Here is a 45,333-nt window from a genome sequence, read left to right as displayed (position 1 = left end):
GGCGCGGTGGCTCCAGCTTGAGGCGAGTACCCCAAATCTGGGGCCACCGCGCCCACGACGAAACCAGTGCCGTTCGTGTTCGAGTGGCCATATAAACTGGTAACGGCAGATGCCTGAATGGGCAAGGGAGATCGTCATTCAGGGGTCATACAATGAAACCACCGTCATTCGCAGCGGCAATGCCGTTCGTGCCGGTAGCGCCAGCAGTTTATTAGAACCGCCGCGCCCACCACGAATCCGAAACGTCCCCGATCCTGATAAGCCAGCCCCCCTGCAAGGGGTCGCTTTCTTTTGGTTACTTTTCTTTACGAGTAAAGAAAAGTGACACCTCCATGTGCCCAAGAGCCCGACGCCACTCCGCCTTTAGGCCCTGCAATCCTAAATCAGATCCCAGCGCGATACGCACCCGCGGCTTTACCCCGGAGACTTTCCAGCCACCGATTAATGGTAGCGGCCTCGCCTGCGTTTTCCTGCACGGCGGGCCAACAACTCACAGGCTGCTCCGCGAGCCCGCGCACCTCCCGCGGACTCAGGCTGAAGCGGCGGCGAAAGGCGCGGCTGAACGTGCTCTCATTGGAAAAGCCGTAACGATACGCGAGTTCCGCGATGCTGAGCCCGCTGCCCCTGGATCGGGCCAGTGCATCGAAACAGCGATCCAGCCGCCTGCCCTGGATGTAGGCATTCACGCCGCCGTCACGCTCGAACAGGCGATAGAGGCTGGCCCGGGACAGGCGGAAAACGCCGGCGACCTGCTCTGGCGAAAGCGCTTCCGCGCCCAGGTGTTCTTCGATATGGCGCTGCACCAGCCTGCGCATGCTGCGGCGCGCCGCGGTCTGTACTTCAGGCTCGCTATCCCGAAGCCTGGCGCCACTGCCCTCCAGCATGATCAGCGCCGCGGTGACCGAGGCCGCCATCTCCTCGCCGGTCAGGCAGGCGCCGGCCAGCATGAGTTGCGACAGGTGAGACGCCAGCAGCCGCGTCGAACCCTGGCCGGCATCCAGCACGGTACCGTGCAGGTTCCAGCTTCGCAGCGAGGCCGGCAGGCGATCGCGCGGCACCGTCAGGGTGATATTGGCGAAGGACGGCGTCCAGCTATCCAGCGTCCTACCCAAGTCCAGCAGGCTGATCGAACCCTCGCCCGCGCTGAGCGCCCGCTTGCCGTATTCGCCCTGAACCCCGCCCTTGACGTAATACTGGACAAGGATATGGTCGATATTGCTGCGCCGGATCTCGACGATGCCGCGGTGGAAGCGATGAGCGCCAGCGCCGCTGCAGCGGGCGATCAGGCTATCGCCCAGGTGAAACACCTTCAGCTCGCCGGAGAAGGCGTCCGGCCTGGCGCCGATCTCGACGTCGAAGAGCGGCGACAATGCCGTGCGCCAGAGTTCGCAGGCATCCGGGTGCGCCTGCCCGTCGAGCCTGACATGCACTTGCGGCGGCGTTGCCGCCGGCGCGCCGCCGGTGGCCTCCGTGCCGGTGTGCGGTTGCGCTGCGATGGGTCCGGCTGCAGGGGCTGACACGTGACTCCCGGGGAGGTTCAGGTTGCGGCCTTCGGCACGGCCCGCAGCGGCATCGCGCCGCAGCGGGACCGCATGCGGCACTGCGCGCAGGCCTGCCGCAGACCGCATGATATCGAATGGAAGGCATCAGGCGCGCATTGTGGCAAAGCACCCCGCGCATTGCCATGCATTTCCTGTGCCGCCCCCCGTCAGCCGAGCTGCGGCTGCGTGGCAGCAAAGCTTGGCCGCTGGCGCATGGCGGCATGCGCCCGCTGCACGTTGGGACACTTCTCCAGCAAGGCCGCGCCTTCGGGGAACATGCCGACGTAGGCCAGGATCGGCGCGAGGAACAGGTCGGCCATCGACATCGCCGTGCCGACCAGGTAGTCGCGCTCGCCGTAGGCTTGCTCCAGCGTGTCGAGATGCCGGGCGATCTCCGGCAGCGCCGCGTCGATCACGGCGCGGTCGGGCTGGCTGTTCTCCCCCTTGGGGAAGACGTACTGCAGCACGTAGCGCCGTACCATGGCGTCGTAGGCATGGCAGTTGACCAGGCTGATCCACTGCTCGCCGCGCGCATGGGCGGTGACGCCCCACTGGGGCAGCAGGCTGGGTCCCTCGAAGGCTTCGTCGATATAGCCCAGGATGGCACGGGTCTCGTAGAAGGAGATCGGGCCATCGCACAGCACGGGGATGCGGCCGAACGGATTGTGCGCCAGCACCTCCGGCGTGTGCGGATGCAAGGGCTGCAGCGTATAGGCCACGCCTTTTTCTGCGAGCGCCATGCGCACCGTGCGGCAATAGCTGCTGCGCGGATCGCCGATCACGGTGACGGTGGCAGCGCTGCCGCTGGGATCCAGGTAATCGGCCAGGCGGTTGTACACCGACTGCCAGCCGCCCAGGTGCGAATCGCGGCTCTGCGTATCCGGGAATCCGCTATGGCGCATATGCAGGTGGGTGCCGCCGTCCTGCTCCGTCAGCGTGACCTCGATCAGGGTCTTGAGATCGGGGGGCAGGGAGCCGGCTTCCCATTGCCACGTATAAGCGAGGAAGTCGGCGCGGTCGATCGCCTGGTATTCGCCGCGGACGATGTGCTTCGCACCGTCGCGCCCGCCCATCACGATGCGGTATTTGCCGCCCACGCGCGGGTCGGCGGTGGCTTCGAGCACGCCCATGCCGCGCGGACAATGCCACGCGGCCAGCGCGGACTGGCTGGTGAATGCATCGAATACCTTGTCGCGCGGGGCGCGGATGAAGCGGGTCATTTCCAGGTGGAAGGTAGCGGCTTCGGTCATGATTTTTTCCCTCGGGCTTTGGTTGCATTGCGGGTGCCCTGGCTGGCGTCCGCGGCGTGGGTGCGCTCGACGAATTCGACAAGGCGGTCCAGGTTGCCTTCCCAGTGGCGGCGATACGTATCCAGCCAGTCATGCGCATCCCGCAGGGCCGCGGCACGCAGGTGACAGATACGCCAGCGCGCGCTGACTTCGCGCTCGATCAGCCCGGCATCCGCCAGCACGCGCAGGTGCCTGGAAATGGCCGGGGCCGACATGGCGAACGGGCGCGCCAGCTCGCTCACCGGTGCCTCGCCTTCCGCCAGCCGGGCCAGGATGGCGCGGCGGGTGGGATCGGCCAGGGCGGCAAAGATGGTGGTAAGCGGGTCGATTGGGGATGGCATGAACTCATTTAACCAACAGGTTAATCGAAAGTCAAGGCGAGTTCGTGTAGCATGGCCCGCACCATCGCAATCACGCCGACGCTTGGGAGAACGCAGGGATGCCGCGCAGGGAATCGGACGAAGCGAACGAAGCGGTCGATTTCGACATTCTCGCCCGCGCCGCCAGGGCGGCCACGCGGTACCGGGAGGCCGTCGCCGCGGACACGGGACAGCCGGCCGCGTCCTATGCCACGTGCCGCCAGGCGTGGCATGGCCCTACCCCCGAGACCGGCGCCGGCGCGGAGGAAACGATCGATGCCCTGATCGCGCTGGCGGAACCCGGCCTGCATCCCACCACCGGAGCGCGCTTCTTTGGCTGGGTGGTCGGCGCGTCGCATCCGGTCGGGGTCGCCGCCGACTGGCTCACCAGTGCCTGGGGGCAGAACTGCGGCAACCATCTCGGCGCGCCATCGGCCGCGGCGGCGGAAGAGACCGCCGCCAGGTGGCTGCTCGATATCCTGCGCCTGCCCGCCGGCGCTTCGGTCGGCTTTGTGACCGGCGCGACCATGGCCAGCTTCGCCTGCCTCGCGGCGGCGCGCAGCCATGTGCTGCAGCAGGCCGGCTGGGATGTGGAGGCGCAGGGCTTGTTCGGCGCCCCGGAAATCCATGTGCTGGTGGGCGACGACGCGCATACCTCCATCCTCGCCACCCTGCGCCTGCTGGGTCTCGGGCGGGACCGCGTGAAGCGCGTGCCTGCGGGCCCCGACGGCGCGATGCTGGTCCCGCAGTTTCGCGCCGTGCTGGCGAGCTGCGAGGGTCCGGCCATCGTGATCGCGCAGGCTGGCCAGATCAATACCGGCGCCTTCGACCCGGTGCCGGAAATGCTGCCGGACATCCGCGCGCGCGGCGCGTGGCTGCATGTGGACGGGGCTTTCGGGCTATGGGCCCGGGCTTGCCCCGAAACGGCTGCGCTGGCCGCCGGGTTCGAAGGCGCGGACTCCTGGGCGACCGACGGGCACAAATGGCTGCAAACGCCCTACGACTGCGGCTACGCCATCGTGGCGCACCCGGACGCGCACCGGCGCGCGTTGACGGCGGCGGCCAGCTACCTCCCCCCGGCGGACGCGGACGAGCGCGATCCTTCGCAGTATGTGCCGGAGCTTTCGCGCCGCGCGCGCGGCTTTGCCACCTGGGCCATGCTGCGCCATCTCGGGCGCGAGGGCATCGCCGGCATGGTGTCGCGCCACTGCCGGCTGGCGCGCCGCATGGCCGCGCGGCTGGAACGGGAACCCGGCATTGCCGTGCTGAACAGCGTCTCGCTCAACCAGGTCATTGCCGGCTTCGGCACCGGCGAGGACGATGCCGAAGCCGGCCGCCTGACACGGGAGGTGATCGCGCGCGTGCAGTCGGCGGGAGACTGCTATGTCGGCGGCGCGCGCTGGAAGGGACGCGAGGCGATGCGCGTGTCGGTCATCTCCTGGCCCACCGGAGAGGACGACATCGACCGCGCCGCGGACAGCATCATCGACGCCTGGCGCACTGTCTCCAGGCATCGATGACGTGGCGCGCCGGCTGGCCTGCGCGCGCGGGAGACCTGGTTCAGATCTTGGTGACGAAGGTCCTGGCGTGATACAGCGCGGTCAGGCTGAGCGCCGTGATGATGACGATGGCGAGCACGTCCGCGCCCGGATAGCCCCAGAAATCCGACATGGCATTCTCCTCGAACATGTGGTGATGCAGCGATGTTTGGTCAATGTGGCGATGACTCGCGCGGGGTTATAGCAAACCGGTATCCAGCATGCGCTGGCGGCCGAAGTCGCTCAGCCGGAAGCGGAACCGCATCTTGTCGGCATAGGCATCGAATCGTTCCTCGACGCTGGTCACCAGGCCGCCCGAGTACAGGTCGGTCAGGATGACCCGCACCGAACCGGCCCAGTAGGGTCCTTGCTTGCCATACTCCTGGCAGACCGACGCGGCGATATCGCTATCCCACATGCCGTCGGTGCCGGCGATCTGCTGCAATATGAAACCCTTGATATGCACTTTCGCCATTTCGTCGTCTCCGTTTCGTCGTTCCCGCCTGGGGAGTATTGCGCCGCCTTCAGAGTGCGCGGACCACTTCGAGGACGTCGCTCTTTTCCGTGTACATCAGGAAAGCGCCCGACACCACCAGCGTGAGGCCCAGCAGGAAATTCCACGCGGGGAACTGCAGCGTGAACGCCGCCAGGAACACCACGGCAAACGCACCGTAGAGCGCGGCGATCGCCTGCCCGCGGCCAACGCCGATCAGGGGGAAGGACTTGTACCAGGAGACATAGCAGAACCCGAAGGTGATGCCGGCCAGCAACAGCCAGGTGATAGCCTTGAGATTCCAGGTCTGCACGATCAGGTGGATCACGTCGACATCGCCGAACAGCGCCAGCGCCGGCAGCACCAGGCACAGCCAGTAGAGGGCTTCGGCGGTAAAGCGCACGGTGATGCCGCAATCCGGATCGGTCACATCGAGGGCGCGTCCCGCCAGTGCGCCCTCCACACCCCAGCCCAGCGCCGCCATCGCGCCGCCGAGATAGCCCAGCCACGAGGTATGCCGGCTTGACGCGCCCGAGAGTTCGCCCAGGATGCCGGGCGCGTAGATGGCGATGCCGCCGCCGATGATGACCAGGATGCCCAGCGCGGCGCGCAGGGTGATCTTTTCGTTGTACCAGACCCGGGCGATGCTGGCGCCGATGATCGGATACAGCAGCCCCGCGATGGCGGCGAACACGGCGCCCACATATCCCATGGCGAGAAAGGAACCGAAGATCGCCATCGGGCCGCCAAAGATGGCCGCGGCGAAGTACCACTTGGAAATGCGCCGCACGCGCACCAGGGTCCGGCCGAAATCCCGGAACTTGCCCAGCACGATCAGCCACAGGAAGAGGAACAGCAGCACCGAGAATGCATTGAACGTCGTGATGACGGCCGCCGCTGTCAGGAACTGCCGGGGGTTCGCCATATCCATCGTGGCGAACGGCGCCTCCTTCCAGACCGCCGCGCCGGGCACGTACCACGCGCCCCACAAGACCGCGCACCATAGCGCCCAGATAAATCCCCAACGGATACTGCGGGCACGGAATGCCGCTTTCGCCTGGCCGACGGTTGTCATGAATCCTCCTGTGGTAAGCGCGTCGGGATGCGCGCCTGTTTCCAGCTTCTGGTTCTGCTGCTCGCTTGCCCTCTTGTCCTCTTGCCCTCTTGTCCTGCGGCGCTGCCGCCGTCACGCCGGAAATTCTCGCGGCGGCGCAGGAGGATTATTGGAGGCAGGCGGCGGACAGGCAATAATCCAAAGGGGAGATACCTACAAAGAGGCATGAGGGCGAGGCAATCCACCCCGGAAAATGCGGGCGGTGCCGGCGCGCCTGGCGCGCACGCCTCCCGGCCGCCGGGCCCGGGGCAACGGCGGCGGTTGCGGGGCGCACGCAGGCACCGGGATCGGTGCCGGGAGATCAGTGGCGCTGCTTCTGGTGCTCGTGGCGCCAGACCACGGCCTCCAGCCGCGAATGCAGGTTCAGCTTGGACAGCACGTGCTTGACGTGCACCTTGACGGTACCCACGCTGATGCCGAGCTGGCGTGCAATGGTCTTGTTGCACAGGCCTTCGGCCAGGAAATCCAGCACCTCGCCTTCGCGGCTGGTCAGGTCCGCCTGCGCGGCGGGCACCCGCTGGTTGGTCGCGACCACCTGCATCAGGCTGCCGGTGACCGATTCGCTCAGTACCGAGGCGCCATTCGCCGCGCGCCTGAGACAGTCGCACAGGTCTTCGGGCTCCATATCCTTGAGCAGGTAGCCATGCGCGCCGGCGCGCAGCGCCGAGACCACGTCGCGCTCGCTGTCCGATACCGTCAGCATGATGAAACGCGCGTCGACCTGTTTTTCCCGCAAGGCGCCGATGGTTTCGATGCCGCTCATGCCCGGCATGTTGAGGTCGATCAGGATCACGTCGGGTTGCATGCGCACGGCCATGTCGACGCCTTCCGCGCCGGAGCCGGCTTCTCCGACCACGCGGAAATCCTCGTCCATGGCAATGAGCTGTGCCAGGCCTTTGCGGAAGAGGGCATGATCGTCGATGACCAGAACCGTATTGCCAGTCTCCATGGCCAGTTGTCTCCATTCTTATATTTCTGCGCGGCCGCGGCGCCTTGTTCCGGCTTGCTGCTACCTGGGCCGCGGGCCGCACCGCCACCTGTGCCGGTGGCTGTTTTGCAGGGGTATCGGAGATGGTACACGGCATCCCTGCTCTTGTGGACGCCGCCGGGCCTGGAGCGGAGCGGCCGCCCATCAGGATTTCCCTGATTGCGCCGCGCGCACTACCAGTCCGGCTGGCTCACGGGGCAAAAGCGCACTGCAACGCAGCATCCGCCGCCCGGACGCGGTGTAATGGCCAGGGCGCCGTCGAGGCTGAGCGCGCGCTCGCGCATGATGGCCGTCCCATGCTGGTTGCGCGGGTCTGCCGCCGGTTCGAAGCCGAGCCCGTCGTCCTCGATGGTGATCGCGATCGCGCCGTTGCCCTCGGGCAGCAGCCTGACCGTGGCCTGCGACGCGCCCGCATGACGCACGACGTTGGACAAGGCCTCGCGCACGATCTGCACGATGTGGAACTCTTCGTTGGCGGTGAGCCGGCAGCTCTTGAGGCGGTTGTCCAGCGTCATGGCTACGCTGCTGCGCGCGCCGTACTCGTCCAGCGCCTCCGCCAGCGCGGCGGACAGCCCCCTGGCGTTGATCTGCGTGCGGAACGTGGTGATCAGCTCGCGCAGCTTCCGGTAGGCGCCGTTCAGGCCCTCGCGCAGCGCTTCGGCGGTCGACGCCAGCTCGTCGCGCGCGTCCCCGCGTTCCGACAGCGTGCGCAGGCGGCTGACCTGGATCTTCATATAGGACAGCGATTGCGCCAGCGAGTCGTGCAGTTCGCGGGCCATGGCCGCGCGTTCTTCGATCAGCGCAACCCGCCGTCCTTCCTGCATGCGGCAAAAGCCGCCGATCGCCAGCGCCAGGTGACGCCCGACCGCCTCGGCGATCTGGCTGCCGTGCAACTGGCATTCCTGCGCGGTGCCGAACACCAGGAACAGGTGGCCATGGCGCACCTTGCCATCGCCGATAGGCACCGCCATGCCGGCCCCGGTGCCGCCCGCCGGCGCCTGCGCGCCATGCGCCTCCATTTCGAACACCGTATGCGGGCCGGCCACCGCCAGCGTGCGCACGCGTTCCACCTGCGCCCAGCCCAGCTCGCCGGCATGCACCACGGCCGGCAACTGCAGCGCCTCGCTGGTCTCGGCGGCCAGGCAGATGCCGCAGGCCCGCGCCGCCAGGCTGTCGGCCACCGCATGGCATACATTGCGCAGGGCCTGGGGCCCCAGCGCTTCGCCGGACAGCGCCGTCATGACCTGGTCCAGCAGCGTCAGCCAGCGGTCCTGCGGCGGCGTGGCCGGCGCACCCGCCGCGTGCGCCGGGACCTCGCCGGCCTGGCGCCGCAGCCGCAAGCCAACCAGCAGGCCGCCCGCGGCAACGATCAGCAAGGCAATGCGTACCGCGATATCGACCCGCAGGTGGCGCTGCAGCGATTCGGAAACGTCCACCGCCGCCTGCTCCAGCAGCGGCATGGCGCCCGCCACGGTATTGCCCGGCGAGGCCGCGAAGGCGCCGGCTTGTTCCGCCTCGGCAAGCGCTGACCCGAACGGCGGATCGGCCAGCAACGCGCGCGCCTCCGCCAGCCATTGCCGCGCCCCGGCACCCGCTTCATCGCCGCGCGCGAAGCCGCTGCCGCGCTGCCGCAATTCGGCCGCCTTGGTCATGAAACGCACCGCCTCGCTGGACCAGGCCGCGGTCAGCACGGGCTGCACCATCAGCGCCAGCGCGGCCAGCGCGGCGACCGTCGTCACCACCATCCATGCACGCGCGGGATGCGGTTGCCGCATGCGGAAAAGCAAGTATGATGGCGTGGCGCGTCGGGAAGGCACGGGGTTGGAGTTCATCGGATCACCTTGGGTCGCCATGCGCATTCAGCCCTGCGGGTTCGCACACCGGCGCATACCGGAATAACGAACGCGAATGCATGCGGGGAAATAATAAGGAGACAAGAGGGATTAGCGTGAGGGGAGCATCATGCTGACCGTATGGCTGTACCTGGCCGGCGCGGCCGCCGCCAGCGGCTACGCCATCGCCGCCACCATGGGCTGGCTGCCGGCCAGCACGCCGCTCGCGGCCGCCTGCCTCGGCGCCGCGCTGACCCTGGTGCTGGTGGCCGCCGTCGCCAATCGCCGCGCGCCCGCCAGGCTGCCCGGCGCCATCGCGGCCCGGCCCGGAGCCGGCCCCATCCCGGCCCATCACGACTATCGCGCCTTGGTCGACGGCATCGAGGACATCGTGTTCGAGACCGATGCCGACGCCGTTTTTCATTTCCTGAATCATGCGTGGAAATCCATCACCATGCTGGACGTGCGCGTATGCCTGCACACCTCGCTGTTTCGCTATGTCCATCCCGACGAGCAAGCCCTCAACCGCGAGCAGTTTCTCACAATCCTCTCGCAAAACAGCGATGCCTGCCGCTACGAAACGCGGCTGATCTGCCATGACGGACAGCTGCGCTGGATGGAGGTGCGGCTGCGGCCCCGCTTCGATGGGCATGGCCAGGTGTGCGGCACCACGGGCACGATGACCGATGTCCACTCGCGCAAGCGCGCGGAAGACGTGCTGCGCGCCCGCGACCGCAGCCTGTCCACCCTGCTGGACCACCTGCCCGGCATGGCCTTCCGCTGCCGCAACGACCGGCGCTGGACCATGGAGTTCGTCAGCGATGGCTGCTTCGAGCTGACCGGGCTGGAGGCGGTGGACCTGCTCAACCACCCGTCCTACGACGAACTGATCCATCCCGACGACCGCGCCTACGTCTGGGATTATGTGCAAAGCCAGCTGGCGCAGCACAAGGCCTTCCATCTGCGCTACCGCATCCGCACCCGCGCGGGCCAGGAGAAATGGGTCAACGAACGCAGCCGCGGCATTTTCGCCGGCAACGGCACCCTGCTCGCCATCGAAGGCTTCGTCTCCGACATCAGCAGCCAGAAACGCGACGAGGAGCGCGCCGAACGCGAGCCGCTGCACGACCGCCTGACCGGCCTCAAGAGCCGCGCCCTGCTGCTCGACCGGATCGACCTGGCGCTGCAGTACGGCGCGCCCTTCATGCTGCTCTGCCTGGATGTGGACAACCTCAAGCGGATCAACGAGCGGCATGGCCGTGCCTTCGGCGACCAGTTGCTGGGCCTGCTGGGCGAACGGCTCGCGGCCTGCTGCAAAGCGGGCGTCTCGGCCGGCCGCAGTGGCGGCGACGAGTTCGCGATCCTTGCCCTGGAGGCGCCCGCCGACCCTGCCCCCGGCCTCGACGGGCTGGCCCGTTTCGCGGGCAGTGCGCTGGGAGACCGCCAGCTGGCCGGCGTGATCTCCGCGCTGACGCTGGCGGACACCATCGCGAGCCTGCTGGACACGCCCTTCGAGATCGGCGGTGCCTCGGTTTCCATCAATGCCCGGCTCGGCATCGCGCTCAGCCTCGAACGCTACCCGGATGCCCGCACCATGCTGCGCGACGCCATGCGCGCCGTGTATTCGGCCCAATGGCAAAGCACCGGCGGCACGGTGCGCCTTGCCTTCGCCGGCGAGGCGGCGCGGCGCTCGGCGCAGGCGTGGCGCCGCGCCGTGGGCGAGTTCGCGCGCGGCTTCGATACGCAAGGGCTGCAGGTCAGCCTGGCCCAGGTCGTGCCGCCCGGCAGCGGCCCCGCGTGGGCCGAAGGCGCGGCGTGCTGGCATTCCGCGCGCACCGGCATCATCCCTGCGGAGCACCTGTTCCTGCATGCATCCCGGGCCGGCATGCTGGAAGCGCTGGTGGAACGCTACCTGCTCGCCATCTACGACCAGGCACGGCCGCGCTTGAAGCCGCGCCAGCGGCTGTGCCTGTGCCTCAATGCCACCCCGCTCAGTGCCGCGGTGCTGCGCGGCCTGCACGGCGCCCTGGCCGCCATCGCCGGCAAGGCCGCACCGGCCCAGCTCGACCTGCTGCTGCCGCCCTGCGCGGAGCCCGGCCTGACGGACCTCGATGCCGTTCTTGCAGGTTTGCGGGGAAACGGCATCCGCCTCGGCGTGGACCTCACCCTGGCTGCCGCCCGCGATGGCCCGCCCTTGCCCGACTGGAGCCTGCTTGCCGATTTCTGGCGTATCCGCATCGGCCCGGGCACCCAGGAAGCCGGCCGCCTGGAGCGCCTGCTGGAGATCGCGGCCCGGCACGGCATAACGGTAGCGGTGGCGGGCGGCCCCGACACCTTCGCCGCCCAGGGCCGGTTGCTGCATCGGGTCGGCGTGGCGGAGCCGATCGCGCCGGATGCATAGATGGCCGCCGGCGCGCATGGCAGGCAACGGTCGGCAGATCGGGACGTCAGAAGGTGCGCTTCAGGCCGAGGATCCAGTGCGCGGTGCCGAGGCGCTTGCCGTCGGCCACCCACAGCGTGCGGCTGGCGTTCGTTCCCGTATAGGCGAAGGAGACGGTCCAGCCGCCGCCGAAGGTCTTGCTGATGGCGGCGCGCCAGTCCGTATAGTCGTATTCGCCGTAGTTGCGCACCCACTGGCGGCCCACGTGCAGCCCCAGCGTGAAATCCTGCGGGAGCGGCACGTCCGCGTTCAGCTCCAGGTAGCCGCTGCCATGCGAATTGCCCTTGCCGGTACCGATCGAGGCGCTGCTGTACCCAAAGAAGTTGGTCAGCGTGCGCGAATATTTCAAGGTCAGGATATGCCAGCCGACGGCGCCGTACAGTTCGAGCGTGTTGTATTTGTCGTCCGAGCCCGGCAGCTTGGGATTCTCGGGATAGTAGAACTGCAGCAGGCCGGCATCGAAGCGCCAGTCGCCGAAGCTGCGGGCGTAGCCGCCGTACAGGTCCAGTTCCAGGCTGGCGTCGTTGATCGCCTTGTGGCTGACATTGGTGCCCCAGATCCCGGCATACAGGCCGCTCTCATGCGCGTAGTCGAAACCGCCCTGCAGCGCCGGCCGGTTCTGCGTATAGGTGATGCCGCGAAAGACATAGTTGCTCATGAGCGCGACGTTCCCGCTCACGGTATGCGGGCTGGCGGGCGCCGCCGGCTCTTCCTGCGCAAACGCGCATGGCATCGTGCCGGCCCCCGAGGCGAGGAAACAGCCAGAGGCAAGCGCCCTGGCCCAGCATGGCGACAGTTTCATGATTTACCTTCGACAGGACGAAGCGGCGGAGTGGCCGCAGTAACGGGAGCAGCCGGGGGAGCAGCCGGCAGCGCGCGCTGCCGGCAGGAGGGTCAGGTCAGAAATGGTTTTGCAGTTCCCTGCCGATATCGAAGATATCGCCCACGATGCCGTACCTGGCGATCGTGAAGATGGAGGCCTCCGGATCGGTATTGACCGCCACGATGGTATCGACGTGCTTCATGCCGGCCATATGCTGCACCGAGCCGGAGATGCCCATCGCCACATACAGCTTGCAGTTGGCCGCGGTCTTGCCGGACTGGCCGACCTGCCGCGATTTCGGCAGCCAGCCCGAGTCCGCGATCGGGCGCGAGCAGCCGAGCGTGGCGCCGAGCGAATCGGACAGTGCCTTGAACTGCTCGACGTTGTCTTCCTCGCCGACGCCACGGCCGATCGACAGGATGAAGTCGGCGCCGGGAATATCCACGTCGTCGCCGCCCGCCGGCTCCTCGAAGCCAAGATGCTGGCTGCGCGGCGCGACCTGCGGCACAGCGAGGCTGGAGACGGCCGGCGCGCCGGCCGCCTCGACCGGCTTGAAGGACCCCGGCCGCACGGTCAGCACCACCGTGGCGCGCCCGGGAAACTCCATTTCCACGTTGACCTTCTGCCCGTAGCCCGAACGGGTCGCGACCCAGCCGCCGGCGTCCCGCTCCACCTTGAACACATCGGTGGTGAAACCATGGCCGTCGCGCGCCACCAGCGGCGCGGCGTAGCCCAGCGTGTCCACGCTGTGGGGCAGCAGCACCAGCGAGGGCTGGCGCGCGGCGATCAACGCGCGCACCGATGCCTCGTAGACCTCCGGATCGAAGGCGTCGCCGGCGCTCTGTACGGTCACGATCTCGTCGACGCCTGCCAGCTTCAGCGATTCGGCGTATTGCCCCGGGTCGGCGGCAATCACCGCCACCTGCACCGGTTCGCCGCTCTCCGCCTTCAGCGCTGCCGCCAGGCCGATCAGCTCCCGGCTGACCGGGCGCAACTCTCCCTTGCGATGCTCGCTTATCACCAGAATGCCCGCCATCATGCCTCTCCCCTGAATTCCTTGATGATCCTTGCCAGTTGCGATGCCTGTTCCGCCGGTGTTCCCTCGATCATCTGCGCCCGCCCTTTCTCCGGCACATACATGCGCCGCACCCGCGATAGCGAACCGGCCGCGCCGGTGTCGCCCGCGGCAAGGCCGATGTCCTGCGGCGAAACCACCTCGATCTGCCGTTGCGCCGCTTGCTTGATGCCGCGCAGCGACGCATAGCGCGGTGTGTTGATGCCCAGCTGCAAGGTGAGCACCGCCGGGGTAGCGATCCTGACCGCGGCATAGGTACCGCCTTCAAGCTCGCGCCGGACCGTTGCCGTGCGCTCGCCCGGGGCGTACTCGAGCGCGGCCACCACCGCCGCGTGAGGCGCGTCCAGCAAGCCGGCCATGGCCATGCCGGTGGCGCCGTAGGCGTGATCGGAAGCCTGCACCCCGGCAAACACGAGATCCGCCGACTCGCGCCGCGCCAGTGCGGCGAGCACGCGCGCCACCGCGATCGGGTCGGCTTCTTCCAGGGCGTCGTCCCAGATACGGATTGCCCGGTCGGCGCCCTTGGCCAGGCATTTGCGCAGCTCCTCGTCCGCGCTGCCGGGCCCCACCGTGGCCACCACCACTTCGATGCCTTCGCCGCCCGGGCCTTCCTTCAGCCGCATGGCTTCTTCCAGCGTGTAGTTGTCCCACTCGTTCAGGTCATGCACCAGGAAGTCGGGATCGATATCGCGGCCATCGCCGCGCATCTCGAAATCCTCGTCCAGGGTCGCCACCTGCTTGATCGTCACCAGTATCTTCATATCGTCTCCATCGTCGTCAGCAGTGCTTGTTGTGTGGCTCTGGTCCGGGCCCCGCTCCGCGCCGCGGCTCGCATGCCGGCCTGGCGGGCGAAATGGCCGAAGATCCGGAACCGGACCTGCGCATCCGGATCGCCGCGCATGCGCCAGCGATCCAGGTCCGTCAGGTTCGGGTGCTCCAGCACCATGGCGCGGTGCAGGGCATAGCCGTCCTGCCGCAGGGGCAGCAGGACATCGCGCGGCGCCATGCGGTTCAGGATCACCGCGCGGCGCACGTCGGGACTCTCGTGCACCGCCAGCCGGGCCAGCCGCGCCGGCGAGGTGGCCGGATTGCGGGCCACGCCGGCCAGCACGTCCACGTCGGTGCTGCGGGCAAGGCGGCGCAGCAGCGGCGGCGCCAGGTCGTCGCGGTAGGCAACGCCCGCCTGCACCCAGCTGGCCGGATCGGCTGCAAGCCGCGCCAGCAAGGCGGCGGGGCAAGCCGGATGCCGGGCTGCCGCGCGCCTTACCTCGGCCTGCGCATCCCCCGCGGCAAGTGCCAGCAGGCCCGGCGGGCAGGCTGCATTGCGCGCCACGGTGCGGCGCACCCAGGCATCCTGGTCTTCCAGCAGCCAGCCGGCCATCCGTGCCGACAGGTCGGCGCGCCCGGCCAGCGCACGGCGCACGCCGCCATCGGGATCGAAACAGAGCGTCAGCAAGGCTTGCGCCGGCATGGCGGCATGGGCGGCGGCGGCCCGCCGCACGCTGGCGTCGCCATCGCCGGCCAGCTGCCGCAGCAATGCCACCGGCACGCGTGCCTGCTGCGCGAGACAACGCCGCTCCAGCACCGACCCCGGCATGGCCCGAAGCAAAGGCGCCGGGCAATGCGGATGCAGCAAGACCTGGGCGCGCACCGCCGCCTCGCCGGCCGCCGTCCACAATGCCAGCAGCGTGTCCGCGCCGGTGGCGAGGTTGATCGCCAGCAGGCGCTGCAGCGCAGGCAGCTGGCGCCGCTCCAGCGCCGCCAGTACATCGGGGGCGGCGCCGGCGTTCTCGCACAGCGCGCGCAGGATTTCGACCTGGCCGGCGCCTTCGGCGATTTCCGCCAGGATCGCGCGCGGCATCTGCGCGTGCCTTGCCAGCAGCAGGCGCAGGCGGCCGCTGTCCGCGCCGCGCCAGAGCGCCACCAGGCTGGCCGCGGGGGCGGCGGGATTGCGTGCGAGCCGAAGCCCCACCATGCCGTCAGCGCCGGCGATCCCGGCGAGCCGCGCCAGCACTGCCGGTGCGACAAACCCGGCCGACGCCAGCAGCAGGCGATCGCGCCGGGCGCCGAACAGGCGCGGCGACAGCCACTCGCGATGCACTGCCGGGGCATGGGGATAGAGCGCAGCCGCCGCATATGGCTCCACGTCCTCGAGGGCGCGCCGCAGCAGCTCGCTCCAGTGGCGGCCGGTGAATTCCATCGCCGCGCGCTCAGGCTTCGACCAGGCCGGCGACGGTGCCGTCCGCCTCGGCCACCACGTCCGCGGGCGCGGCCAGCGCGTCGCGGATCATCTCGATCAGCTCGCGCACCACGAACCTGCCCTCGTAGCCGCTGGTCTTCAGCGCGTCCTCGAACATGGTCAGGTCCTTCGGGCAGCACACCACGAAGACTTCCAGCCCTTCGATGCCGGCGGCCTCGCGCATGCGGTTCTGCGATGGTTTTTCCGCGCCGACCGGGTCGGGCATCCAGATGCGGCCGCCACCGGCGCCGCAGCAGAATGAATTGTCGCCATGGCGCGGCATCTCCACCAGCTCGCAGCCGATCTGCTTGAGGATGTCGCGCGGCGCGCCATAGCCCTTGTTGAAGCGGCCCAGGTGGCAAGGATCGTGCAGGGTCACGCGCAGGCGCTGCGGCTGGCGCACCTTGATCTGGCCCTGCTCCAGCATGCGCTGCACGAAGCTGGTGTAATGCTCGATCTCGTAGCTGCCGCCAAAATCCGGGTACTCGTTGCGGATGGTGTTGTAGGAATGCGGGTCGGTGGTGACGATGCGCTTGAACTGCGCGGTGCCCAGCGTCGCGATATTGGTCTCCGCCAGCAGTTCGTAGAGCCCTTCCTCGCCCACGCGGCGCACATCGTTGCCGGCATTGGACTCGCCCTCGAACAGCAGGCCGAAGTTCACGCCCGCCTCGTGCAGCAAGGTGGCGAACGCCTGGCTGACCTTCTGGTTGCGGGGATCGAACGAGGCGTAGTCGCCGACGAACCACAGCAGGTCCACCGGCTCCTTGCGCGCGTCCTTGATCTCGAACGGCAGCGACTTGGTCCAGGCCGCCCGCTTGCGCTTGGACTCCCCGAAGGAGTTGCCGGTCTTGTGGATGGTCTGCAGGGTCTTCTGCAGTTGCGGCTCCATATCGCCGTCTTCCACCAGCTTGCGGCGCATCTGCACGATGATGGGCACATGCTCGATCGCCACCGGGCAGATCTCCACGCAAGCCATGCAGGTGCGGCAGGACCACAAGGTCTCCATGAACACCTGGCCGCCGTCCTTGCCGTGCGGGCTCAGCTTGACCTCGTCCGGCAGGGCCTGCTTCTGCAGTGCGTCGTTGGCGAACTCGCGCAGCGACAGGATCACGTCGCGCGGCGACAGCGGCGCGCCGGACGCCCGCGCCGGGCACGCCTCGTGGCAGCGGCCGCACTTGGTGCAGGCATCCAGGTTGAGCAGGTGCTTCCAGGTGAAATCGGTGATCGTGCCGTAGCCGACCTTGTCCCCCGTGGCCGCCTGGCGCGGCAGGCGCTGCGCGGCCAGCGGATCGCGCAGCATCAGCGAGCCGGCGGCGGTAAAGATGTGCTTGACCTTGGTAAACGGGATCAGCGCGATCAGCGTCAATGCCAGCAAGCCGTGGAACCACCACAAGCCGCCGCGCAGCGCCCCCGCCACTCCGGCGCTGACGCCCACGGCGCGCATCGCCTCGGCCAGCGCGGCACCGAACGGCGACCACCAGCGCAGCGCCCACACCTCCGGCCGCTCCTGCAACCACACCAGCCGTGCGGCCTCCAGCACGTAGCCGGTGACGCCAATGATGATCAGCGCCCACAGGAAGGCCCAGTCCTCGCGGCGGTAGCCGCTGCGGTCGTAGCCCGGCTCGCCCGGCTTGCGGTCCGGGCGCGTGTAGTCCAGCTTGGGCGGCTTGATCCAGCCGCGCCGGATCATCATGTAGACCAGCCCGGCGATCATGGCGACGCCGGCGCAATCGAGTACCAGCGAGAACCACAGGTAGAACTTGCCGTGCCAGAAGCGCAGGCCGAACAGCTTGCCGGTGATGTCGTAATCCAGCGTGATGGTGGCGGTGCCGATGAACAGCAGCGCAAAGCCGTAGAAGATCAGCCGGTGGGCGCGGCCGGCGGCGGCATCGCGCCGGGCGATGGTGCGATGGCTGGCCACGGTGCGCAGCATCTGCATGAAGCGCGTGCCGATTTCCAGCGGCGTGCCCAGCGGCTGGCCGCGCCGGTACTTGCGAATCTGTACGTAGCAGCCGTAGCAGAACACGCCGATGGCGGCGAAGCCCGCCAGGTAGAACAGCACGATGGCGGGTGACGAGAATCCTTCAAACAGGACCCGGGTCACCTGGAGCGGGTCGAACTTGTCTGCGGCTGGCATGGCGGCTTTTCGTCCGTGTGGATGCGGGGGCGCGAAACGTCCGGAGGGAACGGCCTGCGCGGCCGTCCTCCGCCCGGGGTCAGATCTTGTAGATAATCTCGAACGTGCCTTCCTTCTTGTGCGGCACGCCCCAGACCGGCACCTCGCGGCGGTAGGGCAGCGGGATCTGCGGATCGCCTTCCTCGATCTCGCGCGCCAGGCGCTGGCCGCCGAAGGTGGCATCGGCGATCAGCCGCGGCGCTTCCGCGTCGCCGATCAGGTACACGCCCTTGATGCCGGCGCTCTCCCAACGGTCCTGCGCGGCCTTCAGCTGGCGATGGAGGCTATCGTCGGAACGGCGTCCGGTCACCAGCACCAGCGAGTCGAACTCCAGCCAGCGGTGGCTCTTGTTCTCGTCGCGCGGCGACTTGCCCGGGCCGCGATAGGTGCGGCGGGAGCCGTCGCCCCAGATGTTGTAGATCTCCAGCCGGCCCGGCTCGATGCGGCTGCAGAAATGGTCGCCCATCTCCTTCACGTGGAGCTCGTGCAGGCGCCGCATCATGTTCGGGTATTCCAGCGTGAAGTGCATGTAGTTGGCCAGGTGCACGCCGCTGACGATGGTCACCTCGTGGCCCGCGGTGGCCAGTTTCTCGGCCAGGCTCGGAGCCATGAAGTAGGTGTCGGCGTTGAGGATCACCACCCGCTTGCCGATCTTCTTCTTGCCGGCGATCACCTGCTCCGGCGTCAGCTGGTCGTCGCGCGAGGCGTCCGCGCCCGGGATCGGGTCGTGCGTCAGGCAGTTGGTGCCGTCGGAGACCCAGTGCGAGCCGGTGGCGATCACCACCTTCTCGGCGCCGTATTCCAGGATGGCGTTGGCCGTCAGCGCCTTCTGCCCGAGCGCGAGCTGGCTCTGCTTGTTCTTTTTCAGCAGCTTGTTGATCTGGGTCTCGCGGTAATCGCGGTGGTAGCCCCACTCGCCCAGGCCCGGCAGCGTGACGATCTGGTTCAGGTGGCCGCCGATCTTCTCCGCCTGGTCCACCAGGTGGACGGTATGGCCGCGCTCCATCAGCACGCGCGCGCATTCCGATCCGGCCGGGCCCGCGCCCACCACCAGCACCGCGTCGTCGGACTTCTTCCTGGCGAACTTCTCCGGGTGCCAGCCGCGGCGGTATTCCTCGCCGGCGGTGGCGTTCTGCGTGCAGATCATCGGCGGCCCGCCGATCTCCCAGCGCGAGATGCAGACATTGCAGCCGATGCAGACGCGGATATCGTCGATGCGGCCTTCCTCGATCTTCTTGGGCAGGAACGGGTCGGCAATCGACGGCCGCGCCGCGCCGATGATGTCGGCGATGCCCTTGGTCACGATCTCGGTCATCTTCTCGGGATCGGTAAAGCGCCCCACGCCCAGCACGGGCTTCTTCGACACCTGCTTGATAAAGCGGGTCCACGGGATCTGGTGGCCCTGCAGGTTGAAGCGCGAAGGGCCGGCATCCTCGCCCCACTCGGCGATGTCGCCCACGTCCACGTCCCACAGGTCGAGCAGGGAATCCGCCATCTCGACGAACTTCATGCCGTCCTGCTCCACCTCGATGCCGGCGCAGCCGTACAGCGAGTCCACCGCGAAGCGCGTGGCGATGGCGCAGTCGTCGCCCACCGCGCGGCGCACCTTCTCCAGCGTCTCCAGCCAGAAGCGGGCGCGGTTCTCCAGCGAGCCGCCGTACTTGTCGGTGCGCTTGTTGTAGTAAGGCGAGAGGAACTGCAGCGGCAGGTAGGAGTGCGCGCCGTACACGTAGACGATATCGAAGCCGGCGTCGCGTGCGCGATAGGCGGCGTCGACATAATACTGCTGCACCTGTGCGATATCGCGCAGGTCCATCTCCTTGCAGTAGGTCAGCGTCTCGAACTCCGACGCGTACTGGCTGGGGCCGCGCGGCGTGGCGCGGCTTTCCATGCAGGGCGCATGCGCGCCGCCGTACCACATCTCGATGCCGGCCAGCGCGCCGTACTTGTGCACCTCATCGGTCATTGCGCGCAGGTTGCGCACATCGCCCTCGTCCCAGATGCGCGCGGACATCCGGTGCGTGTCGTCCGATTCCGGGTGGATGGAGCAGTATTCCGTATTCAGGGCGGCCCAGCCCCCTTCCGCCTTCAGCGAGCGGTGCGCCGCCTGGAAGCCGGGCAGCGTGGACCCGGCGCCGATGCAGTGAGGCACCTGGTAAAACCGGTTGCGCAATGTCTTGGGACCGATCTGGATCGGTTCGAACAGGATGTCGTAGCGTGGGTCGCGGGCCATTTTTTTGTCTCCAGCCGGTTTGTGGAGCGAACGCGCAAGGCGTCGCAGGCAGTGCGGAGCGCGCTGGCTCCGCATTGAATCTTCCGTGGGTGCCGATCTTGCCGTGTCTTCGCCGCGCCTATCCCGGGGCGGTGCCCGCGCCGAGGGCGCGGCCGTCGTCGTACTGCGCCAGCCAGCCGATCGCGGCCTGGCGGTAACGCGTGATGCCCTTGTAGTCGACCAGTTCCTCCGGCAGAGTGCGCAGCACGCGGTGCAGGCGCGCCGCCCACTTGGGCACCGTGGCCAGTTCCTGCAGGCTGATCAGGTAGCAACGCACGCCAAAGCCGATGGCGTTGCTGCGCGGCAGCCGGAACAGGGTCTGCAGTTCCACCCGCAGGTGCACCAGCCCGCCCGCGTTCTCGCGGGTGACCGAGGCCCGGTCCGCGCCCCACTCCGGATAGCGCTCCGGCGAGGTGTCGAGGCGCGGGTGGATCGTCATGGTCCAGTTCAGCCGGCGCACCGGCGCGCCCACGCGCAGATGCAGCAGGTACTTCAGGGCACGGTCGAAAATGCCCAGCTCGTGCGCCAGCGGCACGGGCCCGTGCCACTCGCTGAAGCTCATGCCCAGATCGAAATCCAGCGACCAGTCGGCTTGCGTGGTGACCATGCCGGCATCCATGAACAGGTTGTCCTGGCGATGGTCCATCAGCACCCAGTCGCCCTGGTTCTGCCGTGTGATGTATTCCAGCGGCGAACAGGGCAGCGTCGCGGCGTCGCCGAAGACGAAGGCCTGGCGCAGGCCCAGCAGGCGGTTCTCCCAGGTCCAGCGCGCGCCATCGCGCGTCAGCGTGAAATGCGCGGGATAGGCGGCCGCCAGCGACGCCATCATCAGCTCCAGCGTGTCCCACTGCGCCTGCATCATGTGCGGCAGGGCCATGCAGCGCCCCGGGTCGCGGGCAAGGACCAGGGCGCGTTCGCGGCATTCGCCGATATAGTGCTCGTCGATGTCGAAGGGGTGTTCGGTGACGCTGCCCGCCGGCCCGGCGCCATGCGGCTCGATATTGACCGAGTACATGTACCGGTCTTCGGGGAACGGAAACGGAAAGCGCTGGATCGCCGCCGGGCTGTTGGCGTAGTCGAAACTGCCGCGGAAGGTTTCATCCGTCTTGAACGTGGGTTGCATCAAGCCTCCTAGATCGCCAGTACCAGGCGCCGGCAATTCGCCCGGGAGACGCAGGGCATCAGCTTTCGGCCGCCCGCCCTTTCCTCGGCGGAAAGATAGTGATCGTGGTGGACCAGTTCGCCGTCGGTTTCCAGCACCTCGAGCTCGCACTGGCCGCAGGCGCCGCCGCGGCACAGGTAGGGCACCTTCACGCCGGCCGCCTCGATCGCTTCGAGCAGGCTGGCCTGCGCGCCGACCTGGACGGTGATGCCGCTGCGCGCGAGCACCGCCTCGAACGGCGCGCCCGCCGGCGGTGCCAGGAACTGCTCCCAGTGCACGTGGCCGTCCGACCATCCCGCGGCGCCCGCCGCGCGGCGCACGGCGTCGATCATGCCGGCAAGACCGCATACATAGACGTCGGTACCCAGCGGCTGGCCCGCCAGCACCTTGGCGAAGTCCAGTTGCTGGCCAGCGTCCTCCACATACAGATGCAGCCTCTCGCCGGCCAGCCGGTGCAGCTCGCCGGCAAAACCGGCGTGCGCCTGGCTGCGCACCGCATAGTGCAGCTCATAGGGGGTCCCCAGCCCTTGCAGCTCGGCCAGTTGCGAGAAGAACGGCGTGATGCCGATGCCGCCGGCAATCAGGATATGTTTGCGGCGCGTCTTGAGCAGCGGGAAGAGATTGACCGGGGCAGAGACCCGCAGGAGCGCGCCCTCCCTCACCCGCTCGTGCATGAAGCGCGAACCGCCCCGCCCTTCGTCGACCCGGCGCACGCCGATCTGGTACCGGCCGGTCTCCCAGGGGGAACTCATCAGCGAATACGGATTGCGATGCAGGCGGCCCTCGCCCTGCATCTCGACCACGATATGGCTGCCCCCCGAGAAGGCGGGCAGCTCGCCCCCGTCGGCGTGCTCCAGCGTGAAGCGCTTGACCAGCGGCGTCACGGCCTCGATCCGCGTCACGCGCACCGGCATGCGGTCTTGCGGTTTCATGCTGCCCCCGGCGTTTCCGCGTCGGCCATCACGCCCATGAAGGCGGCGAGGCGGCGCGAGTAATGATCGCGCACCAGCAGCTTGCGGCGGCATCCCGTGCAAGCTGCGATACCGCCCGCCACCGCTTCGTTGCAGGTGCGGCAATGCACGCAATAGACCCGCCGCCGGCCCGGCGCCACGCATTCGCATTGCATCTCGGCGGGGTCCAGCCCGTGCCGTTCGGCCAGCCGGCTCGCCTGGGCGAGGAAGTCCTCGTCGCCTGCGGCGTAGAAGCGCAAACCCATCGGCAGCGATGCCAGCGCCTTGCCCAGTTCGTCGAGCAGCGCCGCGGTCGACGCGGCGACCGTGACATCCGCGCCGGCGGCCAGCACCGCCTGCGTCAGGTCGGCGCCGGCCCCGGCTGCGTACAGCAGCCTGCAAACCCCGGCATCCCCGGCCAGGCGCCGCAGCGCATCCCCGCCCGCGCCCCGGGCCACGGCCAGGTGCACCTTGCCGCTGCCGTCGAACTGCAGCGGACGGTACACCGGCATGCTCTTGATGCCTGTCACCAGCATGGCAAGCTCCTGGGTGGGTGGATCGGTGGGCGGGCGGGGCCGGTCCAGGGGTTCAGGCAGCCTTGACCTGGGTGCGCAGGCGCTGCGGATCGTAGAACGGCGTCTTCGTCACCGTGCCCGCATGGGTGCCGTTGCCGTCGCGGATCTCGACCCTGGTGCCCAGCGCCTTGCAGCCCGGCAGCAGGTGCACCAGCGCCAGCGATTGCATCAGGTAGCGGCTGAAGGTGGCGCTGGTCACCACGCCAGCCTCCTTGCCATCCACGAAGATCTTCGCTCCGGCCTCCACCGCGCGGTCATGGCGCACCGCCACGCCGGCCTGGAAGAAGCGCTCCTTGCCGCGCGCATTCAGCAGCGCCGCCTTGCCCACATAGCCGGCGGCCTTGTCGGTGTCGATGGCCCAGCCGAGATTGACCTCCCACGGCGTGGTGTCGCCCTCCGGCATGTCGAAAGGGAAAAACAGCAGGGCGGCCTCGATCCGCGCCAGCTCGAGCGAATCCCAGGCGCAGGGAATCAGCCCTTGCGGCTTGCCTGCCTCCAGCAGCGCGTCCCACAGGGCGACCGCGTCCGCGGACGCGCAGGCGATCTCGAAGCCTTCCTCGCCGGAGTAGCCGCCCCGGGAGATGACGATGCCGTGGCCGAACAGGGTGGTCTCGCGGTGCGCGAAGTACGGCAGGGAAGGCAGGGCGATGCCGACGTGCGCCTTGAGGATGGCCGCGGCGCGCGGCCCTTGCAGCGACAGCATGTGCACATCGAAGTCCTGCTCCCAGGCCACGTCGCGCCCCTGGGAGAGCGCGGCCAGCTGCCGCTGCGTATTGCCGCTGCCGTGGGACAGGCGGTACCGGTTCTCGCCATCGCAGATCACCATCAGGTCATCGCTGACGGCGCCGTTCTCGTCGACGGCGGCGGCCAGCCGCGCGGTACCCGGGCGCAGGCGGTGCACATCGATCGGCACCATGCCGTCGATGACCGCGGCGGCATCGGGACCGGACACCTTGACGATGTTCAGGCCGCTGATGTCGTACAGGCCGGCGGCGGTGCGCACGGCCACCACCTCGTCCTGCGGATCGCGCCGGTAGCGCCAGGGGATCGGCATATCGTTCCAGGTGTCGCCGTCCAGGTTCGAGCCAAGCTCGCGATGCCGTGCGTTCAGGATGGATTGTCTGCTCATGTGTGCTCTCCGCTGGGGTGCTTGCATTGGTGTCGAGTATGGCCAGCGCACGCCCGCCCAGCCATTTCCACTTGGCACTACCTCCTAGGTAGTAGCTGCCGCCCGTCCCCGTCCCTCGGCGGGCGTGGCTACCGCCTAAGAGGTATTGCGGCCGCCGGCCCCGTTGCGCAGACTCCTGCCACGGAAGTACGCCAGCGCAGCAGGAGACCTATCCATGACGGCCTTGACCCTGACCCAGCTCCCCGTGCGGCCCGCGGGCACCCATGCCGAGCGCATTGCGCGCGCCGTCGCCTGCCCGCAGTCGGCGACGGATGCCAGCGCCGCGGTGGTTCGCTCATGGACCCGTTGCCTGGGCGAATACGGGCTCGATCCGGAACTGCGTCCCGTGCCGCCGGTGCTCACCTCCAGCGAACTGCGCGAGCGTGGCCAACGCTTCGATGCCCTGGCCGACTGTGCGCGGCTGGAGATGACCACGCTCTATCAACAGCTCGCCGACCCCGATATGGCGGTGATGCTGACCGATGCCGAGGGCGTCGTCATGCATCTGGTCGCCTCCGACCGGTTCGCGCGGGAGATCGCCCCGGAAGGCCTGCGCGTCGGCGCCATCTGGAGCGAGCGCGAAGCCGGCACCAATGGCATGGGCACCTGCCTGGCGGAAGGCGGCGCGGTGGCGATCCGCCAGCACGAGCATTTCTTCCAGCGCTATACCGCCCTCACCTGCTCGGCGGCGCCGATCTTCGACGAGAACGGCGAGCTGGCGGCGGTGCTCGATGTCACCAGCCGCTCGCCCCTGCTGCTGCAGCAGCATTCCCCGGTCCTGGTCGGCATGTCGTGCCGCAATATCGAGAACCGGCTGTTCGACGCCCGCTTGCGCCATGCCTATCCGATCCGCTTCCACAGCCAGCCGGAACTGGTCTACACCGCCGGCGAGGGCAAGCTCGCGGTCGACCGGGACGGCGTGGTGCTCGCCGCCAACCGCAGCGCCCTGCTCCAGCTCGGCTGCCATTCGATGCAGGCATTGCGCGGCAAGCGCATCGACGAACTGTTCATGAGCACGCTCGACGAACTCGTGGCGCGCAGCGCGCGCCAGTCCTTTCATCCGGTGCCGGTCTATCTCGCGCAGGCATCCGACCGCTTTTTCATGGTCGCGCAGCAGCCGCCGCAGGACTGCCAGCCGCGGGTGGCCCGCCCGGCGGCGCGCCAGGCCGCGCCGCGCGAGTCCGCTGCGCCAGCGCCCGGGCACGCTTTGCCAGCCGCGGGCGATCCGCGCATGGACGCGCAGATCCGGCTCGCCACGCGGGTCATCGCGCGCAATGTGCCCGTCCTGCTTCATGGCGAAACCGGCACCGGCAAGGACGTCTTCGCCAATGCGCTGCACGCCGCCAGCCCGGCGGCGCGGGGCGCGTTCGTTGCCATCAATTGCGCCTCGCTGCCGGAATCGCTGATCGAAAGCGAGCTGTTCGGCTACCGGGCGGGCGCCTTTACCGGCGCCCAGCGCGAAGGCCGGCGCGGCAAGATCCTGCAGGCCGACGGCGGCACGCTGTTCCTCGACGAGATCGGCGACATGCCGCTGGCCCTGCAGGCGCGCCTGCTGCGCGTGCTGGAGGAGCGGCGGGTAACGCCGCTGGGCTCCGAGACCGCTACCAGGGTCGAGTTCCAGCTGATCAGCGCCAGCCACCGCAACCTGGCCGAACTGGTCCACGACGGGCGCTTCCGCGAGGACCTGTTCTACCGGCTGAGCGGCGTTGAACTGCGCCTGCCGCCCTTGCGCGAGCGCGCCGACCGGCTGGCCCTGATCCACGCCATCCTGGCGGAGGAAGCGGGCCCGGGCGAGGCCCCGCCCACGCTTGCGCCGGACGCCGAGCAGGCGCTGATGCGCTACGACTGGCCCGGCAACCTGCGCCAGCTGCGCTACGCGCTGCGCACCGCCGTGGCCCTGTGCGACGGCGCGCGGCTGACCAGCCGGCAACTCCCGCCGGAAGTCGTGCAAGGCGCGCCACGCCCTGCACGCCATGGCCGTGGCGCTGCCAGCGACGGGGCCGAGGCGGGCAAGGCCGCGCAGGAAACCCTGCCGCCCTTCAACGCCATCCAGTTGAACGAACGCAAAACCATCCTGGACCTGCTGCAGGGACACCGCTGGAACGTCAGCACGGTCGCCCGCACGCTGCGGGTCAGCCGCAATACGCTGTACCGCAAGATGCGCCTGCTATGCATCGAGATCGCACGGGAGGCGGCGGCGTCACGGCCTGCAGCCGGGGACTGAGAGCACTTCACCCGCGTCCCGCCTTGCGCCATGACACCTTGTCCGCAAAGCGGGACGCGGACCATGACACGCTGTCACCCGCCCGGCCGTGCGCCCTTCGCTGGCAGGCGCCCGGCGCAATGGTATGCCGTTTGCTAGTGGCTAGTGACTGGATCAACTGGATCGACTGGATCAACTGGATCAACCCGATCAGGCTGGCAAGGCGATTCGCGAAAGGCCCTCATCCATGCAAACGCTCGATAAGCTCGATAAGTTCGACAAGTCCGACAGGCCTGCCCGCGACAGCCATGGCCTCAACCCGCCCGGCACGGTCAGGGTTCACGCCAACGGGCGCCTGCATCTGGGTTTTCTCGACCCGGGCGCTTCGCTGGGGCGGCGCTTCGGCAGCCTGGGCCTGTCGATCGGCGGTCCGTCGACCCTCCTCGATCTCGGCCCGGCGGCGCAGGACCGGGTCGCCGCGGCGGATCCTGCCGCGCGACAGGAAGTCCCGCGCGTCTCAGCCTGGCTGGAACGGCTGAAGCAGGCCAGCGGCATCCAGCAGCCGCTGGCGGTGTGGCTGCATGAGGTACTGCCGGCACATGCGGGCTTTGGCTCGGGCACGCAGCTGGCGCTGGCGCTGGGCCGGGCGTTCGCCGGATTGCACGGCCTGCCGTGGTCGGGCGCCGACATCGCCCGCCTGCTCGGACGCGGAGGCCGCTCCGGCGTCGGCATCGCCGCGTTCGAACGCGGCGGGCTGCTGGTGGACAGCGGCCCGCGCAGCGCGGGCAGCGTGGCGCCGTTGACGGCGCGTTTCGACTTCCCGCCCGGCTGGCGCATCGTGCTGCTGCTCGACCACAGCCGCACCGGCCTGCACGGCACGGCCGAGAAGCAGGCCATGCAAGGGCTCCCGCCCTTCCCGCAGGCACTGTCCGCCGATCTCTGCCACCGCGTGCTGATGCAGATCCTGCCGGCGGCGGCCGAGCAGGATTTCGCGCCCTTCGCCGCGGGGCTCAATCACCTGCAGCAGGTCATCGGCGGCTACTTCGCGCCGGCGCAGGGAGGCGTGTACAGCAGTCCGGCGGTCAGCCGCGCGCTGGACTGGATCTCGCGCCACGCCCACGCCAACGCGGCCGCGATCGGCCAGAGCTCGTGGGGTCCGACCGGATTCGCCATCGTGCCCTCGCAGGCAGCGGCGGAACAGGCGGTGGCCGGCGTGCGCGCGGCGGGGCTGCTGGAGCCGCGCCTCCAGGCCCGCATCGTCACGGGCGCCAATCGCGGAGCACAGGTGGCGCCACCGGCGCGGCATGAGGCGAGCCTGTCGAAGCAGGCGGTTGCTTGCCGCGCGACGGCGTAGCGCGCGCCCGCGCTCTCCCCGGGAACCGCTTCCGCGGGAGAAGGCCGGTTGGAGGCACGTCAGATGCTGCCTCCCGGGACCGATGAATTTGAAATCAAGCCCTCAGACCACGGAGCAACCCAGAATGGCACGCCCCTACATCCTCCACATGTTCACGCCAGGCCGGCAAGCCAGCCCCTTCGACGTCAACATGGCCATCGACGCCGGCTACGAGCACGTCATCCCTTATGCCGAGGTCACCCGCGACAACATCGCCGCCCTGACCCAGGACGCCATCTTCTCCCGCGGGCCCAAAGGCGTGGCCAGCACGGGCCTCTTCATCGGCGGGCGCGACGTGGTGCTGGCGGCTGACATGCTCGACGCGGCGCGCAAGGCCATGGTGCCGCCGTTCGCGGTATCGGTCTTCGCCGACCCGAGCGGTTCCTACACCACGGCCGCGGCGCTGGTGGCGGCCGTCGAGCGGCAACTGCGCAAGGCGCACCGGACCGATTTCTCCGGCCGGCGGGTGCTGGTGCTCGGCGGCGGCGGCGCGGTCGGCCGTGTCGCCGGCGCGCTGGCCTCGCAGCTGGGCGCGCAGGTGTGGCTGTCCAACCGTACCGACGAGACACAGGCCGTGCGCATCAGCCAGGAGACCAATGCGCGCTTCAACGCGCAGACCGAGGGCCTCCTGATCCGCTCGGCGGAGGCGCTGCGGGCGGCGCTGGCCGATGCGGACATCGTATTTGCCACCGCCAGCGCCGGCGTCCAGGTCGTCGGCGAGGCGGACCGGGCCGCCGCCGGCAAGCTGCTGGTGGCCGCCGACGTCAACGCCGTGCCGCCGGCCGGCATCGCCGGGGTGGATGCCATGGACGACGGCAAGGGCATCGGTGCCGGCCGGGCGGTGGGGGTCGGCGCGCTCGCCATCGGCAATATCAAGTACCAGGTCCAGCACCGGCTGTTCCTGGCCATGCGCGAAGCCGCCGGGCCGGTCTACCTGGGCTTCCCCGAAGCCATGGCCATGGCGCGCACCGTGGCGGCCGAACTGCCCTGAACGCAAGGCGCCGGCACATCCACCATCGAACCGAGGCACCCATGCCAAGCACAACGCATTCCAGCCCTGCCAGCACACTCAGCGTCAACGCGCTCAGCCAGCCGCTCGTCGCGCGCCTGCTCGACCATCGTGCCGAGTGGCAGCTCGCGGTCTCCGAAGGGCCCCAGGGCGTGCGCATCGTCGATGCCGGCGTCGCGGCGCGCGGCAGCGTCGAGGCGGGCATCGCCATCGCCGGCATCTGCATGGGCGGGCTGGGCCAGGTGCGGCTGCGGCACGGCAGCGAAGGCTGGCCCACGCAGATCGAGGTCAGCAGCGGCCAGCCCGTGCTCGCCTGCCTGGCGAGCCAGTACGCCGGCTGGAGCCTGAGCGCCAGCAAGGAGGAAACCGGCGGCAAGGCATTCTTCGCGCTGGGCTCCGGGCCGGCGCGCGCGCTGGCCGGCAAGGAAACGCTGTTCGAGGAACTCGGCTACCGCGACCGCCTCCCCGACGACGGCAGCACCTGCCTGGTACTGGAGGTCGACCGCGCGCCGCCGGAGATCGTGATCCGGAAGCTCCTGCGGGACTGCGGGCTGCGGCCCGGGCAACTGACCATCGTCCTCACGCCGACGGCCAGCCTGGCCGGCACCACGCAGGTGGTGGGCCGCGTGCTGGAGGTTGCGCTGCACAAGGCGCACGTGCTTGGTTTTCCGCTGGACCGCATCATCGGCGGCAGTGGCGCCGCGCCGCTGCCGCCGCCCGGCGCCGACGCGGGCGAGGCGATGGGCCGCACCAACGACGCCATCCTCTATGGCGGCAGCGTGCACCTCACGGTCGACACCGACGACGACACCGCCCGGGCGCTGGCACAGGACCTCCCGTCAGCCAGGTCGCGCGACTATGGAAGGCCTTTCGCCGACGTGTTCAAGGAGTACGGCTACGATTTCTACCGCATCGACCCGGCCCTGTTCGCCCCGGCCGAGGCATGGGTCAGCAATCTCGCTTCCGGCCGGACCTGGCACGCGGGCGCGCCGAACCTGCCGCTGCTGCGCGCCCAATGGCTGCAGGAGGCCTGACATGACTGCCGCCCCATCGCGCGGGCCGCTGCGCGTCGCCATCATGACCGACGAAACGGGCTGGCATACCGCCCGGCTGAAGCAGGCGCTGCGCGAGCGAGCCTGCGAAGGCCGCTGCGTCAACCTGGCGGACTGCCGGATCGACACCACCTGGGCCTGGCATGGGCTGGTGATCCCGGGCTATGGGCGCGGCCTGCCGGACGCCGTGATCGTGCGCGGCCTTGCCTCCGGCAGCTTCGAGCAGGTCACGCTGCGGCTGGGCATCCTGCACGCGCTGCGCGAGCTGGGCGTGCCCGTGTACAACGATGCGCGCGCCATCGAGCGCAGCGTGGACAAGGGCATGACAAGCTTCCTGCTGCATCTGGCCGGTATTCCCACCCCCGCCACCTGGGTGAGCGAGTCCGTGCCGCAGGCGCAGCGCACGGTCATGCGCGAAAGCGCGGCCGGGCGCGCGCTGGTGCTCAAGCCGCTGTTCGGCTCGCAGGGCAAGGGGCTGCGGCGCATCGGGGCGGCGGCGGCGGGCGATGCGCCGGTGCCCTTGCCCGCGCTGGCGGCGTATCGGCATGTGGCCTACCTGCAGCGCTTCGTGCCTTCCCGGGCCGCGCCAGGCCAGCCCGGATTCGACTGGCGCGTGCTGGTGGTGGGCGGACGGGCGGTGGCGGCCATGCGCCGCGTCAGCCAGGGCTGGATCCACAATGTGGCGCAAGGCGCCCGCTGCGAGCATGCCGAGCTCGCGCCGGCGCTGGCCGCGCTCTCCGTGCGCGCTGCCGAGGCGCTTGGCCTCGACTATGCCGGCGTGGATCTCGTCCCCATCGGCGAAGGCGAGAACCCGGACCGGGCCATGGTCATCGAGGTCAATGGCGTGGCGGCCTGGCATGGACTCCAGTCCGTGACCAGGGTCGATATCGCCGGCCTGCTGGTCGACGACCTGCTGGCCCGCAAGCTGCCCGCGGCGCGCAGCGCACCGGCGCACCGCGCAGCCGTGGCGTGAGGGCGGCACCGGACGCCGGGGCGGCCGGCAACGCGGCGGCGGCATTCCTGTGGGCGTGCACGCTGGACGTGACCGTGGCCAAGCCGGGCAACGTCAGCATCGATGCCCCCGGCCACGGCATGACCGCCGGGCTCTTCCTGGACAGCGCGGCGGCGGCGGCGGCCCCGCTGACCAACCGCGCGCTCCAGGTCGGCGAGCGCATCGAGCAGGCGGTCGCGCAAACCCGGGCAATTGCGCGGTGCAATACCAACCTTGGCATCCTGCTGCTATGCGCGCCGCTTGCCGCTGCCATGGAAAGCGGGCCGCCGCGCGATGCCGATGCGCTCGGCAAGCGGATCGAGGCGGTACTGGCAGGCCTGACCGTGGCCGATGCCGAAGCCGCCTACCGGGCCATTGCGCATGCCATGCCGGCCGGCCTTGGCGCCGCGCCGGAGCAGGACGTGGCCGCCACGCCCACGGTCGGCCTGCGCGCCGCCATGCAGCTGGCCGCCATGCGCGATACGGTGGCGCGCCAGTATGCCAACGGCTATGCCGACCTCTTCACGCTCGGCCTGCCGGTGCTGCGCAGGCACCTGGCCGGGCATGGCGCCTGGCCCGGGCGGCTGCAGCGGGCGGTGACGGCAGTCTATCTCGCCTTCCTGGCGCGCTTTCCGGACTCGCATATCGCGCGCAAGCACGGGCTGCCGGCGGCAAGGCGCGTCAGCGACCGGGCACGCCTGTTCCACGGGCGCCTCGAGGCGGGCCAGCCCATCGATGCCGGGGCGCTCGCGCAATGGGACCGGGAGCTGAAAGCCGCCGGCCTGAACCCTGGCACCAGTGCCGACCTGACGGTGGCCAGCGCGATGATCGCGGGCTGCCTCGACCCGGCCCTGTGCGCGATGCCCATCGATCCGGGCCCGGCCGGCGCCGGGCGTACCAGGTGATGCAGCGGTAGTGCGGCAGCGGCAGTGCGGCGGCAGCCGCGGAACGGCGCGGCGCCGGCCGGTTCCGCCGCCACGCCGGGGCAGACCCTGATCAGAAGCCGGCCGCGCCCCGGCCCGGCCAGCCATGCCCGTGGTCTTGCGCGCGCAGGGCCTCGTCCCGGCGCCGTTCTATCGCAACCCCCACCGCCTCGACGTCGTCGAACTTCTTCGGCTTGACCACCACCACGCGCACCCAGTGCGCCCCAAAATCCTCCAGCAGCAGTTGCGCCACGCGCTCGGCAAAGGCCTCCAGCAACTGCAGGCGGTGCGTGTCCAGCAACGCGCGCAAGGCGGTGCGGACCCTGCCGTAGTCGATGGTGTCGCCGATCCGGTCGCTGCTGCAGGCGGCGCTGCGCGGCAGCCCGGCGGTCAGGTCGATGCGCAGCGGCTGCGGCGTGCGCAGTTCGCTATCGTCGATGCCGATGATGGTCTGCCCTTCGAAGCCTTCGATAAAGATCAGGTCCATCGGGCCGGGCGAGCGCGCCGGCGCCTCCCCGGCGGCCATCGATTCCGCCATCAGTCCCGGCAGCAAGCCAAACCCGGCCGCATCGGCCCGCATCATCATGTCGTCTCGTTTCATCTGCCCTCCGAGCAATGCACGCGCTACGCGGCGCAGGCTGCGCAAGCTGCGTGTCAACGCGCTACGGCCCCGGCCGCGCTCCGGTGCCAGTCTCGCAAGAAGCAGGCCACACGGACGCGCGGGGCGGCGCCCCGGTTCCGGCGCGGCCCGGCGGGCGGCCGGCGTGGCGCGGCTGCGCGGGACACAGGCAAGCGGACGGCACAACCTGTCCCGCCGGCGGCACAGCCGGCACGGCGCAACCGGCCGCCAGGGCCATGCGGATCAACGCGCCGGCGCCAGGCACGACTCCTGCAATCGTTGCTGCCGAGGTCGACCACCCTAGCGAGCCGCACGTTGCCCCATCCATCCGCAGCCACCCTTGCCGACACAGAAGGATTCGCCGTGATCGACGGCGATGGCATCGAGGCCCTTGCGCCCGACGACGGCGTGCCCCGCTTTGCCTGGGCCATTACCGGCTCCGGGCATTTCCTCGAGGAAAGCCTGGCGCTGGCCGCCACCCTGCCCGATGTGGACCTGTTCCTGTCGCGCGCGGCCGAGGAAGTGCTGGCGATCTACGGCATCCAGCTCAAGGACCTCAAGGCGCGCTTCCGGGTCTTTCGCGACAAGACCGCCAGCGCGGCGCCGGTGGGCATGTTCTACGCGCGCCGCTACCACACCGCCATCGTCGCGCCGGCCACCAGCAACACGGTCGCCAAATGCGCCTTCGGCATCTCCGACACGCTGCCGACCAATGTCCTTGCCCAGGCCGGCAAGCTCGGCATTCCCGGCATCGTGTACGCCTGCGATACCGAGCCGGTGGTGGTGACCAAGGGGCCGCACGGCTGGCTGAAGCTGCACCCCCGCAATATCGAGCTGGAGAACGTGGCGCGCCTGCGCCGCATCGACCATTGCCAGGTGGTGTGCTCCATCGGCGAGTTGCGGGGCGCACTGGATCAACGACTCAAGGCACTGTCCCTGACATGGAACATATCGTCTTCCTGACCGGCCGCCTGGCGGAAAAAGGCCTGGAACGCGTGCTGCGGAGCCTGGAGCCCGCGCCGTTTACCTGGGAAATCCGCGAAATCGGCCTGCAGGTGGCCGCGCTGATGACCGCCGACCTGGTGCGCCGCCGCGTGGCGGCGCCGGTGGCAGCGGACCGCATCATCGTCCCGGGCCGCTGCCGCGGCGATCTGGACGCGCTGTCGCAGCACTACGGCATGCCGGTCGAGCGCGGGCCGGAAGAACTCAAGGACCTGCCCCACTTCTTCAACCGCAAGGCCAGGCCGGCCGACCTGTCGCAACACGATATCGCCATCTTCGCCGAGATCGTCGACGCCCCCCAGCTCGATATCGAGGGCGTATGCGCGCGGGCGCGCCGGCACCGGGCGGACGGCGCCGACGTGATCGACCTTGGCTGCCTGCCCGCCACGCCCTTCCCGCACCTGGAGGAAACGGTGCGCGCGCTGAAGGCGGAGGGCTTCCTGGTCAGCGTGGATTCGATGAGCGCCGACGAGCTGGTGCGTGGCGGCAAGGCCGGCGCGGACTACTTGCTCAGCCTGACCCTGGAGACCCTGTGGGTGGCGGACGAAGTGGCTTCCACGCCGATCCTGGTGCCGCAGCAGCCGGGCGACGAGGCATCGCTGTACGCGGCGGTGGAAGCCATGGAGCAGCGCGGCCGGGCCTATATCGCCGATGCCATCCTCGACCCCATCCCGTTCGGCCTGCTGGCCTCGCTCGGGCGCTACGAGCGGCTGCGCCAGCGCTTTCCCAAGGCGCCCATCCTGCTCGGCGTGGGCAACCTGACCGAGCTGACCGAGGCCGACACCGGCGGCATCAACGCCATCCTGATGGGTATCGCGGTGGAGCTGCATGCCTGCGCGATCCTGACCACGCAGGTCAGCGGCCATGCGCGCCGCGCCATTCGCGAAGCCGATGTGGCGCGCCGGATGATGTACGCCGCGCGCGAGCAGAATGCCTTGCCCAAAGGCATCACCGACCAGATGATGACGCTGCATGCGCGAGAGCCCTATCCCGATACGCCGGAGGAAATCGCCGAGACCGCCAGCGCGATCCGCGACCCCAACTTCCGCGTGCAGGTGTCCGAGCAAGGGATCCACGCCTACAACCGCGACGGGCACCATGTGGCGGCGGACCCCTTCACGCTGTTTCCCCGGCTGCAGCTGGAGCACGATGGCAACCACGCCTTCTACATGGGCGTGGAGCTGGCCCGCGCGGAGATCGCCTGGCGGCTGGGCAAGCGCTACGTGCAGGACCAGTCGCTGGACTGGGGCTGCGCGGACGAGCGGGAGGCGCAGGACCTGAGCGAATGGTGCGCCCCTGGCGCCACCATGAAGAAACGGGCATGAAGCCGAGAGAGGCATGAGAGCCATGAGCAATGACGTGATCTACGAAACCATCGTCACCACCGTCTCGGCGGCGGGTGCGCCGCATATCGCGCCGATGGGCGTGCGCTACGCCGGCGGCGACATCGTGCTGATGCCGTTCCGGCCCTCCGCCACCTACGACAATATCGTCGGCACCGGCACTGCCGTGGTCAACCTGACCACGGACGTGCGCGTCTTCGCCGGCTGCGTCACCGGCCGCCGGCAATGGCCCACCGTGCCGGCGCAGCGGATCCACGGCGTGCGGCTGGCCGGCGCGCTGAGCCACGTCGAGCTGCGCCTGGCGCAGCAGAGCGGCGATCCCGCACGGCCCTCGCTGCGCATGGCCCGCGTGATCGAGGCCAGCCACGGCGATTTTCCCGGCTTCAACCGCGCGCAGGCGGCGGTCATCGAAGGCGCGGTGCTGGTCAGCCGGCTGCACCTGCTGCCGGCCGACAAGATCGCCCGCGAGATGGCCTACCTGCAGATCGCCATCGACAAGACCGCCGGCGCGGCGGAACGCGAAGCCTGGCAATGGCTGCAGCAACGCGTCGCGGCCTGGCACGCCGGCGATACCGGCCACGCCCATGGCGCCCGCCACGGCGCCAACCCCGAGCCCACCCTGGAGAAGACCCGATGACATCCCTGCTGACCAGCGTACGCAATGTGGAAGAGGCCCTGCAGGCCGCCACCGCCGGAGCCGACCTGATCGACCTGAAGGAACCCGGCGCCGGGGCGCTCGGCGCGCTGCCGGCGCAAACCGTGCGCGAGGTGGTTGGCGCGGTGCGCGCACGCTGGCCCGGACGCCTGCTGAGCGCGACGATCGGCGACCTGGCGCCGGCCGAGCATGCCGTCATGATGCTGATGGCCGATACCATCGGCAAATGCGGCGTCGACTACGTCAAGGTGGGGATAGCGCCCGGCGCGCAAGCGCGCGAAGCCTTGCAGCGCCTGGCGACCCTGCCGTGGCAGGTAGTACCGGTGTTCCTGGCCGACCACGGGGTGGACCTGAAGCTGGTCGAAGAGGCCTGCGCGATGGGATTCCCGGCGGTGATGGCCGACACCGAGGCCAAGCAGGCGGGCAGCCTGTTCGACCGTGTCGACATGGGCACGCTCGCCGCCATGACCGGCATGGCGCGAAGCCGAGGCGTCAAGGTTGGCCTGGCCGGCTCCCTGCAGCCCGGGCACCTGCCGCGGCTGCTTGCGCTGGCGCCGGACTTCGCCGGCTTCCGCGGCGCGCTGTGCGACGGCGGACGCGCAGGACGGCTCGATCCCGCGAAGGTAGCGGCGCTGCGCGCAGGCTTGCAGCGGACAGGCACGCCGGAACCGCTGCCGGCCTGAGCGACCGGCGTTCAGGCTCAGGACACTAGCCACCGTCCTGCGCAAGCGCGCCCAGCAGCTCGCGCAGCCGCTGCGGCTCGTCCTTCTGCAACAGCGCGACCGGATACGCCGCAGCCCGCGTGTAATGGCAGAAACGCCGGTCGACCACCCCCGCATCCGCATACTGCGCCAGCGTCATCCCCGGCTCGACCGGGCACGACTTGACCAGCACCAGCCGCCGGGCGCCGAGCCGGTTAGCCAGCCAGGCGGCAATGCTATCGGAAGTCGCATCCCAGCTCGCCAACGCATCCGGCTCCTTGCGCAACAGGCCGAAAGGCGTCCATACCGCAACGCCGCCATCGCGCAACACAGCGCGGATCGCATCGTCACCGGCCGCCACCTTCAGCCCCGGGCACAGCCCCTGCAGCATCAAGCCGTACTGGACCATGGCCAGCACCGCCATATTGTGCGCAACCAGGTCATCGAAGCCCCACTGCGCCTGCGACTCGCGCACCGCATCGGCAAACCCGCCGCCTCCCGGCACCACCACCACGCGCCCACCGCCAAACGCAGCCAGCTCCCGCAGCCAATCCCGCAACAGCGGGTCACGCCCCAAGCTGCCGCCAATCTTCACCACATGCACAAGAACCCCCACACAAAACGCGAAATAAAGAATGGGAGAGAGGGGAGAAGGAGAGGGGAGAAGGAGAGGGGAGAAGGAGAGCAAGCAGCCAACAGCCCATCCACAAGCAGCCCGATAGAAGCGGCGGACGACCAATCGGGAGCCACTGCGCCGGTAACGCAGATGCGTGAACTACCACGGCCCATCGCCATCGGGGGCACGACAATAAAAAGCAATGCCATCTGCAGTGGTGATGCCGTTCGCACCGGTAGCGCCAGCAGTCAGGCAGGACTGACGCGCCCACCACGAATCCGCAAAACGCCTTAGCCCGACAAGCCAGCCCCCCTGCAAGGGGTCGCTTTCTTTTGGTTACTTTTCTTTACGAGTAAAGAAAAGTGACACCTCCATGTGCCCAAGAGCCTGACGCCACTCCGCCTTTAGGCCCTGCAGACTTGTCTCAACCCACCCAAGCCCAAGAGCCTGACGCCACACCGCCTTTAGGCCCTGCAGACTTGTCTCAACCCACCCAATCCCGCAAACCCAAAACCCCACAAACCCAACACAAAAAAAATCACCTCCCCAAACAAATCTCCCGCCACAACATCCCCCCCACCGCCAGGCTAGCCGCACACACCCGCGCCCACTCCGCATACACCGGCGCCACCCCCACGATCTCCTCAAAAGCCCGATAAGGCCGTCCAAGCCTGCCAGCCAGGTCCCGCACCAGGAAGTGCCCGCAGCCCGCGCCGATCAGCGGCGCATCCGCCGGCAAGCCGGACCGGTCCATCACCCGCAACAGGTTATCGCCAAGCTCCGCGATCTGCGCCTGCCGCCATCCGCGGGCAACCTCCAGCCACTCCGCCGGCGCCGCGTCGCGCGCATCGAGCCCGATCATCCTGGCCAGCCGCTGCCGCGTAGCCTCGGGCGTCTTGGCACCGCCATCGGCGGGCGGGTGGGGATCGTGCGCATCCGGCAGCTCCCCGGTGATCCGGTACACATCCGCGGTGGTGGCAAACAGTTCGTTCATCACGTTATAGCTATCGCCCTTGAAGGCGATGCGGCGCGCCAGCGCGCACAGCGGCGTGCGCGCCACGCCCAGGTACACCAGTTCGCCGGAAGCGAGCCGGCCGGCATCGTCCCGGCCATGCGCTGCCACCGCGCCGTCCACGATGGGAATCAGGTCGCTGGTGGTGGTGCCGATGTCCACCAGCAGGCCATGCCCGATACGCGCGGCCGCCATGCTGGCGGTCGCCACCCAGTTGGCCGAGGCGATGTGCCGCCAGTCCGCCGCCACCTGCCGCCGCGTGCGCCAGCCCGCCGCGCCGGCAAAGAAGACGGCGCGCTCGCCGAAGGCGCGCCACATGACATCCGCCAGCGCCGCCACCCCGGCCTCCCGGTGCGCGAACAGGTCGGCCATTTCGCCGGTCATCGTGACCGCGTGCGCGGCCTCCGCGCAATCGGGCCAGCGTGCGCGCGCGCGCGCCATCACATCGTCCAGCAAATGCAGGCCCTGCCACAAGGGGCAGGCCCACTGCGCGATATCGCGCACGACACCGTCTTCCAGGCGCGCTGCCTTGATATTGGCACCACCGAGGTCCCAGCCATAGACAACATGCTCAGCGCCCATGGGACGCTCCATTGGTTTCGAGCCGTTCCACCTGGATCTGGTGCCCCGCCAGCATCTCGCAGGCCAGGTTGCGGCCAAGCCCGGCCGACAAGCCCGCATAGGCGCAGGTCACGCGCGGATTCACCTCGATCACCACCGGGCCACGCTCGGGATGCCAGACCAGGTCGATGCCGACGAAACCCCGCAAGCCCGGCATGCCCGCCACCACGCACCCGGCCACATCCGCCAGCCAGCGCCCGGCCGGCCCATCCAGTCCGATGGCATTGATCTGCACGCCATCGTCGTGCACCTGGCCCCATGCATCGATGCGGATGCGCTGCCGGTTCACGCTCAGCAATTCGGCCCCGCCGGGGCCGCAGAGCAGCGACACGCTGATCGGCTCGCCCTCCACCCAGGGCTCCAGCACCACCGGCTCGCCGTCCGCGAGGCGCCGCAGCCAGGCTTCATGCGCCGCCCCGAAGCCGCCGTAGGCGTGCGTCGCCACCGATCCCGCGCCATCGTCCGGCTTGACCACCCAGCGTCCGGGCTCGGGAATATCCCCTTCGCCCCATGGCCGGGTCGCGGCGACGCCGAGCGCGGCAAGCCGCTGCGCGGTCGCGCGCTTGCTGGTGGCCAGCGCGATCGCGCCGGCATCGCAGCCCAGCCAGCGCGCCTCGCCCACCATGTAGTTCAGGCTCAGCAGCACGCCGTCGGATTCCGGCGCGACGACCCAGCTCACATCGTGGCAGGCCGCCTGGCGGCGCACGAAGTCCGCCGCGTCCTCGCCGGGCGCGTGCGCGCACCAGTCCACCTTGTGCACGCCATGGCAATCGGGCTGCGGCTCGCCGGGCAATGCCGCGCAGGTGACCGCCACGTCGCCGATACGGGCCAGATCTGCGGCCATGGCGTCACGCATGGCCCTGCCCTGGCGCAGCAGGTGCGGCGCGGCGCGGGTATCCATGGCGCCCGCACTGATATATTCATAGACGAACACACGCGTCATCATTCCCTCTCCATGCACATCATTCCAGTCATCGACCTTCTCGGCGGCCGCGTTGTCCGAGCGGTGCGCGGCCAGCGCGACCAATACCGCCCCATCGTGTCCCGCCTGCATCCGGGCAGCGATCCGCTGGAACTGGCGCGGGCAATGCTTGCGCATTGCGCCAGTGCCACGCTGTATATCGCCGACCTCGACGCCCTCACCGGGCGCGCCGTGCAGGTCGAGGCGCTGCGGGCCCTGTGCGGTGCCTTGCCGGAAACCGAACTCTGGCTGGATGGCGGCTTCGCCGATGCGGCGCAGGCCAGCGCGGCGCTGGACTCGCTGCGCGGCGCCGGCGCGCGGGTGGTGCCGGTGTTCGGCAGCGAAACCCTGTCCGAGCCGCCCGCCGCCGCGGGCAGCGCGCCGCCCTTCGACACCTGGCCCGACGCCGTGCTCTCGCTCGACCGGCGCCATGGCATGCCGCTGGGCAACGCGGCCTGGTGGCAGGCCAGCGCGGCCTGGCCGGCGCAACTGATCGTGATGGCGCTGGATCGCGTGGGCGCGTTCGAAGGGCCCGACCTGGACACGCTCGCGGCGATCCGCGCGCAGGCGGGCGCCGGGCGCCGGCTGGTCGGCGCCGGCGGCATTCGCGACGGCGACGATCTTGCCGCCGCCGCGCGTGCCGGGGCCAGCGCCTGGCTGGTTGCATCGGCCATTCACGATCTCCGTATCCCGCCGGCCGGCCAGGGAGGACCATCCTCCCGGCCGGCGCAGGCGGGCGCCATCACGCGGCAACACAAGCAGGCATAAACACGTTCCATGCCAGCCCGCCAGGGCGCGCTGGCGCGGCCTGGCGCCGCATGCGCACCAGCCCGGCGTGACAGGTTGCCCCGTGCATGGAGCACCAGTTGTCCCGCCGCTCCCGTCGCACGCGCGCCGATTGCGCCGCCCGGCCCTCCCCGCGAGGCGCCCGGCGCTCGCCGTAGCGGGCGCAGGCAGGCGCTCGGCCTGCCGCTGGCACAGGCTTTGCTCGACATGGGCATGGCACCCGCTCCCGATCTCCCCTCCGACACCCGTGGCCGCCCAGCCGGCCAGGCCAGCTGGACCTGTCCCTTCTGCGCGCTGCTGTGCGACGGCCTTGCCGTCCCGCAGGAAGCCGTGGACGGCCGGGCTCCGGCGCTGAACGGCAGCACTTGCCCGCGCGCGGCAAACGCGCTGGCGTGCTTCGATCCGCGGACAATGGCGGCTGCCCCGTGCGCCGATGGCCGCCCCGTGACGCTGCCCCAGGCGCTCGACGCCGCCGCGCGCTTGCTGCGCGAGAGCCGCCGCCCGCTGTTCGGCGGCCTTGCCACCGATATTGCAGGCACGCGCGCGCTCTACGCCCTGGCCAACCACAGCGGCGCCGTGCTCGACCATGCGCATGGCGACGCCATGACCGCCAGCCTGCGCGCCCTGCAGGATCGCGGCGCGTTCACCACCACGCTGGCCGAGGTGCGCAACCATGCCGACCTGATCCTGTGCATCGGCACCCAGCCGTCGCAAAAACACCCCGAGTTCTTCCGGCGCTGCGGGCTGACCGGCAGCGCGCAGCCATGCCCGCGCGAGCTGGCCTTCCTGGGCACGCCGATCGACCCGGCGGCGGCGCAACTGCCGAACACGCGCTGCAGCGAGGTGGCGCTGCCCGAGGGCGAGGACCTGTACCAGACGCTGGCCTTGCTGAACGCACTGTGCCGCCCGCGCGCGCTGGCCGACAGCCAGATCGCAAGCGCGGCGCTGCGCGATCTCTCGGCCCGCCTGCTGGCGGCGCGTTATGCCGTACTGGTGTGGACGCCCGCCACCCTCTGCGCGCAGGCAGGCGGCAAGCACGCCGCGCTGCTGATCGAGGGCATCCACCACCTGGTCAAGACGCTCAACCGCACCACGCGTGCCGGCGGCCTGCCGCTCGGCGGCGATGACGGCGGCAACACCGTCAACCAGGCCGTCACCTGGCTGTCGGGACTGCCCCTGCGCACGCACGTGCACCCCGGCGGGCTCGATCACGATCCGCACCGCTACGGGACCGAGCGCCTGCTGCGGGACGGCGATGCCGATGCGCTGCTGTGGGTCGCCAGTTTCACGCCGGACCTGCCCCCGCCCGCCAGCCGCGTGCCCACCGTGGTGCTCGGCCATCCGGCGCTGGCCGCCTCGATGGCCGGGCGCCCCGGCGTCTTTATCCCGGTATCGACCCCGGGCATCGGCTCGGCCGGCCACCTGTTCCGCACCGATGGCGGCATCGTGCTGCCGCTCAGCCCGCTGCGCGACGACGGCCTGCCGACGGTGGCGGCGGTGGCGGCGCAATTGCTGGCGCGGCTGCGGCAGGCCAGCGCGCCCATGGAGTCCGCATCATGAACACCTTGCGCCTGCACGGCGGCCGCGTGTACGACCCCGCGCGCGGCATCGACGGCCAGCTGGCCGATCTCTATGTCCGCGATGGGCGCATCGTCGCGCTGCCGCCCGGCACGCGGGCGGAGGCGGAGCTCGATATCGGCGGCATGGTGGTGATGGCCGGCGGCATCGATATGCACTCGCATATCGGCGGCGGCAAGGTCAACCTGGCCCGCATGCTGCTGCCCGAGGACCATCGCGACAGCATGGCCCCCGCCAGCCCGCTGGAGCTGGCCTCCTGCGGCACCTGCACGCCCGGCACGCTGGCCACCGGCTACCGTTATGCGCAGATGGGCTACACCGCCGCGTTCGAGCCCGCCATGATGGCGTCGAATGCACGCCAGACGCATTTCGAGATGGGCGATACGCCCGTCATCGATCACGGCGCCTACGTCATGCTCGGCAACGACGACCTGTTCCTGCGCATGCTGGCCGAGGGCACCGATTTCCAGCGCATCCGCGACTATGTCGGCTGGACCATCAATGCCAGCAAGGCGCTGGGCGTCAAGGTGGTCAACCCGGGCGGCATCTCGGCCTTCAAGTTCAACCAGCGCAAGCTCGACGTGGACGACCAGCACGTGCACTACCGCATCACCCCGCGCGACGTGCTGCGCACGCTGAGCCAGGCCCTGACCGAGCTCAAGGTGCCCCACCCCCTGCATATCCACGCCAGCAATCTCGGGGTGCCAGGCAATATCGAATCGACACTCGCCACCATGGCCGCGCTCGAAGGCCTGCCGGGCCACCTGACCCACATCCAGTTCCACAGCTACGGTGCGGATGGCCCGCGCAAATTCTCCTCGGCGGCGCTGCGCATTGCCGAGGCGGTCAACGCCAGCCCCAATATCTCGATCGACGTCGGCCAGATCATCTTCGGCCAGACCGTGACGGCCTCGGGCGACACCATGATGCAGGTGAAGAACGCCGACCTGGCCCACCCGCGCAAATGGATCGGCGCCGATATCGAATGCGACGCGGGCTGCGGCGTGGTGCCGTTCCGCTACCGCGAGCAGAGCTATGTCAACGCGCTGCAATGGGCCATCGGCCTGGAAGTCTTCCTGACGGTCAAGAACCCATGGCAGGTGACGCTGACCACCGACCACCCCAACGGCGGGCCGTTCACCAGCTACCCGCACCTGATCCGCCTGCTGATGGACAAGTCCTTCCGCGACGAGCAGCTTGCCAGGCTGCACCCGGAGGTGGCCGCCAACTGCGCGCTGCCCGATATCAAGCGGGAACTGACGCTGTACGAGATTGCCGTGCTGACCCGCGCCGGCCCGGCGCGCCTGCTGGGCCTGCGCGACCGCGGCCACCTGGGCGCGGGGGCGGCGGCCGACCTTGCCGTGTACCGCGAGGACGCCAACCGCGAAACCATGTTCACCGCGCCCGAATACGTGTTCAAGGACGGCGCCCTGGTGGCACGCGCGGGACGTATCGTGGCCACGCCCGCCGGCGGCACGCACTATGTCGAGCCCGACTACGACAAAGGCATCGAAAAGACCCTGCGCAAGTACAGCGACAGCCATCTCGCGCTGAACTTCGACAACGCCGCCATCGGCCACGACGAACTGTGCGCCTGCTGCAATGGCGGCAGGCTGCTGCCGGCGCTATGCGACCCGCTGCGCAGGCAGGACACCGTATGAACGGGCGCTCGACATCGCCGCGCGCCTGGGGACACCTCGCATGCTGATCAACGGACTCACCATCGACGACACCTTCGCGGAGGCTTTTCCGATGAAGGCCACCCGGCTGCTGGTCACGGCCCACAACCTGACCTGGGCGCGGCATGCCGCGGCCGCGCTCACGGGCTTCGCCACCTCGGTGATCGCCTGTGGCTGCGAGGCCGGCATCGAGCGCGAGATCGCGCCGGCCGATTCCCCGGACGGGCGGCCCGGCGTAGCGGTGCTGCTGTTCTCGATGTCGGGCAAGGAGCTGGCCAAGCAGGTCGAGCGCCGTGTCGGCCAGTGCGTGCTGACCTGTCCCACCACGGCGGTGTACGCGGGGCTCGCCGAAGGCGAGGCCATCCCGCTGGGCAAGAACCTGCGTTTCTTCGGCGATGGCTGGCAGATCGCCAAGATGATCGACGGCGTGCGCTACTGGCGCGTGCCGGTGATGGACGGCGAGTTCGTCTGCCAGGAAACCACCGCCGTGGTCAAGGCGGTAGGCGGCGGCAACCTGCTGATGCTGGCGCGCGACACCGACAGCGCGCTGGCCGCGGCAGAGGCTGCGGTGGCGGCAATGCGCCGGGTGCCCAATATCATCATGCCCTTTCCCGGCGGCGTGGTCCGCTCCGGCTCGAAGGTCGGCGCCAGGTACGCCGGCATGCATGCCTCCACCAACGATGCCTTCTGCCCCAGCCTGGCCGGGCTGGTGGCCGGCAGCCAGCTCGGCCCCGCCGTGCGCTGCGTGCTGGAGATCGTGATCGACGGCCTGACGGAAGCCGACGTGGCCGCCGCCATGCGGGCCGGGATCGCGGCGCTCGCCGGGCGCGGCGCCGCCGCCGGGCTGGTGCGCATCTCCGCCGGCAACTACGGCGGCAAGCTGGGCCCTTTCCACTTTCACCTGCACCGGCTCGCCAGCCAGGGAGAACGCGCATGAGCGGCCTGACCCTGCGCCTTGCCACCACCCCCGCGCTGCGGGTCGACCTGCGCCAGCTGACGCCCGCCGCGCTGGCCGGCATGGCGCCTGACGCGGTAGCGCGGCTGCCCCTGTGGCATGGCAACGAAGGCATCGCCCTCGGCGACTTGTTCACCGTGCTGGCCCATGCCGGCGATGGCGAGCCCAGCCTCACGCTGGAAGGCGACCTGGGACGCTTCGACCGGATCGGCTGGCGGATGTCCGGCGGCACGCTGCGGGTCGAGGGCAACGCGGGCGACTATCTCGGCTGCGGCATGCAGGGCGGCACGCTGCGCGTGAGCGGCAATGCCGGCGATTTTGCCGCGGCGGCGCTGGCCGGCGGCAACCTCGTCATCGGCGGCAACACCGGAGATTTCGCCGCCGCGGCGCTGCCCGGCGACATGGACGGCATGCGCGGCGGCACGCTCGTCATCGGCGGCAACGCCGGTGACCGCTTCGGCGACCGCATGCGGCGCGGTACCGCGCTGGTGGCGGGCAACGCCGGGGATTTTGCGGCCGCGCGCATGGTTGCGGGCACGATCGCGGTGGCTGGCGCCGTTGGTTGTCATCTGGCCTATGGCATGCGCCGCGGCACCGTCGTGCTGGTCAGCGCCAGGCCGCAGGCACGGGCTACCTTCGTGCGTGCGGATGGCAATTTCGATGTGTTCTGGACGTTGATGGCGCGCAGTCTGGCGCGCGCTGGGGGGGCTTTTGCGGCGTTGCCTGGGCTGCGGCCGCGGCGGGTGGTGGGGGATCTGGCGGTGGATGGTAAGGGGGAGTTGTTGAGTTTTGATTAGTGGGTTGGGGGGCTTGGGGGGCTTGGGGGGCTTGTGGGGACCTGATGTTGGTCTGCAGGGCCTAAAGGCGGAGTGGTGTCGGGGTCTTGGGCTTGGGTGGGTTGAGACAAGTCTGCAGGGCCTAAAGGCGGAGTGGTGTCGGGCTCTTGGGCTTGGGTGGGTTGAGACAAGTCTGCAGGGCCTAAAGGCGGTGTGGTGTCGGGCTCTTGGGCTTGGGTGGGTTGAGACAAGTCTGCAGGGCCTAAAGGCGGAGTGGCGTCAGGCTCTTGGGCACATGGAGGTGTCACTTTTCTTTACTCGTAAAGAAAAGTAACCAAAAGAAAGCGACCCCTTGCAGGGGGGCTGGCTTATCAGGATCGGGGACGTTTCGGATTCGTGGTGGGCGCGGCGGTTCTAATAAACT

General features: G+C 69.4%; 39 protein-coding genes. 18 read left to right on the top strand and 21 right to left on the bottom strand.

From position 1 onward, the window contains the following. Nucleotides 1-109 precede the first annotated feature (109 nt). Nucleotides 110-325 (top strand): hypothetical protein, encoded by a 216-nt coding sequence (locus AC3FOF_RS40360; RefSeq protein ID WP_488729814.1) that lies wholly within the window; start codon nt 110-112, stop codon nt 323-325. 58 nt (nt 326-383) lie between these two features. Here AC3FOF_RS40360 and AC3FOF_RS40355 read toward each other — a convergent pair whose 3' ends face one another. The 3 genes from AC3FOF_RS40355 to AC3FOF_RS40345 form a co-directional block, all read right to left on the bottom strand. Further along, nucleotides 384-1,520 carry a helix-turn-helix domain-containing protein gene (locus tag AC3FOF_RS40355; RefSeq protein WP_488729813.1) on the bottom strand — a complete coding sequence of 379 codons (1,137 nt, stop codon included), beginning with the start codon at nt 1,518-1,520 and terminating at the stop codon, nt 384-386. A gap of 188 nt (nt 1,521-1,708) precedes the next feature. Beyond that, nucleotides 1,709-2,791 (bottom strand): SRPBCC domain-containing protein, encoded by a 1,083-nt coding sequence (locus tag AC3FOF_RS40350; RefSeq protein WP_488729812.1) that lies wholly within the window; start codon nt 2,789-2,791, stop codon nt 1,709-1,711. Next, nucleotides 2,788-3,171, bottom strand: a complete 384-nt coding sequence (locus tag AC3FOF_RS40345) for a winged helix-turn-helix domain-containing protein (protein ID WP_017225058.1) — start codon at nt 3,169-3,171, stop codon at nt 2,788-2,790. The genes AC3FOF_RS40350 and AC3FOF_RS40345 overlap by 4 nt, the downstream gene beginning before the upstream one ends. Nucleotides 3,172-3,269: 98 nt before the next feature. Here AC3FOF_RS40345 and AC3FOF_RS40340 point away from each other — a divergent pair, with 98 nt between their 5' ends. Beyond that, the gene (locus AC3FOF_RS40340; protein WP_488729811.1) at nt 3,270-4,709 is read left to right on the top strand and encodes a pyridoxal phosphate-dependent decarboxylase family protein; all 1,440 of its coding nucleotides are present in this window, start codon (nt 3,270-3,272) and stop codon (nt 4,707-4,709) included. A 217-nt stretch (nt 4,710-4,926) separates the two neighbouring features. On the opposite strand, the gene AC3FOF_RS40335 is transcribed toward AC3FOF_RS40340, so the two are convergent. The 4 genes from AC3FOF_RS40335 to AC3FOF_RS40320 form a co-directional block, all read right to left on the bottom strand. Further along, a complete protein-coding gene (locus AC3FOF_RS40335; protein WP_017224685.1) occupies nt 4,927-5,202 on the bottom strand; it encodes a hypothetical protein in 276 nt (91 codons plus the stop codon). Between the two features lie 49 nt (nt 5,203-5,251). Next, on the bottom strand, nt 5,252-6,295 hold the full coding sequence (locus AC3FOF_RS40330; protein WP_488729810.1) for an EamA family transporter: 1,044 nt from the start codon (nt 6,293-6,295) through the stop codon (nt 5,252-5,254). A 340-nt stretch (nt 6,296-6,635) separates the two neighbouring features. After that, complete coding sequence (narL, locus tag AC3FOF_RS40325; protein WP_017224687.1) at nt 6,636-7,283, bottom strand: two-component system response regulator NarL; 648 nt, start codon at nt 7,281-7,283, stop codon at nt 6,636-6,638. 212 nt (nt 7,284-7,495) lie between these two features. Beyond that, a complete protein-coding gene (locus AC3FOF_RS40320; RefSeq protein WP_488729809.1) occupies nt 7,496-9,154 on the bottom strand; it encodes a histidine kinase in 1,659 nt (552 codons plus the stop codon). A gap of 130 nt (nt 9,155-9,284) precedes the next feature. Here AC3FOF_RS40320 and AC3FOF_RS40315 point away from each other — a divergent pair, with 130 nt between their 5' ends. After that, nucleotides 9,285-11,555: a PAS domain-containing protein gene (locus tag AC3FOF_RS40315; RefSeq protein WP_488729808.1), complete on the top strand. Its 2,271-nt coding sequence runs from the start codon at nt 9,285-9,287 to the stop codon at nt 11,553-11,555. Between the two features lie 46 nt (nt 11,556-11,601). On the opposite strand, the gene AC3FOF_RS40310 is transcribed toward AC3FOF_RS40315, so the two are convergent. The 10 genes from AC3FOF_RS40310 to AC3FOF_RS40265 all read right to left on the bottom strand — a co-directional run bounded on the left by AC3FOF_RS40310 (nt 11,602) and on the right by AC3FOF_RS40265 (nt 23,995). Continuing rightward, nucleotides 11,602-12,396 carry a TorF family putative porin gene (locus AC3FOF_RS40310; RefSeq protein WP_488729807.1) on the bottom strand — a complete coding sequence of 265 codons (795 nt, stop codon included), beginning with the start codon at nt 12,394-12,396 and terminating at the stop codon, nt 11,602-11,604. A gap of 97 nt (nt 12,397-12,493) precedes the next feature. Next, entirely contained in the window at nt 12,494-13,456 is a 963-nt protein-coding gene (locus tag AC3FOF_RS40305) for an electron transfer flavoprotein subunit alpha/FixB family protein (protein ID WP_488729806.1), read from the bottom strand. Then, nucleotides 13,453-14,253: an electron transfer flavoprotein subunit beta/FixA family protein gene (locus AC3FOF_RS40300; protein WP_488729805.1), complete on the bottom strand. Its 801-nt coding sequence runs from the start codon at nt 14,251-14,253 to the stop codon at nt 13,453-13,455. Before AC3FOF_RS40300 ends, AC3FOF_RS40305 begins: the two co-directional genes overlap by 4 nt. Next, nucleotides 14,250-15,692: a hypothetical protein gene (locus AC3FOF_RS40295; protein WP_488729804.1), complete on the bottom strand. Its 1,443-nt coding sequence runs from the start codon at nt 15,690-15,692 to the stop codon at nt 14,250-14,252. Before AC3FOF_RS40295 ends, AC3FOF_RS40300 begins: the two co-directional genes overlap by 4 nt. 10 nt (nt 15,693-15,702) lie before the next feature. After that, nucleotides 15,703-17,868 carry a heterodisulfide reductase-related iron-sulfur binding cluster gene (locus AC3FOF_RS40290; RefSeq protein WP_488729803.1) on the bottom strand — a complete coding sequence of 722 codons (2,166 nt, stop codon included), beginning with the start codon at nt 17,866-17,868 and terminating at the stop codon, nt 15,703-15,705. Nucleotides 17,869-17,947: 79 nt separating this feature from the next. Then, on the bottom strand, nt 17,948-20,140 hold the full coding sequence (locus tag AC3FOF_RS40285; protein ID WP_276267066.1) for an oxidoreductase: 2,193 nt from the start codon (nt 20,138-20,140) through the stop codon (nt 17,948-17,950). Between the two features lie 118 nt (nt 20,141-20,258). Continuing rightward, a complete protein-coding gene (locus AC3FOF_RS40280; RefSeq protein WP_488729802.1) occupies nt 20,259-21,302 on the bottom strand; it encodes a heme-dependent oxidative N-demethylase family protein in 1,044 nt (347 codons plus the stop codon). Nucleotides 21,303-21,310: 8 nt separating this feature from the next. Further along, complete coding sequence (locus AC3FOF_RS40275) at nt 21,311-22,273, bottom strand: PDR/VanB family oxidoreductase (RefSeq protein WP_488729801.1); 963 nt, start codon at nt 22,271-22,273, stop codon at nt 21,311-21,313. After that, the gene (locus AC3FOF_RS40270) at nt 22,270-22,827 is read right to left on the bottom strand and encodes a dimethylamine monooxygenase subunit DmmA family protein (protein WP_488729800.1); all 558 of its coding nucleotides are present in this window, start codon (nt 22,825-22,827) and stop codon (nt 22,270-22,272) included. The genes AC3FOF_RS40275 and AC3FOF_RS40270 overlap by 4 nt, the downstream gene beginning before the upstream one ends. Before the next feature lie 52 nt (nt 22,828-22,879). Continuing rightward, the gene (locus AC3FOF_RS40265) at nt 22,880-23,995 is read right to left on the bottom strand and encodes an aminomethyl transferase family protein (RefSeq protein WP_276268201.1); all 1,116 of its coding nucleotides are present in this window, start codon (nt 23,993-23,995) and stop codon (nt 22,880-22,882) included. Nucleotides 23,996-24,209: 214 nt separating this feature from the next. Between AC3FOF_RS40265 and AC3FOF_RS40260 the strand changes: the two genes are divergently transcribed. The 6 genes from AC3FOF_RS40260 to AC3FOF_RS40235 all read left to right on the top strand — a co-directional run bounded on the left by AC3FOF_RS40260 (nt 24,210) and on the right by AC3FOF_RS40235 (nt 31,587). Further along, nucleotides 24,210-26,258, top strand: coding sequence for a sigma-54-dependent Fis family transcriptional regulator (locus AC3FOF_RS40260; protein ID WP_488729799.1), 2,049 nt, complete (start codon nt 24,210-24,212; stop codon nt 26,256-26,258). Between the two features lie 226 nt (nt 26,259-26,484). Continuing rightward, nucleotides 26,485-27,591, top strand: a complete 1,107-nt coding sequence (locus tag AC3FOF_RS40255; RefSeq protein WP_488729798.1) for a beta-ribofuranosylaminobenzene 5'-phosphate synthase family protein — start codon at nt 26,485-26,487, stop codon at nt 27,589-27,591. Nucleotides 27,592-27,715: 124 nt separating this feature from the next. Next, nucleotides 27,716-28,621 (top strand): NAD(P)-dependent methylenetetrahydromethanopterin dehydrogenase, encoded by a 906-nt coding sequence (locus AC3FOF_RS40250; RefSeq protein ID WP_488729797.1) that lies wholly within the window; start codon nt 27,716-27,718, stop codon nt 28,619-28,621. A 41-nt stretch (nt 28,622-28,662) separates the two neighbouring features. Beyond that, on the top strand, nt 28,663-29,673 hold the full coding sequence (gene mch, locus AC3FOF_RS40245) for a methenyltetrahydromethanopterin cyclohydrolase (protein WP_488729796.1): 1,011 nt from the start codon (nt 28,663-28,665) through the stop codon (nt 29,671-29,673). Nucleotide 29,674: 1 nt separating this feature from the next. Further along, entirely contained in the window at nt 29,675-30,664 is a 990-nt protein-coding gene (locus tag AC3FOF_RS40240; RefSeq protein WP_488729795.1) for an ATP-grasp domain-containing protein, read from the top strand. Further along, nucleotides 30,661-31,587: a triphosphoribosyl-dephospho-CoA synthase gene (locus AC3FOF_RS40235; RefSeq protein WP_276268207.1), complete on the top strand. Its 927-nt coding sequence runs from the start codon at nt 30,661-30,663 to the stop codon at nt 31,585-31,587. Before AC3FOF_RS40240 ends, AC3FOF_RS40235 begins: the two co-directional genes overlap by 4 nt. A gap of 91 nt (nt 31,588-31,678) precedes the next feature. On the opposite strand, the gene AC3FOF_RS40230 is transcribed toward AC3FOF_RS40235, so the two are convergent. Beyond that, complete coding sequence (locus AC3FOF_RS40230; protein ID WP_488729794.1) at nt 31,679-32,206, bottom strand: dihydroneopterin aldolase; 528 nt, start codon at nt 32,204-32,206, stop codon at nt 31,679-31,681. A 381-nt stretch (nt 32,207-32,587) separates the two neighbouring features. Between AC3FOF_RS40230 and AC3FOF_RS40225 the strand changes: the two genes are divergently transcribed. The 4 genes from AC3FOF_RS40225 to AC3FOF_RS40210 are packed head-to-tail and all read left to right on the top strand — an operon-like array spanning nt 32,588 to nt 35,907. After that, nucleotides 32,588-33,187 (top strand): flavoprotein, encoded by a 600-nt coding sequence (locus AC3FOF_RS40225; protein WP_017231254.1) that lies wholly within the window; start codon nt 32,588-32,590, stop codon nt 33,185-33,187. Continuing rightward, entirely contained in the window at nt 33,166-34,551 is a 1,386-nt protein-coding gene (locus tag AC3FOF_RS40220; protein WP_017231253.1) for a DUF6513 domain-containing protein, read from the top strand. Before AC3FOF_RS40225 ends, AC3FOF_RS40220 begins: the two co-directional genes overlap by 22 nt. A 22-nt stretch (nt 34,552-34,573) precedes the next feature. Further along, nucleotides 34,574-35,206 (top strand): DUF447 domain-containing protein, encoded by a 633-nt coding sequence (locus tag AC3FOF_RS40215; protein WP_488729793.1) that lies wholly within the window; start codon nt 34,574-34,576, stop codon nt 35,204-35,206. Beyond that, the gene (locus AC3FOF_RS40210) at nt 35,203-35,907 is read left to right on the top strand and encodes a (5-formylfuran-3-yl)methyl phosphate synthase (RefSeq protein WP_488729792.1); all 705 of its coding nucleotides are present in this window, start codon (nt 35,203-35,205) and stop codon (nt 35,905-35,907) included. The genes AC3FOF_RS40215 and AC3FOF_RS40210 overlap by 4 nt, the downstream gene beginning before the upstream one ends. Before the next feature lie 25 nt (nt 35,908-35,932). Here the strand turns inward: AC3FOF_RS40210 and AC3FOF_RS40205 are convergent, their stop codons facing one another. The 3 genes from AC3FOF_RS40205 to AC3FOF_RS40195 form a co-directional block, all read right to left on the bottom strand. Further along, nucleotides 35,933-36,529, bottom strand: coding sequence for an amino acid kinase family protein (locus AC3FOF_RS40205; RefSeq protein WP_488729815.1), 597 nt, complete (start codon nt 36,527-36,529; stop codon nt 35,933-35,935). A gap of 550 nt (nt 36,530-37,079) precedes the next feature. Then, nucleotides 37,080-38,135: a hydantoinase/oxoprolinase family protein gene (locus AC3FOF_RS40200; RefSeq protein ID WP_488729791.1), complete on the bottom strand. Its 1,056-nt coding sequence runs from the start codon at nt 38,133-38,135 to the stop codon at nt 37,080-37,082. Continuing rightward, nucleotides 38,125-39,120, bottom strand: a complete 996-nt coding sequence (locus tag AC3FOF_RS40195) for an ATP-grasp domain-containing protein (RefSeq protein ID WP_488729790.1) — start codon at nt 39,118-39,120, stop codon at nt 38,125-38,127. The genes AC3FOF_RS40200 and AC3FOF_RS40195 overlap by 11 nt, the downstream gene beginning before the upstream one ends. Nucleotides 39,121-39,129: 9 nt before the next feature. Between AC3FOF_RS40195 and AC3FOF_RS40190 the strand changes: the two genes are divergently transcribed. The 5 genes from AC3FOF_RS40190 (at nt 39,130) to AC3FOF_RS40170 (ending at nt 44,930) form a co-directional block, all read left to right on the top strand. After that, on the top strand, nt 39,130-39,903 hold the full coding sequence (locus tag AC3FOF_RS40190; protein ID WP_488729789.1) for a HisA/HisF-related TIM barrel protein: 774 nt from the start codon (nt 39,130-39,132) through the stop codon (nt 39,901-39,903). Nucleotides 39,904-40,134: 231 nt separating this feature from the next. Beyond that, the gene (locus AC3FOF_RS40185; protein WP_488729788.1) at nt 40,135-41,481 is read left to right on the top strand and encodes a molybdopterin-binding domain-containing protein; all 1,347 of its coding nucleotides are present in this window, start codon (nt 40,135-40,137) and stop codon (nt 41,479-41,481) included. Continuing rightward, the gene (locus AC3FOF_RS40180; protein ID WP_488729787.1) at nt 41,478-43,160 is read left to right on the top strand and encodes a formylmethanofuran dehydrogenase subunit A; all 1,683 of its coding nucleotides are present in this window, start codon (nt 41,478-41,480) and stop codon (nt 43,158-43,160) included. The genes AC3FOF_RS40185 and AC3FOF_RS40180 overlap by 4 nt, the downstream gene beginning before the upstream one ends. Nucleotides 43,161-43,200: 40 nt before the next feature. Then, on the top strand, nt 43,201-44,115 hold the full coding sequence (gene fhcD / locus AC3FOF_RS40175) for a formylmethanofuran--tetrahydromethanopterin N-formyltransferase (protein WP_488729786.1): 915 nt from the start codon (nt 43,201-43,203) through the stop codon (nt 44,113-44,115). Continuing rightward, on the top strand, nt 44,112-44,930 hold the full coding sequence (locus AC3FOF_RS40170) for a formylmethanofuran dehydrogenase subunit C (RefSeq protein WP_488729785.1): 819 nt from the start codon (nt 44,112-44,114) through the stop codon (nt 44,928-44,930). Before fhcD ends, AC3FOF_RS40170 begins: the two co-directional genes overlap by 4 nt. The last annotated feature ends 403 nt before the right edge of the window (nt 44,931-45,333 follow it).

The organism is Cupriavidus sp. 96C5-1 (assembly GCF_057798855.1).
The sequence above is the reverse complement of the archived record's forward strand: the minus strand, read 5'-3'. Positions and strand labels throughout refer to the sequence as shown.

Excerpts from the sequence above, each read along its gene's own strand:
- AC3FOF_RS40360 (WP_488729814.1), top strand. The coding sequence starts at position 110 with ATGCCTGAATGGGCAAGGGAGATCGTCATTCAGGGGTCATACAATGAA.
- AC3FOF_RS40350 (WP_488729812.1), bottom strand. The coding sequence starts at position 2,791 with ATGACCGAAGCCGCTACCTTCCACCTGGAAATGACCCGCTTCATCCGC.
- AC3FOF_RS40345 (WP_017225058.1), bottom strand. The coding sequence starts at position 3,171 with ATGCCATCCCCAATCGACCCGCTTACCACCATCTTTGCCGCCCTGGCC.
- AC3FOF_RS40340 (WP_488729811.1), top strand. The coding sequence starts at position 3,270 with ATGCCGCGCAGGGAATCGGACGAAGCGAACGAAGCGGTCGATTTCGAC.
- AC3FOF_RS40335 (WP_017224685.1), bottom strand. The coding sequence starts at position 5,202 with ATGGCGAAAGTGCATATCAAGGGTTTCATATTGCAGCAGATCGCCGGC.
- AC3FOF_RS40330 (WP_488729810.1), bottom strand. The coding sequence starts at position 6,295 with ATGACAACCGTCGGCCAGGCGAAAGCGGCATTCCGTGCCCGCAGTATC.
- narL (WP_017224687.1), bottom strand. The coding sequence starts at position 7,283 with ATGGAGACTGGCAATACGGTTCTGGTCATCGACGATCATGCCCTCTTC.
- AC3FOF_RS40320 (WP_488729809.1), bottom strand. The coding sequence starts at position 9,154 with ATGAACTCCAACCCCGTGCCTTCCCGACGCGCCACGCCATCATACTTG.
- AC3FOF_RS40315 (WP_488729808.1), top strand. The coding sequence starts at position 9,285 with ATGCTGACCGTATGGCTGTACCTGGCCGGCGCGGCCGCCGCCAGCGGC.
- AC3FOF_RS40310 (WP_488729807.1), bottom strand. The coding sequence starts at position 12,396 with ATGAAACTGTCGCCATGCTGGGCCAGGGCGCTTGCCTCTGGCTGTTTC.
- AC3FOF_RS40305 (WP_488729806.1), bottom strand. The coding sequence starts at position 13,456 with ATGATGGCGGGCATTCTGGTGATAAGCGAGCATCGCAAGGGAGAGTTG.
- AC3FOF_RS40300 (WP_488729805.1), bottom strand. The coding sequence starts at position 14,253 with ATGAAGATACTGGTGACGATCAAGCAGGTGGCGACCCTGGACGAGGAT.
- AC3FOF_RS40295 (WP_488729804.1), bottom strand. The coding sequence starts at position 15,692 with ATGGAATTCACCGGCCGCCACTGGAGCGAGCTGCTGCGGCGCGCCCTC.
- AC3FOF_RS40290 (WP_488729803.1), bottom strand. The coding sequence starts at position 17,868 with ATGCCAGCCGCAGACAAGTTCGACCCGCTCCAGGTGACCCGGGTCCTG.
- AC3FOF_RS40285 (WP_276267066.1), bottom strand. The coding sequence starts at position 20,140 with ATGGCCCGCGACCCACGCTACGACATCCTGTTCGAACCGATCCAGATC.
- AC3FOF_RS40280 (WP_488729802.1), bottom strand. The coding sequence starts at position 21,302 with ATGCAACCCACGTTCAAGACGGATGAAACCTTCCGCGGCAGTTTCGAC.
- AC3FOF_RS40275 (WP_488729801.1), bottom strand. The coding sequence starts at position 22,273 with ATGAAACCGCAAGACCGCATGCCGGTGCGCGTGACGCGGATCGAGGCC.
- AC3FOF_RS40270 (WP_488729800.1), bottom strand. The coding sequence starts at position 22,827 with ATGCTGGTGACAGGCATCAAGAGCATGCCGGTGTACCGTCCGCTGCAG.
- AC3FOF_RS40265 (WP_276268201.1), bottom strand. The coding sequence starts at position 23,995 with ATGAGCAGACAATCCATCCTGAACGCACGGCATCGCGAGCTTGGCTCG.
- AC3FOF_RS40260 (WP_488729799.1), top strand. The coding sequence starts at position 24,210 with ATGACGGCCTTGACCCTGACCCAGCTCCCCGTGCGGCCCGCGGGCACC.
- AC3FOF_RS40255 (WP_488729798.1), top strand. The coding sequence starts at position 26,485 with ATGCAAACGCTCGATAAGCTCGATAAGTTCGACAAGTCCGACAGGCCT.
- AC3FOF_RS40250 (WP_488729797.1), top strand. The coding sequence starts at position 27,716 with ATGGCACGCCCCTACATCCTCCACATGTTCACGCCAGGCCGGCAAGCC.
- mch (WP_488729796.1), top strand. The coding sequence starts at position 28,663 with ATGCCAAGCACAACGCATTCCAGCCCTGCCAGCACACTCAGCGTCAAC.
- AC3FOF_RS40240 (WP_488729795.1), top strand. The coding sequence starts at position 29,675 with ATGACTGCCGCCCCATCGCGCGGGCCGCTGCGCGTCGCCATCATGACC.
- AC3FOF_RS40230 (WP_488729794.1), bottom strand. The coding sequence starts at position 32,206 with ATGAAACGAGACGACATGATGATGCGGGCCGATGCGGCCGGGTTTGGC.
- AC3FOF_RS40220 (WP_017231253.1), top strand. The coding sequence starts at position 33,166 with ATGGAACATATCGTCTTCCTGACCGGCCGCCTGGCGGAAAAAGGCCTG.
- AC3FOF_RS40215 (WP_488729793.1), top strand. The coding sequence starts at position 34,574 with ATGAGCAATGACGTGATCTACGAAACCATCGTCACCACCGTCTCGGCG.
- AC3FOF_RS40210 (WP_488729792.1), top strand. The coding sequence starts at position 35,203 with ATGACATCCCTGCTGACCAGCGTACGCAATGTGGAAGAGGCCCTGCAG.
- AC3FOF_RS40200 (WP_488729791.1), bottom strand. The coding sequence starts at position 38,135 with ATGGGCGCTGAGCATGTTGTCTATGGCTGGGACCTCGGTGGTGCCAAT.
- AC3FOF_RS40195 (WP_488729790.1), bottom strand. The coding sequence starts at position 39,120 with ATGATGACGCGTGTGTTCGTCTATGAATATATCAGTGCGGGCGCCATG.
- AC3FOF_RS40190 (WP_488729789.1), top strand. The coding sequence starts at position 39,130 with ATGCACATCATTCCAGTCATCGACCTTCTCGGCGGCCGCGTTGTCCGA.
- AC3FOF_RS40185 (WP_488729788.1), top strand. The coding sequence starts at position 40,135 with ATGGCACCCGCTCCCGATCTCCCCTCCGACACCCGTGGCCGCCCAGCC.
- AC3FOF_RS40180 (WP_488729787.1), top strand. The coding sequence starts at position 41,478 with ATGAACACCTTGCGCCTGCACGGCGGCCGCGTGTACGACCCCGCGCGC.
- fhcD (WP_488729786.1), top strand. The coding sequence starts at position 43,201 with ATGCTGATCAACGGACTCACCATCGACGACACCTTCGCGGAGGCTTTT.
- AC3FOF_RS40170 (WP_488729785.1), top strand. The coding sequence starts at position 44,112 with ATGAGCGGCCTGACCCTGCGCCTTGCCACCACCCCCGCGCTGCGGGTC.